At 69.9% G+C, this 54510-nt stretch carries 59 protein-coding genes, 1 pseudogene and 1 riboswitch (2 of these 61 only partly in view); of the genes and pseudogenes, 19 read left to right on the top strand and 41 right to left on the bottom strand.

From position 1 onward, the window contains the following. Positions 1 to 4, bottom strand: the 5' portion of a protein-coding gene (locus FPZ12_RS11390) for a CaiB/BaiF CoA transferase family protein (protein WP_144750052.1). It extends 1223 nt beyond the left edge of the window; 4 of the gene's 1227 nt are visible here — the first part of the coding sequence; its start codon is at positions 2 to 4; its stop codon lies off the left edge, out of view. A gap of 49 nt (positions 5 to 53) precedes the next feature. Further along, positions 54 to 1388: an MFS transporter gene (locus FPZ12_RS11385; RefSeq protein ID WP_144750050.1), complete on the bottom strand. Its 1335-nt coding sequence runs from the start codon at positions 1386 to 1388 to the stop codon at positions 54 to 56. Positions 1389 to 1626: 238 nt separating this feature from the next. On the opposite strand from FPZ12_RS11385, the gene FPZ12_RS11380 reads away from it, so the two are divergent. Further along, positions 1627 to 2367 carry a FadR/GntR family transcriptional regulator gene (locus tag FPZ12_RS11380; protein ID WP_144750048.1) on the top strand — a complete coding sequence of 247 codons (741 nt, stop codon included), beginning with the start codon at positions 1627 to 1629 and terminating at the stop codon, positions 2365 to 2367. 18 nt (positions 2368 to 2385) lie between these two features. Here the strand turns inward: FPZ12_RS11380 and FPZ12_RS11375 are convergent, their stop codons facing one another. Next, positions 2386 to 2622, bottom strand: a complete 237-nt coding sequence (locus tag FPZ12_RS11375) for a cytochrome C assembly family protein (RefSeq protein WP_144750046.1) — start codon at positions 2620 to 2622, stop codon at positions 2386 to 2388. 211 nt (positions 2623 to 2833) lie between these two features. Further along, positions 2834 to 3505, bottom strand: a complete 672-nt coding sequence (locus FPZ12_RS11370; protein WP_144750044.1) for a VOC family protein — start codon at positions 3503 to 3505, stop codon at positions 2834 to 2836. Between the two features lie 93 nt (positions 3506 to 3598). Here FPZ12_RS11370 and FPZ12_RS11365 point away from each other — a divergent pair, with 93 nt between their 5' ends. Next, the gene (locus FPZ12_RS11365) at positions 3599 to 4396 is read left to right on the top strand and encodes a hypothetical protein (RefSeq protein WP_144750042.1); all 798 of its coding nucleotides are present in this window, start codon (positions 3599 to 3601) and stop codon (positions 4394 to 4396) included. Here FPZ12_RS11365 and FPZ12_RS11360 read toward each other — a convergent pair. From FPZ12_RS11360 to FPZ12_RS11340, 5 genes are read right to left on the bottom strand one after another with little or no spacing between them, the layout of a single operon-like run. Next, positions 4391 to 4981 carry a GTP-binding protein gene (locus tag FPZ12_RS11360; RefSeq protein WP_144750040.1) on the bottom strand — a complete coding sequence of 197 codons (591 nt, stop codon included), beginning with the start codon at positions 4979 to 4981 and terminating at the stop codon, positions 4391 to 4393. The genes FPZ12_RS11365 and FPZ12_RS11360 overlap by 6 nt on opposite strands. Beyond that, positions 4962 to 5336 carry a DUF742 domain-containing protein gene (locus FPZ12_RS11355; protein ID WP_144750038.1) on the bottom strand — a complete coding sequence of 125 codons (375 nt, stop codon included), beginning with the start codon at positions 5334 to 5336 and terminating at the stop codon, positions 4962 to 4964. Before FPZ12_RS11355 ends, FPZ12_RS11360 begins: the two co-directional genes overlap by 20 nt. 10 nt (positions 5337 to 5346) lie before the next feature. After that, a complete protein-coding gene (locus FPZ12_RS11350) occupies positions 5347 to 5781 on the bottom strand; it encodes a roadblock/LC7 domain-containing protein (RefSeq protein WP_144750036.1) in 435 nt (144 codons plus the stop codon). Between the two features lie 27 nt (positions 5782 to 5808). After that, positions 5809 to 8073, bottom strand: a complete 2265-nt coding sequence (locus tag FPZ12_RS11345; RefSeq protein WP_144750034.1) for a sensor histidine kinase — start codon at positions 8071 to 8073, stop codon at positions 5809 to 5811. A gap of 50 nt (positions 8074 to 8123) precedes the next feature. Further along, positions 8124 to 8882 (bottom strand): MHYT domain-containing protein, encoded by a 759-nt coding sequence (locus tag FPZ12_RS11340; RefSeq protein WP_144750031.1) that lies wholly within the window; start codon positions 8880 to 8882, stop codon positions 8124 to 8126. A gap of 217 nt (positions 8883 to 9099) precedes the next feature. Here FPZ12_RS11340 and FPZ12_RS11335 point away from each other — a divergent pair, with 217 nt between their 5' ends. Then, positions 9100 to 9441 carry a hypothetical protein gene (locus FPZ12_RS11335; RefSeq protein ID WP_144750028.1) on the top strand — a complete coding sequence of 114 codons (342 nt, stop codon included), beginning with the start codon at positions 9100 to 9102 and terminating at the stop codon, positions 9439 to 9441. A 7-nt stretch (positions 9442 to 9448) separates the two neighbouring features. On the opposite strand, the gene FPZ12_RS11330 is transcribed toward FPZ12_RS11335, so the two are convergent. Next, the gene (locus tag FPZ12_RS11330) at positions 9449 to 11773 is read right to left on the bottom strand and encodes a transketolase-like TK C-terminal-containing protein (protein ID WP_144750026.1); all 2325 of its coding nucleotides are present in this window, start codon (positions 11771 to 11773) and stop codon (positions 9449 to 9451) included. Positions 11774 to 11903: 130 nt separating this feature from the next. On the opposite strand from FPZ12_RS11330, the gene FPZ12_RS11325 reads away from it, so the two are divergent. The 4 genes from FPZ12_RS11325 to FPZ12_RS45535 are packed head-to-tail and all read left to right on the top strand — an operon-like array spanning position 11904 to position 14833. After that, the gene (locus FPZ12_RS11325) at positions 11904 to 12383 is read left to right on the top strand and encodes an Lrp/AsnC family transcriptional regulator (protein WP_144750024.1); all 480 of its coding nucleotides are present in this window, start codon (positions 11904 to 11906) and stop codon (positions 12381 to 12383) included. A 55-nt stretch (positions 12384 to 12438) separates the two neighbouring features. Continuing rightward, entirely contained in the window at positions 12439 to 13323 is an 885-nt protein-coding gene (locus FPZ12_RS11320; RefSeq protein WP_144750022.1) for a polysaccharide deacetylase family protein, read from the top strand. Positions 13324 to 13365: 42 nt separating this feature from the next. Then, positions 13366 to 14649, top strand: a complete 1284-nt coding sequence (locus FPZ12_RS11315) for an MFS transporter (protein ID WP_144750020.1) — start codon at positions 13366 to 13368, stop codon at positions 14647 to 14649. 13 nt (positions 14650 to 14662) lie between these two features. Next, positions 14663 to 14833, top strand: a complete 171-nt coding sequence (locus tag FPZ12_RS45535) for a hypothetical protein (protein ID WP_166462688.1) — start codon at positions 14663 to 14665, stop codon at positions 14831 to 14833. A 10-nt stretch (positions 14834 to 14843) separates the two neighbouring features. Here the strand turns inward: FPZ12_RS45535 and FPZ12_RS11310 are convergent, their stop codons facing one another. The 8 genes from FPZ12_RS11310 to FPZ12_RS11280 all read right to left on the bottom strand — a co-directional run bounded on the left by FPZ12_RS11310 (position 14844) and on the right by FPZ12_RS11280 (position 22779). Next, complete coding sequence (locus FPZ12_RS11310; RefSeq protein WP_144750018.1) at positions 14844 to 16256, bottom strand: amidase; 1413 nt, start codon at positions 16254 to 16256, stop codon at positions 14844 to 14846. A gap of 316 nt (positions 16257 to 16572) precedes the next feature. Beyond that, positions 16573 to 16707 carry a hypothetical protein gene (locus tag FPZ12_RS46850; RefSeq protein ID WP_279537789.1) on the bottom strand — a complete coding sequence of 45 codons (135 nt, stop codon included), beginning with the start codon at positions 16705 to 16707 and terminating at the stop codon, positions 16573 to 16575. An 8-nt stretch (positions 16708 to 16715) separates the two neighbouring features. Continuing rightward, entirely contained in the window at positions 16716 to 18035 is a 1320-nt protein-coding gene (locus FPZ12_RS11305) for an MFS transporter (RefSeq protein ID WP_144750016.1), read from the bottom strand. A gap of 11 nt (positions 18036 to 18046) precedes the next feature. Further along, positions 18047 to 18745 carry an enoyl-CoA hydratase/isomerase family protein gene (locus FPZ12_RS11300; RefSeq protein WP_144750013.1) on the bottom strand — a complete coding sequence of 233 codons (699 nt, stop codon included), beginning with the start codon at positions 18743 to 18745 and terminating at the stop codon, positions 18047 to 18049. Further along, positions 18742 to 20019 carry an LLM class flavin-dependent oxidoreductase gene (locus tag FPZ12_RS11295; RefSeq protein ID WP_243769794.1) on the bottom strand — a complete coding sequence of 426 codons (1278 nt, stop codon included), beginning with the start codon at positions 20017 to 20019 and terminating at the stop codon, positions 18742 to 18744. Before FPZ12_RS11295 ends, FPZ12_RS11300 begins: the two co-directional genes overlap by 4 nt. Beyond that, on the bottom strand, positions 20016 to 21182 hold the full coding sequence (locus FPZ12_RS11290) for an LLM class flavin-dependent oxidoreductase (protein WP_144750011.1): 1167 nt from the start codon (positions 21180 to 21182) through the stop codon (positions 20016 to 20018). The genes FPZ12_RS11295 and FPZ12_RS11290 overlap by 4 nt, the downstream gene beginning before the upstream one ends. 26 nt (positions 21183 to 21208) lie before the next feature. Continuing rightward, positions 21209 to 21859, bottom strand: a complete 651-nt coding sequence (locus tag FPZ12_RS11285) for a cyclase family protein (RefSeq protein ID WP_166462687.1) — start codon at positions 21857 to 21859, stop codon at positions 21209 to 21211. Beyond that, positions 21856 to 22779, bottom strand: a complete 924-nt coding sequence (locus FPZ12_RS11280; protein ID WP_144750006.1) for a dihydrodipicolinate synthase family protein — start codon at positions 22777 to 22779, stop codon at positions 21856 to 21858. Before FPZ12_RS11280 ends, FPZ12_RS11285 begins: the two co-directional genes overlap by 4 nt. 171 nt (positions 22780 to 22950) lie before the next feature. Between FPZ12_RS11280 and FPZ12_RS45530 the strand changes: the two genes are divergently transcribed. Beyond that, the gene (locus FPZ12_RS45530; RefSeq protein ID WP_166462686.1) at positions 22951 to 23643 is read left to right on the top strand and encodes a GntR family transcriptional regulator; all 693 of its coding nucleotides are present in this window, start codon (positions 22951 to 22953) and stop codon (positions 23641 to 23643) included. A 32-nt stretch (positions 23644 to 23675) separates the two neighbouring features. Next, entirely contained in the window at positions 23676 to 24797 is a 1122-nt protein-coding gene (locus FPZ12_RS11270) for an epoxide hydrolase family protein (protein ID WP_144750002.1), read from the top strand. 15 nt (positions 24798 to 24812) lie between these two features. Here FPZ12_RS11270 and FPZ12_RS11265 read toward each other — a convergent pair whose 3' ends face one another. The 7 genes from FPZ12_RS11265 to FPZ12_RS11235 form a co-directional block, all read right to left on the bottom strand. Then, entirely contained in the window at positions 24813 to 25844 is a 1032-nt protein-coding gene (locus FPZ12_RS11265; RefSeq protein WP_144750000.1) for a 3-hydroxyisobutyryl-CoA hydrolase, read from the bottom strand. Beyond that, positions 25841 to 26572 (bottom strand): FadR/GntR family transcriptional regulator, encoded by a 732-nt coding sequence (locus FPZ12_RS11260; protein ID WP_144749998.1) that lies wholly within the window; start codon positions 26570 to 26572, stop codon positions 25841 to 25843. Before FPZ12_RS11260 ends, FPZ12_RS11265 begins: the two co-directional genes overlap by 4 nt. Before the next feature lie 73 nt (positions 26573 to 26645). Next, positions 26646 to 26739, bottom strand: a riboswitch (adenosylcobalamin (AdoCbl) riboswitch). A gap of 64 nt (positions 26740 to 26803) precedes the next feature. Beyond that, complete coding sequence (locus FPZ12_RS11255) at positions 26804 to 28414, bottom strand: L-lactate permease (RefSeq protein ID WP_144749996.1); 1611 nt, start codon at positions 28412 to 28414, stop codon at positions 26804 to 26806. A 44-nt stretch (positions 28415 to 28458) separates the two neighbouring features. Further along, the gene (locus FPZ12_RS11250; protein ID WP_144749994.1) at positions 28459 to 30162 is read right to left on the bottom strand and encodes a methylmalonyl-CoA mutase family protein; all 1704 of its coding nucleotides are present in this window, start codon (positions 30160 to 30162) and stop codon (positions 28459 to 28461) included. A gap of 19 nt (positions 30163 to 30181) precedes the next feature. Next, positions 30182 to 31126: a methylmalonyl Co-A mutase-associated GTPase MeaB gene (gene meaB / locus FPZ12_RS11245; RefSeq protein ID WP_144749992.1), complete on the bottom strand. Its 945-nt coding sequence runs from the start codon at positions 31124 to 31126 to the stop codon at positions 30182 to 30184. Beyond that, positions 31123 to 32535, bottom strand: coding sequence for a phenylacetate--CoA ligase family protein (locus FPZ12_RS11240; RefSeq protein ID WP_144749990.1), 1413 nt, complete (start codon positions 32533 to 32535; stop codon positions 31123 to 31125). The genes meaB and FPZ12_RS11240 overlap by 4 nt, the downstream gene beginning before the upstream one ends. Positions 32536 to 32553: 18 nt before the next feature. Beyond that, positions 32554 to 32973 carry a cobalamin B12-binding domain-containing protein gene (locus FPZ12_RS11235; RefSeq protein ID WP_243769793.1) on the bottom strand — a complete coding sequence of 140 codons (420 nt, stop codon included), beginning with the start codon at positions 32971 to 32973 and terminating at the stop codon, positions 32554 to 32556. A gap of 148 nt (positions 32974 to 33121) precedes the next feature. Here FPZ12_RS11235 and FPZ12_RS11230 point away from each other — a divergent pair, with 148 nt between their 5' ends. Both FPZ12_RS11230 and FPZ12_RS11225 read left to right on the top strand, forming a co-directional pair. Further along, positions 33122 to 33847: a FadR/GntR family transcriptional regulator gene (locus tag FPZ12_RS11230; RefSeq protein WP_144749987.1), complete on the top strand. Its 726-nt coding sequence runs from the start codon at positions 33122 to 33124 to the stop codon at positions 33845 to 33847. Further along, on the top strand, positions 33837 to 34256 hold the full coding sequence (locus tag FPZ12_RS11225) for a hypothetical protein (RefSeq protein ID WP_144749985.1): 420 nt from the start codon (positions 33837 to 33839) through the stop codon (positions 34254 to 34256). The genes FPZ12_RS11230 and FPZ12_RS11225 overlap by 11 nt, the downstream gene beginning before the upstream one ends. An 11-nt stretch (positions 34257 to 34267) precedes the next feature. Here FPZ12_RS11225 and FPZ12_RS11220 read toward each other — a convergent pair whose 3' ends face one another. The 8 genes from FPZ12_RS11220 to FPZ12_RS11185 all read right to left on the bottom strand — a co-directional run bounded on the left by FPZ12_RS11220 (position 34268) and on the right by FPZ12_RS11185 (position 41973). Beyond that, positions 34268 to 34858, bottom strand: a complete 591-nt coding sequence (locus FPZ12_RS11220) for a TetR/AcrR family transcriptional regulator (RefSeq protein ID WP_144749983.1) — start codon at positions 34856 to 34858, stop codon at positions 34268 to 34270. Between the two features lie 90 nt (positions 34859 to 34948). Next, a complete protein-coding gene (locus FPZ12_RS11215) occupies positions 34949 to 36262 on the bottom strand; it encodes an MFS transporter (protein WP_150980280.1) in 1314 nt (437 codons plus the stop codon). A 37-nt stretch (positions 36263 to 36299) separates the two neighbouring features. Beyond that, positions 36300 to 37073 (bottom strand): class II aldolase/adducin family protein, encoded by a 774-nt coding sequence (locus FPZ12_RS11210; RefSeq protein ID WP_166462685.1) that lies wholly within the window; start codon positions 37071 to 37073, stop codon positions 36300 to 36302. A gap of 42 nt (positions 37074 to 37115) precedes the next feature. Next, positions 37116 to 38285, bottom strand: a complete 1170-nt coding sequence (locus tag FPZ12_RS11205) for a thiolase family protein (protein ID WP_144747910.1) — start codon at positions 38283 to 38285, stop codon at positions 37116 to 37118. A gap of 25 nt (positions 38286 to 38310) precedes the next feature. After that, entirely contained in the window at positions 38311 to 39042 is a 732-nt protein-coding gene (locus tag FPZ12_RS11200) for an SDR family NAD(P)-dependent oxidoreductase (protein WP_144747909.1), read from the bottom strand. After that, on the bottom strand, positions 39039 to 39842 hold the full coding sequence (locus FPZ12_RS11195) for an enoyl-CoA hydratase/isomerase family protein (protein ID WP_144747908.1): 804 nt from the start codon (positions 39840 to 39842) through the stop codon (positions 39039 to 39041). The genes FPZ12_RS11200 and FPZ12_RS11195 overlap by 4 nt, the downstream gene beginning before the upstream one ends. Further along, a complete protein-coding gene (locus tag FPZ12_RS11190; protein WP_144747907.1) occupies positions 39839 to 40603 on the bottom strand; it encodes an enoyl-CoA hydratase/isomerase family protein in 765 nt (254 codons plus the stop codon). Before FPZ12_RS11190 ends, FPZ12_RS11195 begins: the two co-directional genes overlap by 4 nt. Then, positions 40600 to 41973, bottom strand: coding sequence for a phenylacetate--CoA ligase family protein (locus FPZ12_RS11185; RefSeq protein ID WP_144747906.1), 1374 nt, complete (start codon positions 41971 to 41973; stop codon positions 40600 to 40602). Before FPZ12_RS11185 ends, FPZ12_RS11190 begins: the two co-directional genes overlap by 4 nt. A gap of 181 nt (positions 41974 to 42154) precedes the next feature. Between FPZ12_RS11185 and FPZ12_RS11180 the strand changes: the two genes are divergently transcribed. From FPZ12_RS11180 to fdxA, 5 genes are read left to right on the top strand one after another with little or no spacing between them, the layout of a single operon-like run. Continuing rightward, the gene (locus FPZ12_RS11180; protein ID WP_144747905.1) at positions 42155 to 43432 is read left to right on the top strand and encodes an aromatic ring-hydroxylating oxygenase subunit alpha; all 1278 of its coding nucleotides are present in this window, start codon (positions 42155 to 42157) and stop codon (positions 43430 to 43432) included. After that, positions 43429 to 43905: an aromatic-ring-hydroxylating dioxygenase subunit beta gene (locus FPZ12_RS11175; protein WP_144747904.1), complete on the top strand. Its 477-nt coding sequence runs from the start codon at positions 43429 to 43431 to the stop codon at positions 43903 to 43905. Before FPZ12_RS11180 ends, FPZ12_RS11175 begins: the two co-directional genes overlap by 4 nt. Before the next feature lies 1 nt (position 43906). Next, positions 43907 to 44131, top strand: a complete 225-nt coding sequence (locus FPZ12_RS11170) for a hypothetical protein (protein ID WP_144747903.1) — start codon at positions 43907 to 43909, stop codon at positions 44129 to 44131. Positions 44132 to 44153: 22 nt separating this feature from the next. After that, complete coding sequence (locus FPZ12_RS11165) at positions 44154 to 45368, top strand: FAD-dependent oxidoreductase (RefSeq protein WP_144747902.1); 1215 nt, start codon at positions 44154 to 44156, stop codon at positions 45366 to 45368. Between the two features lies 1 nt (position 45369). Then, a complete protein-coding gene (gene fdxA, locus FPZ12_RS11160) occupies positions 45370 to 45654 on the top strand; it encodes a ferredoxin (RefSeq protein WP_144747901.1) in 285 nt (94 codons plus the stop codon). Position 45655: 1 nt separating this feature from the next. Here fdxA and FPZ12_RS11155 read toward each other — a convergent pair whose 3' ends face one another. The 3 genes from FPZ12_RS11155 to FPZ12_RS11145 are packed head-to-tail and all read right to left on the bottom strand — an operon-like array spanning position 45656 to position 48458. After that, on the bottom strand, positions 45656 to 45994 hold the full coding sequence (locus FPZ12_RS11155; protein ID WP_144747900.1) for a RidA family protein: 339 nt from the start codon (positions 45992 to 45994) through the stop codon (positions 45656 to 45658). Then, positions 45991 to 47070, bottom strand: coding sequence for an alpha-hydroxy acid oxidase (locus tag FPZ12_RS11150; RefSeq protein ID WP_144747899.1), 1080 nt, complete (start codon positions 47068 to 47070; stop codon positions 45991 to 45993). The genes FPZ12_RS11155 and FPZ12_RS11150 overlap by 4 nt, the downstream gene beginning before the upstream one ends. After that, positions 47067 to 48458, bottom strand: coding sequence for an APC family permease (locus FPZ12_RS11145; protein ID WP_144747898.1), 1392 nt, complete (start codon positions 48456 to 48458; stop codon positions 47067 to 47069). Before FPZ12_RS11145 ends, FPZ12_RS11150 begins: the two co-directional genes overlap by 4 nt. A gap of 157 nt (positions 48459 to 48615) precedes the next feature. Here FPZ12_RS11145 and FPZ12_RS11140 point away from each other — a divergent pair, with 157 nt between their 5' ends. Continuing rightward, positions 48616 to 49185 carry a TetR/AcrR family transcriptional regulator gene (locus tag FPZ12_RS11140; protein ID WP_144747897.1) on the top strand — a complete coding sequence of 190 codons (570 nt, stop codon included), beginning with the start codon at positions 48616 to 48618 and terminating at the stop codon, positions 49183 to 49185. Between the two features lie 2 nt (positions 49186 to 49187). Here the strand turns inward: FPZ12_RS11140 and FPZ12_RS11135 are convergent. From FPZ12_RS11135 to FPZ12_RS11115, 5 genes and pseudogenes are all read right to left on the bottom strand, one after another. Next, positions 49188 to 51044: pseudogene (locus FPZ12_RS11135) on the bottom strand (FtsK/SpoIIIE domain-containing protein); the annotation flags it as partial. A 2-nt stretch (positions 51045 to 51046) separates the two neighbouring features. Then, positions 51047 to 51655: a hypothetical protein gene (locus FPZ12_RS11130; RefSeq protein ID WP_243769792.1), complete on the bottom strand. Its 609-nt coding sequence runs from the start codon at positions 51653 to 51655 to the stop codon at positions 51047 to 51049. Beyond that, positions 51652 to 51972, bottom strand: coding sequence for a hypothetical protein (locus FPZ12_RS11125; RefSeq protein WP_144747895.1), 321 nt, complete (start codon positions 51970 to 51972; stop codon positions 51652 to 51654). The genes FPZ12_RS11130 and FPZ12_RS11125 overlap by 4 nt, the downstream gene beginning before the upstream one ends. Continuing rightward, positions 51972 to 52304: a WhiB family transcriptional regulator gene (locus FPZ12_RS11120; protein WP_144747894.1), complete on the bottom strand. Its 333-nt coding sequence runs from the start codon at positions 52302 to 52304 to the stop codon at positions 51972 to 51974. Before FPZ12_RS11120 ends, FPZ12_RS11125 begins: the two co-directional genes overlap by 1 nt. After that, the gene (locus FPZ12_RS11115; protein WP_144747893.1) at positions 52301 to 52471 is read right to left on the bottom strand and encodes a helix-turn-helix domain-containing protein; all 171 of its coding nucleotides are present in this window, start codon (positions 52469 to 52471) and stop codon (positions 52301 to 52303) included. Before FPZ12_RS11115 ends, FPZ12_RS11120 begins: the two co-directional genes overlap by 4 nt. Before the next feature lie 150 nt (positions 52472 to 52621). Here FPZ12_RS11115 and FPZ12_RS11110 point away from each other — a divergent pair, with 150 nt between their 5' ends. Both FPZ12_RS11110 and FPZ12_RS11105 read left to right on the top strand, forming a co-directional pair. Next, the gene (locus tag FPZ12_RS11110; protein ID WP_144747892.1) at positions 52622 to 53005 is read left to right on the top strand and encodes an XRE family transcriptional regulator; all 384 of its coding nucleotides are present in this window, start codon (positions 52622 to 52624) and stop codon (positions 53003 to 53005) included. A gap of 104 nt (positions 53006 to 53109) precedes the next feature. Beyond that, a protein-coding gene (locus FPZ12_RS11105) for a transcriptional regulator (RefSeq protein WP_144747891.1) crosses the window boundary here: on the top strand, positions 53110 to 54510 show its 5' portion. 117 nt of this gene lie beyond the right edge of the window; the window shows 1401 of its 1518 coding nt (coding positions 1–1401); it begins with the start codon at positions 53110 to 53112; the stop codon falls past the right edge of the window.

Here is a 54510-nt window from a genome sequence, read left to right as displayed (position 1 = left end):
TCATCTGCACGCCTTCATAATGTTGGACATTAGCCTCAGGGTCAAGGTCGGGCTCAGGTGGCGTGCGTCGTATCCCGCGCGATCCCGGCGTCATCGAGGCCGGCGATGTCGTCCCGGTAGGACTCCCTCGCCAGGTAGACGGCCACGAACGTCAGCACGCCACCGAGCACGATGTACAGCGAAAGCGACCACGCGCCACCGGCCCACGAGTACAGGGCCGCGGCGACGAAGGGAACCGGACCGCTCATGATCATGCCGCCGACCTGGTAGCCGATCGCCGAACCGCTGTAGCGCAACCGGGTCTCGAACAACTCCGGCACGAAGCTGGCCAACACGGAGTAGGTCAGCGTGTGCGCGATCGGCAGGGCGATCACCATCGCCAGCAGGATCGCGATCGTGCTGCCGGTGTCGATCAGCCAGAAGAACGGGAATCCTTCCAGCACCGTGAGCACGCAGCCCACGAGCAGCACGGGCCGCCGCCCGTACTTGTCGGCCAGCATGGCGGCGGCGGGGATGGTGAAGATCTGGATCAGCGAGGCCACGCACACCGCCAGCAGCACCGTCCCCCTGGTGACGCCGGGCTGCTGGGAACCGTAGCTCAGCGCGAAGACCGTGGCCAGGTAGAACGGGATGTTGGCCGCCGCCATGGAAAAGATCGCGATCAGGATCGCCTTCCACGACTTCCGGATCACCTCGCCGGCGGGGAACTTCGCCTGTTCCCCCTTGTCCTGCACGGAGGCGAACGCGGGTGACTCGGAGATCCGCAGCCGGATGTAGAGGCCGAGCGCCACCAGCACCACGCTGACCAGGAACGGGAGCCGCCAGCCCCAGGTCCGCATCGCGTCCGCCGGAAGCTGCTCGACGAGGTAGAACAGCGCGGTCGCCAGCACCAGGCCCGCCGGAACACCGCATTGCGGCCAGCTGCCGTAGAAGGCGCGTTTGCCCGGCGGGGCGTGCTCGACGGCCATCAGCACGGCGCCGCTCCACTCACCGCCGATCGCGACGCCCTGCAGCAATCGCGAGAGCACCAGCAGCAGCGGCGCGCCGATGCCGATCTGGCCATACGTCGGCAGCACTCCGACCATCGCGGTGCCAACGCCCATCAGGACGAGGCTGAGCACCAGCATCTTCTTGCGCCCCAGCCGGTCCCCCCAGTGTCCGAAAAGGACACCGCCGAGCGGGCGGGCGGCGAAGGCCACGCCGAACGTGGCGAAACTGGCGAGCGTTCCGGCCAGCGGATCGAGCGCGGGGAAGAAGATCTTGTTGAAGATCAGGGCCGAAGCCGTGCCGAAGATGAAGAAGTCGAAGAACTCGATGACGGTGCCGATGAAACTCGCGAAAGCGATCTTCCCGATGGACACCGATGGAGCCGGGGCCTGCGTAGCCATGCTTTCTCCTGGGTTTGCCCGCGCCCGGAAGCGACGCGTCGTTGCGATGGGAGTGACCGTAGGTCAGAAGGTCCGCTTGTTCAAGGTCCAACTTTTGACAATGCCTCGGAAAGCGGCGCGGGGAGGCCCGTCCACCGGCGCGGCGGGTTGGACAAGCACGGGCGTCGCGTGGCATTGTCGGACAATGAACCGCTATACTCGCGCGGTTCACGTCTTGAGCGGTAGGTAGGTGACGCAGGTGGCAGAGCTCCGCGATGCTCAGCAGGCCAGGGTGATCGGCCAGAAAGTGCTCCGGCCGCGTGAGCAGGTCGAGGAACGGATCCGGGTGGCGATCCTGTCCGGCGAGCTGAAGTCCGGGGACCTGCTCCCGCCCGAGGCCGAGCTGGCGCGGCAGTTCAACGTCAGCCGCACCACCGTGCGGGAGGCGCTGCGGTCGCTGACCACCCAGCGGCTGATCTACAAGGTGCCCGGCTCCCGCGGCGGGAACTTCGTCCAGCTCGTCGACCACACCTCGCTCGGGTCCGCCGTCATCGACAGCGTGCACAACCTGCTGACCCTGGGCAGCATCGATTTCACCGAGGTCGCCGAGGTGCGGCAGCACCTGGAGGTCCCGGCCGTCCGGCTCGCCGCGGCCAACCGCACCGCCGAAGACCTCGAGCGGCTGCGGGACATCGTGCAGCGGCAGAAGACCGCCTCCGTCGACGATCCGGAAGTGCCCAAGCTCGACGAGCAGTTCCATTCGCTGATCGCGCAGGCCTCGGGCAACCGCGTGCTGGCGTCACTGGTTTCCGCGCTGCACCACGAAACCGAGCCGGTGCACTACCTGGACCTCTCCCCCGAGGTCGGCCGCACCACGGTCCGCCAGCACAAGGCGATCGTGGACGCCATCGCCGAGCGGAACCCCGACGCCGCGGAGAGCGCGATCGTCAAGCACCTCACGTACCTGCGCAAGCACCTCGTGGCGCACGCGAAGGCGTAGGGCCGCGGCCCTACGGCCTCAGGCCGATTCCGCCCACACGGCGCCGCAGCTGACGGCGAACAGCGGGAACCCGATGATCGTGGCACGGTAGGCGATCCGGTACCGCGTCTCGCGTTGCGGCGGTTCCGCTTGCGGTCGCAGGGATCCGGCGAGGTAGAGGATGCTCGCGACGCCGGGCAAGACGAGCACGCCGGTGATGGCGGTGGTGGTGACGTGGATGACGAGCCATGCGGCAGCGGCCACGAGCGTGATCACCGTGCCGTACTCGTAGAGGTTGCGGGGGCGCGACCGTCTTCCGCTACCTCGGCCGGGCGCTGACGGACGGTTCACCCGCAACGGACGCGCTGTTCGACGAGGCCTGCGCCGCAAACCCTGACGCGCCTTTCGGAGACGGCGGGCGGACAGCCGCCGCCGAAGGCCGCGATCCGGCGAACCTTCCCATCGCGCCGTACGGAGACGGGCCCCACTACAGCCCAGCCGGGTCCCGGCGCAGCGTGACCTCGTGCCCGGACTCAGTGCGCACCGTGATCGCGTGCACGCCCGGCTTGCCGGGCACGACCTCTAGTGGCAGCCGGTCGAAGAGTTCGGCGCCGATGTGCTCCCGCAGTTCCGCGGCGTCGGCACCGATCTCCAGCCGGGTCACGCCCGCCCCGCGCTCGCCGTGCTCCGCCGCACCACGATCCGGGTTCGTGCCCGGATCCTCCCGGTAGAACCAGTTCGGCAGCCCCCGGCGCCAGCACGCGTCGAACACGCGGTCCGAGCCGGGCGCGGTGATGATGAGGCGCTGGGTGCCGTCGGCCTGGACGCGCCCCGGAACCCGCGACACCTCGCCACCGAGCCGCTCCGCGACCGCGGTCAGCTCGTCGATCGTCTCGGCGCGCAAGCACCAGAACATCCACCGGTCGCCGTCCGCGACGACCCGGTCGAACCAGGCCGCCGCCTCGTTCCGCTCGGCCGCGGGGGCCGTCACCGCCTCGACCTCCAGATAGACGTCCTCGCCGAGCGGGAAGATCGTGTTCCCGATGCTGCCGGCCAGGACTCCACCGTCGTAGTAGGCGAGCCCCGTCTCCTCGTGCACTCGCCGCACGCCGTCGGCAAGATCGCGGACACCGAGGCAGAGGTGATCAAGATGAAACATGGCCCGAGCCTAGTCAAACCAAGATCGCCGCCCCGGGCCGATCAACCAGCGTGCCCGGGACCGGTCCCGGCCGCGCGGTCCTATAGTCCGGACGTGGGCGCGAACGAGGTGGACACGACCTGGGTGGCGGCGCTCTCCCGGCACCTGAACGAGAAACGCTACGCCGACCGCGACAACTGGGACCTCGGCAAACAGCTGCTGCAAGGCCAGCCGGACTGGGTCGACGCCGCCCGCGCGGTGTTCGACCGCCGGGAGCAGGCCCAGGGCATCATGACTGAATTGCGGCAGTTCACCATTTCCGTCGCCCTGCATTCCCTCGACACGACAATTCTCGGCATGCCCGCCATCGGCTCGGGCGAATACGCCGAGGGCTACCTGCGTGGACTGCGGGCCTGCCGGATCGAGCTGTCCCACCACCTCCGACGCCCACCCGCTCCCCGGCCGGACGCCCTCGATCTCTTGGATCGGCTACGGAGCCCCATGCCCCCGCCACCGGCGATCCCGGTGGTGCGCGACCACATGCACGACGTCCTGGAACGAGCGCGGCCCGCCTGGACGGCGGAAGAACGCGCGGCGGCCGCCTGGGAACTCGGCAGGTACCTGGTGCGTTTCGCCACGACAGCACTCAAAGAAGCGCGCCGCGACCTCACATCCCTGCACCGCCGAGGCGGACAACTGCTCGACGCGCTCAACGCGCCCGGCGAGCTGCACGTCACGGAATCGTTCACCAGCAAGGAACTCGCCGACCGGCTCCGCTCGTTCGCCGCCACCGTGCGCCAGGACGCGACACCGGGCCGGACGTTCGCCGCGGGTTTCTCCGTCGCCTCCGAACACGTCGCCCGCATGTCCGAACAACGGGCCACGGACCCGCGATTCCCCCGCGGCTCATGAGTCCTTTGTCGACATTCGACGGACGCGTTCCACCAGGGCGATCAGCACGTCCTTCGCCGAGGATTTGTCCCTCGCGTCGCACAGCATGACGGGCGTGCCTTCGTCGAGATCGAGCGCGGTGGTGACGTGCTCGACCCGGTACCGGCGGGCACCGGCGAAGCAGTTCACCGCTATGACGAACGGAATTCCGCGGCTTTCGAAGTAGTCGACCGCCGGGAAACAGCTTTCGAGGCGGCGCGGGTCGGCGACGACGACGGCTCCGAGCGCGCCATGGGCGATGTCGTCCCAGAAGAACCAGAACCGGTCCTGGCCCGGCGTGCCGAACAGGTACAGCGCGAGCCGCTCGTCGAAGGTGATGCGGCCGAAGTCCAGCGCGACCGTGGTGGTCGTCTTGGTCTCGACGCCACTGGCATCGTCCACGGCCACGCCGGCCTCGGTGAGCAGTTCCTCCGTGCGCAGCGGGGGAATCTCGCTGACGGCGCCGACCATCGTGGTCTTGCCGGCGCCGAACCCGCCCGCGATGAGGATCTTCAAGGCGACGAAGGGCCGCGCGGCGGCGCGGCGCTCAGAGCGCACGGAGTCCATCGAGCACTTCCCTCAGTATGTGGTCGTCGCGAATCCGGCCGGGCTGCCCGGGCCGCACGATCCGGACGTGCCCGCCGCGCTGCAGGTCGGCCAGCAGCACCCGGGTGACGTTGAGCGGAAGGTTCGCCCTGGCACAGAGTTCGGCGACCGACAGGAGCGAATCACGGCACAGGGTGAGCAGGGTCGCCTGCTCGGGGCTCAGCGTCAGGTCGTTGTCGGGATCGGTGGTGCCGCACACGAGCGCGATCACGTCCAGGAACTCGCCTGCCGGCCGCGCCCGCCCCTTCGTCAGCGCGTACAACCGGACCAGAGGACCGGAGTCGTCGCCGTACCACTGGTCCGCGGGCCGGTTCATCTCGCCTCTTTCACGGTCCGGTCCGCTCCGCGGCCACGGGGCCGCCGGTCCCGCGGGGAGCGGTGTACAGGTGCTCCCCGACCTGTGTGACGAGGCGTGCCATCTCGTAGGCGACCAGGCCGATGTCGGTGCCGGCCTCGGTGAACACCGCGAGGCAGGTGCCCCCGCCCGCGGCGATCACGAACAGGAAACCCTCGGCCAGCTCGACCATCGTCTGGCGGACCGGCCCCGCCCTGAACTGCCGTCCTGCACCCTTGGCCAGGCTGTTCAGCGCCGACGCCACCGCTGCCAGGTGCTCGCTCTCCTCCCGCCTCATGCCGGTGGACGTGGCCATGGCCAGCCCGTCGTCGGACAGCAGCAGCGCGTGCCGGACGCGCGGAGCGTTGCCCACCAACTCGTCCAGGAGCCAGTACAGCTCTTGGCTGCTTTCGGTGGCCTCCACCATCAGATCTCTCCTTGCCTCGATGCGGCCTCAGCTGTTGCGCCCACGGAGAAATCCCTGTTGCAGGGCGGACATCGTCGCGCGGGCCTGCTCGGGCGAGGCGACCGGCGGCGCCGTCTCCTCGTCCCCGGGATTTCGCAGGCCCGGCGCGAGACTGGCCTGTCTCGTGCGTCGCGGCAGGCCGCCGGTCGCGTCGTCGGCGAAAACCGGTTCGCCGGCCGGCACCGCCGGCAGCCGCCGGTCCGGGGGCACGGGGTCGCGCGCGGGAATCATGGCCGGCCGCCGCGAAACCTGCGCCCGGGTGGCGAGTGCGGCGCGGGGCGTGGAGAAAGTGCCGGTGTGCGGGGAAAACTCGTCGTGCCGCGACAGCAGGGAGTTGGCCAGGAGCACCACCGCGGAGGTACCGCCGTAGGCCGATCGCCGCAGGGTCACCGTGATCCCCTGGCGCTGGGCGAGCCTGCTGATGACGAAAAACCCGAGCTGGTCGCTGTCGAACAGCTCGAGCTGGTGCGCTTCGGCGAGGCGGATGTTGGCCTGCGCCAGGCTTTCCGGGCTCAGGCCGAGGCCGCGGTCCTCGATCTCGATGACGAACCCGGTGCCGACCTGCTCGCCGTGCACGAGCACGGTGGTGGTGGGCGGGGAGAACGAGGTGGCGTTTTCGACGAGTTCGGCGAGCAGGTGCCGCAGGTCGGCGACGGCGGCGCCCTGCACGGACACGTCGGCCATCCGCCGGACCTCCACCCGATGGAACTGCTCGACCTCCGCCACCGCGGCGCGGGCCACGGTCATCAGCGGCACGGCCTGGCTCCACACCTGTCCCGCGGTGGCGCCCGACATGATGATCAGGCCCTCCGCGTGCCGCCGCATGCGCGCCGCGAGGTGGTCGAGGCGGAACAGGTCTTCGAGATCGTCGGCCGCGTCGGTGCGCCGCTCCATTTCGTCCAGCAGGCTGAGCTGGCGGTGCAACAGGGTTTGGCTGCGCCGCGCGAGCGTGACGAACACGCCCGACACCCCGGTGAGCAGCTCCGCCCGTTCCGCGGCGGCGTTGAGCGCGGAGCGCCGCACGGCGTTCAGCGCGTCGCCGACCTGGCCGATCTCGCCGTCCGCCGACGTCACCAGCGGCACGTCCGAATCGACGTCGATCTTCTCGCCCGCGCGCAGCCGCCGCATCGCCCCCGGCAGCGTGCGGTTCGCGAGTTCGAGCGCGGAATCCCGCAACCCCACCAGTTCGACCACAAGACCGCGGCCGATCCGGACCGAAATCACCAGCGCCAGCAGCACGGCCAGGAGGCCGAGCAGCACGATCACGGCGCCCCGCGTCAGCGCTGATTCGGCTGCTGCGGCGGCGTCGGCACCCGCCGCGGTTTCCAGGCCGGACCGGACGGTGGCGAGCCGGGTCAGGACGGGGTCGAGCGCGGACGCCCACTGACCGGAGGCGATCGCCGAAGCCGTGTCGCGGCCCGAAATGTCGCCCGCCACGGTGTCCTGCACCGCGGACAGTGACCGGTACTCCTCGCTGCCGAGCAGCTGCCGGTACGCGGTCAGATGCGGCTCCGGGAGGTCGGCGAGCGCGGCCGCGCTGAGCGTCCGCTGGCCGCCCAGCGCATCGATGAACACTCGGTACGCCCCGGCGTTCAACCGCCCGCCGGCCTGGGAGGTCAGCACCGCGTCCTGGCGGGCCAGCATCTCACCGACCTGCGAGAGCGACAACGCCGTGCGCGCGGACGCCTCGTTCTGGATCTGCCGCAGGGCGCTCTCGACCGCGAAGGTGTCGCGGATCGCCGCCGAATAGGCTTCGAACGCGGCGGGCCAATCCTGACGCCGGTCGGCGATGGCGGCCTGGGCCGTCCGCAGCCCGGCGACGTCGTCGATGACCGCGCTGAGCCTCGAGTCCACTTCGGGCGCCAGGCCCGGGATGTCGGCGGCCACCGGTGCCAGCCCGTCGCGCAGAGCGGAAAGCGCTTTCTCGGTCTGCTCGTGACGGGCTCCGAGGCCGGCCTGATCGGCGTCGCCCGGCCGCGACAGGAACCGGGAAACGGTGGCCCGTTCGTCCTGCAGGCTGCTCACCAGCGCGCTCACCGGGCCGGACAATCCGGTGTCGAGTTTCTCCAGCTGCTGCGAAGTCCACGCCTGCTGGACGGTTTGGACGGTCACCAGCGCCCACAGCACCATCAGCGATACGACCGGGACCATGAGCAGCGCGACGATCTTCGCGCGCACGGGTTTCGGGCGCAACCGGCCGGCGATCGCCGACGGCCGGAGGCCGGCCCCTGGCAGCCCATCACGCAGCGACATGCCTTCTCCTACGGGAAAATGGAACAGTTCGGGCGGCCGGCGTCATCCGGTCACAGCTCGATCCGCCTGCCCTCGTCGCGCGGCGCCGCGGCCATCGCCTGCGCGCCGGGCGACAACGCCACGAAGGCCGACGTGAGGAACAGGTACGAGCCGAGCACCACCACCAGCGGGAAGATGAACTGCATCGGCGTCGCACCCGGAGTCGCCTCATGGGCCGCGTGCACGTCCACGCGCACCGCCGCCATGCCCGTGTAGTGCATCGCGCTCACCGCGAGACCCATCACCAGCGACGCCGCGACGGCGGAAGCCGCGCCGTGGATGGTCAGCGTCGCCCACAACGCTGCCGTCGCCGCCGCCACCGCGATCGCCACGGAAAGCGTGACCACGCCGGCGTTGTAGCCGACTTCACCGGACAACCGCATCGCGGCCATTCCGAGGTAGTGCATCGCCGCCACACCCACCCCGGCGACCAGCCCGCCGAGCAGCACCGAAAGCGTCCGGGACCGGCTGTAACCGACGAAGAACACGCCGATGCCGACGACGGCGATCGCGACCAGCAGGCTCAGCACGGTGAGGGGCACGTCGTAGCGGATGCCGGTGCCGGTGACGCCGAAGCCCAGCATCGCGATGAAATGCATGGTCCAGATCCCGGTGCCGATCGCCATCGCGCCGTTGATCAGCCAGTTGCGCCGCGCGCGCCCGCTCGCCGAAAGGGCGCGGACCATGCAGCGCAGACCGAGGGCGCTGCCGATGCACGCCATGACATACGACAGAACCGGGGTGATCCAGCCGAAACCCAGTTCCGTCATCGAACCCGTGTGATCCATTTTTCCCATCCCGAGGAATGCCGGCCGTCTCCCCCGGGAGTCCTTGTGGACGGGGACCGTACTTGACGAAGGACGCGCGTCACAACGGTACTGGCAAGTATGTTGTGTTCGTCAGCAAGTAACGGAGTAGGGCGGCAAAGGGATGTCCGGGAATTCGGCGATCACCGCCATACTCACGATTCCAGGGGAGCAGCCGCGTATGCCCAGTGCCGCACCGATGCCGGATGCCGTCGGCGCCGCGTCCTACCTCGTCGTCATGACCGCGCTCCCGGTTTTGTGCACGTACTTGCTCACCCGCCGGGATTTCCGCCCCCGGGGCACGGCGCTGGCCACCGCGGGCTGCGCGATCTTGATGGGCGCGGGTTCCTGGCTGGGATTCGTGTTCCCGCTGCTCGTTTTCGTGGTCGCCGCGGTGGTTTACCTGGTGGCGCGCCGCCTGATCCGGCCCGGCCCGGCGCTGGCGTGGTCGGCGGTCACGCTCGTCGGCGGGATCTTGTGTTCGGTACTCGCGATGAAGATCGCCATCGACAGCATGGGCTGAAACAGGCTCAGCCGAGGAGGTCGAGTGCCGCGCGGACGACACTGTCCGCGTCGAGGCCGTGGTGGCGGTAGACGTCTTCGAGTGAGCCGGACTGGCCGAACCGCGTCACGCCGAGCGCGGTCGTCGGGACCCGGTTGATCGTCGCGAGGAAGGACAGCGTGTGCGGGTGTCCATCCAGGACAGTCACCAGCGGGTTCGCCCGCGCGGCGGGGAAAACCTGGTCCAGGATCCACGAGTCGGCCGGTTCGTGCCCCTGCCGCGCGCGCACCGCGCGATAGAGCAGGTCGGGGCTCGTCACGCAGAGGACGTCGGCGATCGTGCCCATCGCCGCCAATCGGTCCGCGGCCGCGAGTGCTTGCGGCACAACGGCTCCCATCGCGGCGATCGTCACCCTCGCGCCTTCCCGGCGCCGGAGCGCGTAGGCCCCGGCCACGGCCTGGCGCCGCCGACGTTCCCGTGCCGCAGGGTCCTCGGGAACCGCCGCCAGCGCTTGCTCGACCGGACGCGTCGACAGCCGCAGATAGGCCGAGCTGCCGCCCGGTTTGCCCAGCCGCGCGAGGCAGGCCAACAGGATCCACTCCGTGTCGAGGGCGAACGCGGGCTCGTAAGTCGTGCATCCCGGCTGTTCCAGGCCGATCGAAGGCGTCGTGATCGACTGGTGCGCGCCCCCTTCCGGCGCCAGCGACACCCCGGACGGAGTACCGACCAGGATGGACTGGCCGCCCGCGTAGATGCCGTAGGACCAGGGCTCCAGCGCGCGCTCGACGAACGGGTCGTAGAGCACCCCGATCGGCAGCAGCGGTTCACCCCAGCGGCTCCACGTGGCGCCCAGCTCCCCGAGCAGGCTCACCAGGTTGACCTCGGCGATGCCCAGCTCGATGTGCTGCCCGGCCGGTTTTTCCCGCCAGTGCAGGATCGTCTCCGCGTCGTCGGCGAACCAGTCCGGACGCTCGCTGGACGACCAGACGCCGACCTTGTTCACCCAGCCACCGAGATTGGTCGTGGAACTGACATCCGGGCTGACCGTCACCACCCGCTTGGCCGCTTCGGGCGCCTCACGCGTCAGGTCGAGCAGCGCCCGTCCTAACGCGGCCTGCGTCGTCGCGGTCCCGGACGGGGTGCGGCCGATGTCGACCGGAAGCGACGGCGGCGACTGGGCCGGCGTTTCGGGGCGGCGCAACCTTTTCGCGGTCTCCGCGCACAGTGCGCCGGCCGCCGAACCGTCCGGGAACGTCCGCCACGGATCGTCCGGGTCCGCGTCGAGCCGGGCGGCCAGTTCGTTCAGCTGGCCCCCGGTCAGCAGCGCCGAATGGTTCTGTGGGTGTCCTTGGGTCGCCAGCCCGAATCCCTTGACCGTATAAGCGAAAACGACGGTCGGGCGGGTGTCGTCGATGGACTCGAAGGCCGCGTCCAGCGCGCCGAGGTCGTGCCCGCCGAGGTTGGCGACCGCCTCGACCAGCGTGTCGTCGTCGAGCCCGGCGATGAGGCGCGCGATCGGTTCCGCGCCGGGCCCGGAGCCGGGCAGCCACTGCCGGATTTCCGCGCCATCGCGGCGAAGCAGCCGCTGGTACTCCGGGTTGGTCATTTCGTCGATCCGCTGCCGCAGCTCGATTCCGCCGGGACGGGTGAACAGTTCTTCCAGCAGCTGCCCGTATTTCAGGGTGATCACCTGCCAGCCCGCCGCGGTGAACATGCCCTGCAGCTTGCCCGCGGCGATGTCGGGGACCACGCGGTCCAGCGACTGCCGGTTCAGGTCGACGATCCAGACGAGCTCGCCGAGCCCGGCGACCGCCGGATCCAGCACCGCCTCCCAGACCGCGCCCTCGTCCAGTTCGGCGTCACCGATCAGCGAGTACTGCCGCCCGGTTCCGGCGCTTCCGCCGTGGGCGTCGACGTAACGCCGCGACACCGCGCCCCAGATCGGCGCTGTGGCCCCGATTCCGACCGAACCGGTCGAGTAGTCCACCGGGTCCGGGTCCTTGCTCCGGCTCGGATAGCTTTGCAGGCCACCGAATTCGCGCAGCCGCGTCAGGTAGGACGAGTCCAGCTCGCCGAGCAGGTAGTTGATCGAATGCAGCACCGGCGACGCGTGCGGTTTGACCGAAACCCGGTCTTCCGGGCGCAGCTGCCGGAACCACAGCGCGGTCATGATCGACACCATCGACGCCGAGGAGGCCTGGTGCCCGCCCACCTTGAGGCCGGACGGGTTCGGCCGCACCCGGTTGGCGTGGTGGATGATCGCCGTGGAGAGCCAGAGCACCCTCCGCTCGACCTCACGCAGCGTCTCGAAACCGGCGCCGAGTGACCGCGGGCTGAGCGCGGGACTGCTCATGACGAGAACTCCCTTCCGTGACGAATGCTTCCGAGTCAAGGGGATTCGTGGCCGGATCTTCAATATCGGGCTGATAATTTGCGCAGACTGCGCAGGACGCGCCGACACACCCCCGAGAAAGGTGAGCAGGATGCCCAGCGACCCGGCCATCGACGAGATCGACGCCCGAATCCTCCTGAAGGTCAACGAAAATCCACGCGCCACGACGGTCGCGCTGGCCGACGAGGTGGGCGTCGCGCGCAACACCGCCCACGCGCGCCTGACGCGCATGGAACAGAACGGAGCACTCGGCTCGCCAGAGCGGCGCGTCAATCCCGCCGCGCTCGGCTATCCGCTGAGCGCCTTCATCACCACCACGGTCCGGCAGTCCCGGTTGGACGAGGTCTCCGGGGCACTCGCCGGGATCCCGGAAGTCCTGCAGGTGCACGGCGTCTCCGGGGCCGCCGACGTGCTCGTGCACGTGGTGGCGACCGACGCCGAGGACCTCTACCGGATCGCCGGCCAGATCCTGGCCGTCCCGGACGTGGAGCGCACCAACACCGCGCTGGTCATGCGGCAGCTCGTCGACTACCGCATCACGCCCTTGCTGCGGCGGGTGGCGGAGGGATGACCGTCCGGTCTACACTCCGGCACAGCGTGCTGTATTCCGAAACATGGAGGGGTCGATGACCGAGCAGCAGCCATGGCAGTGGGACGAGCGGACCTGGCGTGGCCACGTCGAACGGGTTCGCGCCGGACGTCCACTGCGGCCGGAATCCTGGCCCGGCGGCGCGAAGGTGGCCGTGGCGCTGTCCTTCGACTCCGACCACGAGACGCCCGCGCTGCGCGACGGTGAAGTGCTGCCCGGCAAGCTTTCCCAGGGTGAGTACGGGGCCCGCGTCGGCGTACCGCGGATCCTCGATCTGCTCCGGCGATTCGAGGCGCCGTCGACGTTCTTCGTGCCCGCGGTGTCCGCGTTGCTCCACGACGGCGAAGTGAAGTCCTATGTGGACGACGGACACGAGGTCGCCCTGCACGGCTGGATCCACGAGCGCAACACCCTGCTGCCCGCCGAGGCCGAACGCGACCTGGCGTTGCGGGCGGCGGACACGCTGGAACGCCTCGCCGGAACGCGCCCGGCCGGCATCCGCACGCCTTCGTGGGACTTTTCGGCTCACACGCTGGACATCGTGCGTGAGCTGGGGCTGGCCTACGACTCGTCGCTGATGGCCGATGACGACTGCTACGAGATCCTCGCCGACGGGGAACCGACCGGGCTGGTCGAGGTTCCGGTCGAGTGGATCCGGGACGACATGGCGTATTTCGCGATGGACCGGTTCAGTTCGCTGCGGCCGTACACCACCCCGCGCGGGGTGCTCTCGCTCTGGCGCGACGAGTTCGACGTCGCCTACGCGGAAGGCGGCGTCTTCCAGCTCACGATGCATCCGCATTGCATCGGGCACCGGTCCCGCGTCGCGATCCTCACCGAACTGCTCGAACACATCGCCTCGCGCGGCGACGTCTGGTTCGCCACCCACGCCCAGCTCGCCGCGTACGTCTCGGCGGGGTGAACGCTTTCAGTACGGCAGTGCCCCCTCTCGGATGGAGCTGTGATGCGGAAGAAAATCCTCGGCGCCGCGATGTTCGGGCACGCGGTGGAGTCCTACGACTTCGTCATCTACGGATCTTCGGCGACGATCATCGCCCGGCACTTCTTCCCCGCCGGGAACCAGACCATGGCGATCCTGTCCACGCTGGCGGTCTATGGCATCGCCTTCGTGGTGCGCCCGCTCGGCGCCGCCGTGTTCGGCGGCATCGGCGACCGGCTCGGCCGTCGCACGGCACTGTCCACAGTGGTCCTGATCATGGCGGTGTCCACGGTCGCGATCGCGCTGCTGCCCGGCTACGCCCAGGTGGGAGCGCTGGCGCCGGTGTTGCTGATCTGTTGCCGGCTGGCGCAGGGAATCTCGATGGGGGCCGAGTACACGAGTGCCGCCTCCTACGTGATGGAGCAAGCGCCCGCGGGTAAGCGCGGGTTGTGGATCAGCACCGTCGGAAGCGCGACCTTCATCGGCTCGGCGCTCGCCACGTTCGCGCTGCTCGTGCTGAAACTGGCGTCGCCCGCGGCTTACGCGGAGTGGACGTGGCGGCTCGCCTTCCTGTTCGGGGGCCTCATGGCGCTGGTCGGGCTCTACATGCGCCTGCGGCTCGAAGAAACCAGCACTTTCCGGGCGCTGGAAGCCCGCGGCGAAACCTCGGCGGCGCCGGTCAGGGAGTCGTTCCGTGACTGGCGGGTCTTCTTCCTGCTGTTCGCGGTTTTCGCGCTGCTCGCCGTGGTGGTGCACAATCTGCTGGGCTACCTGCCCACCTATCTCATGACCACCGGCGGCGTCGGCGGGACCACGGTGCTGGTGGCCGGGGGCGTCGCGCTGCTGCCCTGTACCGCTCTTTCCGTTGTCACCGGTGCACTCGCGGACCGGTTCGGGCGGAAACCTCTGCTGATCACCGGAGTGGCCTTCGCGGTCGGCGGTTCGGTTCCGGCGTATGTCCTCGCGCGGGGCGGCACGCTGGTGTCCACAGTGGCCGCCGAGGTCCTGCTGGCCATCCCGGCCGCGGTGGTCGCCATGGCGGCGACGATCACTGCGGTGGAGCTCGTCTCGCCCCGGGTGCGCGCCACCAGCACGGCGCTCGCCTACAACATCGCCTATGCCGTTTTCGGCGGCACAGCGCCGATCGTGGGCGCGCTACTCACGGAGCGCTTCGGGAAGCTCGCGCCCGGCGTCTACATCACTGTGGTAGCGGCGATCGCGCTGCTGATCGTGGTGGTGGGGATGCCGGAAACCCGCGAACGCGCGAAATCCCCTGAAGCGCACGGGACTCAGCGGGTCAGGCGCTGACCGGAGCCAACGCTTGGCGCATCCAACGCGCGAACGCCGCCACCTTGGCATCATCACCCTGCTGCCCCATCCGGCGATCGCGCTCCTCAACGCAGCCGTCGAGATGCGGGAAACCCGCGAACGCATCATGTCCACGTCCCGGAACCACGAAACTACGCCCGCCAACGGTCGCTGGCGGGCGTAGTGCGTGTGGGTCAGGCGCCGACCGGCGCCAAAGCCTGCCCCATCCAACGCGCGATCGCCACCATCTTGGCGTCCTCGCCCGGTTGCCCCATCACCTGGAAACCGAACGGAAGCCCGCGGACCGCCATCAACGGGACATTCACGGCGGGCGCGCCCAGCAGCGAGCTCGGGAAGTTGAAGGCCGGATCCCCGGTCGGCCACCTCGCGGGCTCGCCGCCCGGGACATCCCCGAGCCACTCCGGCGCCGAGCCACTCGACGTCGGCGCGATGACCGCATCCACCCGTGGCCCCAAAAGCGCGTAGGCGGACTTGACCGCAGCGCGGTCGCGGAGGGCCTCCTCGTAGCCCGCCGCGCCGAGTTTTTCCGCAGCCTCAAGGAAAAACCGCTTCCCGCGCGCGCTGACGCCGCCGGGATTGTTCGCCACGACATCACGGAACGCCCAGTAGTGTTCCCACGCCAGTATCGCGCTCCCCAGCTCGGACGCGCCCCGGAGCGCGCGCTCGACCCGTTCCACGACAGCGTCTTCCCTGCGGCGTACCAGAAGCACACCACTCGCTTCGAGCTGCGCGAGGACATTCTCGAACGCTTCGCGACCGGCGTCGTCCAAACGCGCCCAGCCGTCCGTTTCCAGCACGGCCAGCGTTCCCGGCTGGCGTGGCGCCGGCGGCATGGCGGGCCCGGCCAACGCGGGCCACCCCGGGTCGCCGCCCGCGCGCGACGCGATGGCGATCGCCACCAGCCACATGTCTTCGGGGCACGCGGCGAGAACACCGTGCGAGGTCATGCTCGCCGTCTGGCGTTCACCCCGGTTTATGGCTCCTTGTGAGGGTTTCAGGCCCCAGTTCCCGTTGAAGCTCGCCGGGCGCATGAGCGAACCGCCCGTCTGCGTCGCGATTGCGGCGGGAACCATCCGCGCGCCGACCGCGGCGCCGGAGCCGGACGAGGAACCCCCGGGAGTGTGCCTGGGGTTGAACGGGTTCGTCGTCGGGCTCGGTTCCGGGCCACCGAGTTCCGTGGTCACCGTCTTCCCGAGCACGACCGCGCCCGCCTGGCGAAGCGCCCAGACCGCCGCGTTGTCCCGCTTCGGGAAATTGCCGTCGAAGGCGGCGCATCCCATCTGGGTCGGCATGTCGCGGGTTTCGAGCAGGTCCTTGATCCCGATCGGCATCCCGTCGATGGGCGAGAGCGGCCGGCCGTCGCGCCAGCGGCGGGTGCTGGCGTCGGCCTGCTCGCGGGCCGCCTGCTCGTTGAGCACGACCCAGGCCCGCACGACGGGCTCGCGCTCGGCGATCGTCGCGAGACAGCGTTCGAGGTAGTCGCGTGGCGAGTCGGTGCCGTCGCGGAAAGCGCTGACGGCGGTGTGGAAGCGCAGGCCTTCAAAGGTGGCCGGATCGTACTCACCCACGTCGGTCGCGGAAGTCATCAGCGCCCCTCCTTGCTGTTCTGTATTACGGCACGACGTGCATCATAACGGAACAGCAAGCGAGAATCGACGCTCGCCGCGGCGGCGGCTCTGTCCGCCTAACGAGCACGACGGCCGCGCCCAGCGCTTCGAGCAGCGCGCCGACGAGTGCCACGAAGGGGAGCGCCGACACCAAGAGCCTCAACCCGCGTAAGGCGCTGAGCGGCACCCTGGACCAGTACCAACGGGACTCGCCGGTTCCCGCCATCCCGGACACCGGCGAGCGCGGGTGCACCTACCTGTTCCAGGGCGCAGGCAGTCCCGCGGTGACCATCAACTACTGGGACATCAAGGCGTGGCAGAACGTCACCGTCGGCGGCCGCCAGGCCAAGGAAACCCGTTCCAGCGGCCCGGCCTGTGCGACGTGCTGGTGCCCGCCGGACAGCGTTCCACAGCCGAGGCCGAGGCCCACGGCCACCCTCAGCGCAGTGGCTGCCCCTTCGTCTCCGGGCCGACCAGGAACGTGACCGCGACGCCGAGCACGTAGACCGAGCCGATGGCGAGCGCGGCGACCTGGATGCCACCGAAAGCGCTGACGAGGTACCCCGACAGCAGCGCGCCCGCGGCGGCGATGAAGCGGGTTGTGTTGAACACCAAGGTGATCCCGGTGCCGCGCGCATGGGTGGGGAACAGTTCGACCGGGTAGGTCGCCATCCAGCCCATCTGCCCGAGGGTGAAGAACCCGTTGACGAACACGAAGAACCCGAGCGTGCCGAGTGACCCGTAGGGCACGGCGAACAGCAGCCACACCGCGCCGAGGGAGAACAGGAAGTAACCCCAGATCGTCCACCGGCGGCCGATCTTGTCGGCGAGCGCGCCGAAGACGAGCCAGCCGAGCACGCCGGCGAAGTTGTAGCCCAGCACGATCCACGTGGTCACCGACTTCGCCGCGCCCTGGCCGGACACGGCCTGCCCGACGAAGCTCGGGATCCACGTCGACACCGCCCACCAGCCGATCAGGCTCGCGGCGGACAACACGAGCAACCCGAGCAAACGGCGGCGCAGCACGGGATCCGCGAGGATCGCCGCGACCGTGAACCGGCTCAGCGCCCGGTCTTCCGCGCCCAGCTCTCCCCCACGCCGAACCCGCGCACGGACCTCCTTGCGCCGGGCGTCAGTCTGTTCCCACAGCTCCGACTCCCGCACCGACCGCCGCACGAACAACGCGACGAGCGCGGGCACGGCGCCGAGCACGAGCATCCACCGCCACTGCCCGGCACCGGTCGCCGAGAGCGTCCAGTACGCGCCCGTCGCGAGCAGGAATCCGACGCCGAACCCGGACTGCAGCAGGGCGATTCCCTTGCCACGGCTGCGATCCGGCCAGATCTCCGACACCAGCGCGCTGCCCGGCCCCCATTCCGCGCCCATCCCGAGCCCGGTCACCACGCGCAGCAGCAGGAAGACCCAGTACTCCGACGCCAGCGCACTCAGGCCCGTGAACAGCGCATACACCAGGATCGAGTACATCAGCACGCGTTTGCGGCCGAAATAATCCGTGAGCACCCCCGCGCACAACCCGCCGATCGCCCACGCGACCAGCTGCACCGCGAGCAGCCCCCCGAAATACAGCGGCGACGCGTGCGGTCCGACGAGCTCGGCGACGAGCTGGCTGCCGATCAGCACGAGCGCGTAGGTTTCGTACCCGTCCAGGACCCAGCCGAGGTAGGCGGCCGCGAAAGCCACACCCCTGCCCCGGGATCTCCCCGGCGCCGGGCGGGATTCGACGCTGGCTTCGGTCATCGTTCTCTCCTTCAGCGGGCGTCGAGCCAGTCCGCGAGCCTCGCGACCGCGCGTTGTCCCAGCTCGGTCTCGCGGTCGTCGCGCAGGTCACGGTGGTACTGCTTGATCAGGCGCAGCGCGCCGGGGTCGCGTTTGCCCAGCCCCGCAACGAGTTCCGCGACCTCGTCGTCGACCCGCTCCGGCGGGACCACGCGATTCACGACGGCCAGCCGGCCTGCCTCCTCGGCGCTGACCTCGCGGCCGGTCAGCACCAGCTCGCGGGCGATCTTCTCCGGTACGTACTTCGCCAGGTAGGCGACGACGACCAGCGGCGCGAGCCCGTGCGCGATCTCGTCGAACGCGAACACGGCGTCGTCCGCGGCCACGGTCAGATCGGCGTGCAGCGAGAGCCCGGTGCCGAAGCCGAACGCGTGCCCGCGGATGGCGGCGACGGTGACCGCGCTCGCCGAGGAGAGCAGGTCATTCACGGTGAGGATCTTCGTCAGGTTGTCCCTTTTGGACAGACCGGGGACGCGCTCGCGCTGGTCCCGGCCGAAGGTGAAGTCGCCGCCTTCGCTGTCGAGGACGAGCACGGGCGAGCCGGCGGATTCCACCGCGCGCAATGCCTCGGCGAACTCGTCCATCATGGCGGCGGTGAAGCGGTTTCCGTTGCCGGGGTTGGCGATCGTGATCCGCGCCGGGGTGCCGGAAAGGTCGAGGCGGACGGTCATCGTGCTCCTTGGGTCAGGCCGAGGTTGGCGCGCAGGGTGGCGCCGGGGTAGTCGTCGTGGAACAGGCCGCGGGCCCGCAACAGGGGAAGAACCCCTTCGGTAAACCGGGTTAGCCCGTCGGGGAGGACGTCGATCATGAGGTTGAAGCCGTCGGCGGCGCCGCAGGTGAACCAGTGCGCGAGGGTGTCGGCGACATCCGCCGCGGTACCGACGATCTGCAGGTGCCCGCCGCCGTTGCGGTACAACAGTTCCCGCACCGTGACGCCCTCCTCCTCGGTGAGACGGACGGCGGCGGCGCGGAATCCGTGGGAGGCGTTGAAATCCGTGTTCGCCCGCACCAGCTCCAGCGGCAGCGGACGGTCCGGGTCGAGAGCATCGACGGGGACACCGACGCGCAGCGCCAGCTTGCGCAACTCCTCGTCCCCCGCGAGCCGGTCGAGTTCTTCCTTACGCCGCAAGGCGTCCTCGCGGGTGGCACCGATGATCGGCACCACCCCGGGAAGCACCTTGACCTCGCGCCGTGGCGCGCGGGCCCGCAAATCGGCGCGGAATTCCCGCGCGGCCTCGAGTGTGTTCTGCACCGTGAACACGACGTCGGCCGTGCGCGCCGCGAGGTTCCGGCCGTCCTCGGACGCGCCCGCCTGGAAGATCACGGGGCGCCGCTGCGGCGACCGCGGCACGGTCAACGGCCCGCGCACCGCGAAATGCGCTCCCGCGTGGTCGATCGGCCGCACCAGTGCCGGATCGGCGAAGCGGTCCGACTCCTTGTCCCCGATCAGCGCGTCCTCGGCCCAGCTGTCCCACAACGCCGCAACGACCTCGACGAACTCGCCCGCGCGCCGGTACCGGTCGTCGTGCGCGGGCAGGTTCGCGCTGCCGAAGTTCGCCGCGACGTCGGGTACGAAGGTGGTGACGACGTTCCAGCCGACACGCCCGCCGGAGAGGTGGTCGAGGCTGGCGAAGCGGCGCGCGAGGTTGTAGGGCTCGTTGAAGGTCGTCGACATTGTGGCGACCAGCCCGATTTTCGACGTCACCGAAGCGAGCGTCGCGAGCACCACCACCGGGTCGAGCGCGCCGAGGTTCGGGCGGCGGAGGTGCTCCTCGCTCAGCGCGAGCGTGTCGGCGAGGAAGATCGCGTGCAGCTTCGCGTCCTCCGCGATGCGCGCGATTTCGGTGTAGTAGCGCGGATCCAGGTAGTCGGCGGCCGCTCCCTCGCGATACCGCCACGCGCCGAGGTGCATGCCAAGGCCCATCACGGTCACGTTCAGGATCACGCGCGCAGCCCGTCCTCGGCCAGCAGCGGCACGATGTGCTCGCCAAAGAAGTGCAGTTCCGGCAGGTAGTCGTAGAACCCGAGCTGCACGCCGTCGAGTCCCGCGTCGTGCAGTTGCGCGATCTGGTCGGCGATGTCGTGCGGGGAACCGACCAGCTGCAGGTGCCCGCCGAGGATCCGGTCGGCGGGGATGTGCTCCGGCCACGCCTGCGCGTCACCCCCGGCGTGGCGCGCCGCGTAGGCCCGCAGCGAACCGACATCGGCGGCGGAGACGATGGCGTCTCGGTAGGCGAAGGCTTCGGCGCGGGTCGGTTTGCTGATCACCATCGGGAAGATGATCACCTTCACCTCGCGGCCCGCCGCACGCGCGGTGTCCTTGATCCGGGCGACGTGCTCCGGCAGCGCCTTGATCGCGCGGGAGAACTCCGGGCCGGCCGGGCTGGAGGTGAACACGATGTCGGAATGCTTGGCGGCGTAGTCGAAACCGGCCTGCGAGCCGCTCGCGGACACCAGGATCGGGCGGCCGTGGCGCGGGCGCGGCGACACGTAGGCGTCCTGCAACCGGTAGTGCGGCCCGTCGTGGGTGAGGTTGTCCTCGCCCAGCCACAGCTCCTGCATGACCGAGGTGAACTCGTCGGCGATCTCGTAGCGCTTGTCGTGCTCGGTGCGGTCCATGCCGAACATCAGCGGTTCGTTCTCGGCGTAGCCGGTGACGATGTTGAGCCCGAACCGGCCGCCCGCGATGTGGTCGGCCGTGGCGGCGAACCGGGCCAGGTGCAGCGGATGCCAGTTGCCGTAAAGGATGTGCACCGTCGAGATGGTCAGGATCCGGGTCGTCGTGGCCGAGAGCGCGACGGTGGTGATGAACGGGTCCAGGAAGTTCTCGCGGTAGTGGGTTTCGCCGCCGAACCCGCCCTTGGGCACCCACTGCTGGAGCCCGAAGACGAACTCGAACCCGTAGGACTCGGCGACCTCGGTGAGGTGCCGGTTGTAGCTGAAGTCCCACCGCGTCCCGCGCGGGTGCGTGGACTGGGAGAACGCGCCGGTCTGCGAAGGTAGGAACAGCCCGAGCATCATCGGCTGCGCCGCCGCTTGGCTCAGCGGGCTGCCGGGGAGGTCGAGCGGCGAAGGGGCGAGCCGCCGGGAGTTCTCTGGGAATGCCATGGCACGTAAGGCTTTCTGGGTGAGGATCAGTATTCGGCGACGATCCGCGCCGGACCGGCGTCACCGCCGCGGACCGCGAGCGGGAACGCGCGCACCCGCACGCGGCGCCCGGCGAGCGGGCCGAGGTTGCGCAGGTTCTCGCCGATCAGGACGTCCTGGGAGAGCAGGGTCCGGTGCACAGGGAAGGTGAACCCGGTGCCACGACGATGCACGGGCAGGTCCGGGGTGAGGGTGTCGGAGCCGACCAGGCTGACGCCTTGCGCGACGGCCCATTCCGCCGCTTCGGGGCTCAGGCTGGGAAAGTCGTCGTAATCGGCGGTCTCGAATTTCACGTCCCAGCCGGTGTGGACGAACAGGAAGTCGCCGGCCTGGGGCGGCGGGCCACCGGCGAGAAGGTCGTCGACGGTGATCTCCTCACCCGGTTTGCGATCCACAGTGGACACCACGGCGTGGCGGTCGAACCGCTCCGTGGGGAGTTCGTCGATCGAGCGGCCGCTCTCGACGATGTGCACGGGGGCGTCGATGTGGGTGCCGACGTGCAGCGCGAGGCGTAGTGCCTTGATGTTCATCGGCGCGCCGCCGGCGATCGAGGTCACGGGGTCGATCTCGACGTCCGGGAGTACCGGGATCTTCGGCATCCCGGGCCAGATCGGGTGCGAGAGGTCGAGCAGGGTCATCGGAGCACTCCTGAAGGATCGGAGAAAACGTCGAGCAGTTCCCATTTGCGCAGGTACTCGCGGAGTTCGTGCAGGATGTCGCCGTCGATGGCGTCGTAGGGCCACAGTGGACGGCCGAGGTCGAGGCCCATCAGCGCGGTCGCGGCCTTCACCGCGGGCAGGAAACCGAGGCCGGACCAGCGGCTCGGGAAGTCGGCGAAGAACGGGACCCAGCGGGCGATTTCGGCGTGGTCGCCCGCTTCGGCCGCGGCCAGGACACGCTGAGCCACCGGGAGTCCGGACGGCGGCAGCATCGCGCCGTGCCCGCCCAGGAGCAGCGTCGTGGCCAGCAGCTCCATGTTCGTGTACACGGCCAGGCCTGGCGCGGCGTGGCTGAGCAGGCCGAGCAGTTTGGCTTCGTCGCGGGAAGTCTCCTTCATCGCGGCGACGTTCGGGTGCGCGCCGATGCGGGCGATCGTGTCCACGGAGAGGTCCACGCCGAGGCGCGGGTTGTTGTAGAGCACCACCGGGACGGGGCTTTCGTCGGCGAGGGTGGCGAACCAGCGGTGGGCCTCGTCGCCGGTGGGCGCGGCGCCCCACGGTTTGGCCGACGCCACGGCCAGTACGGCGGCCGCCCCGCGTTGAGCCGACTCCCGCGCCAGCGCGATCGACTCGGCCAGCGACGGATGCGACACCCCGGCGAGCACCGGCACGCCGGCGGCGTTGTCCACAGTGGACTCGACGAGCTTGAGTCTTGCCGCGCGGCCGAGTACCTGGAACTCCTGGCTCTCCACCCCCGCGACGCCGATCGCCGCCGGCGCCCACCGCGCGAGCGCGGCGACCTGCCGGGCGAACGCGGGCCCCTCGACCCGGGTGGTCCGGCCACGGAACGGGGTCAAGGCCGCCACGATCACTCCGCGCCGGAACACGGTCTCCGCCATCTGCCCTCCTCACGAGCTGTCGACGGAGACTCAACCAGCTGTGTCGACGCGTGTCGACACACATCGACGTGTGTACCATCGTGTGAGACACACGTCGGCGGATGCGGTATCCTGCGTCGGGTTCGGCGACGAACCGCAGCCGCCCGAGCACAGAACGCACCGGAGGACACCGTGCCGCGAACGAGCGCCCGCCGGGCGGCGGAGCCCAAGGCGCCCACCGCGTCCAGCTCGGCTCAGGAGCAGTACGTCAAGCTGCGCGAGGAAATCCTCACCGGCAAACTCACGCCGGGCACCCCGGTGCTGGAGACGGCGGTGAGCGCGCGCCTCGGCGTCGGGCGGGCGCCGGTGCGCGAGGCGATCCTGCGCCTGGAGTCGGACGGGCTGCTCAGCCGGGGGCCGCACGGGGCGCAGGTGCGGGTGCGCTCGACCGACGAGGTCTTCGAGATCTACCAGGCGCGCATCGCGCTGGAGGCGGAGGCCGCGGCGTCGGCTGCCCGGCACGCGTCCGAACTGGACCTCACGCGCCTGCGCCACGTGCAGCTGCAGGCGACGGGCGCGGCCGATCCCGCCCAGGCCCGCGCGCTGCACGCCCGCTGGCACAGCGTCCTCGCCCAAGCCGGCCACAACGCGACGATCGTCGAACTGCTGGAGCGGCTGGCAGGCCAGCTCGCGCCGTATGAGACCCGATCACTCGCCGAGTCACCGAACCTGGCCACCACCCACGGCGAACACGACGACATCGCGGACGCCATCGCCCGCGGCGACCAGGACACGGCGCGGCGCCTCATCACCGCCCACCTGCAGCGAACCCGCGATGTCCGCGTCGCCGCCCTCGTCCAGGCGGAGACCGAGGCGCCGCGGTAGGACGATGGTCGTACCGAGCAAGGGAGCCTGCCGTGGCCGCCGAGCCGTTCAGGGTCAGCATCACCGAAGCCGAGATCGCGGATCTGCGTGACCGGTTGCGGCGGACGCGGTGGCCCGAGCCCGAGCCGGTGGACGACTGGTCGCAGGGGCTGCCGCTGGCTTACGCGCAGGAGCTTTGCCGCAGCTGGGCCGAGGACTACGACTTCGGGTTCGCCGGGCGGCTGAACGCCTTCCCGCAGTACCGCGACACCGTCGACGGGCTGGGCATTCACTTCCTGCACGTCCGGTCGCCGGAGCCGGACGCGTTCCCGCTCGTGCTCACGCACGGGTGGCCGGGTTCGGTGCTGGAGTTCCTGGACATCCTCGGCCCGCTGACCGATCCGCGCGCGCACGGCGGGGATCCGGCGGACGCGTTCCACGTGGTCGCGCCGTCGTTGCCCGGATACGGCTGGAGTGACAAGCCGTCGACGACCGGGTGGGACATCACGCGCATCGCGCGCGCCTGGGACACGTTGATGGTTTCGCTGGGTTACCACCGGTACGGCGCGCAGGGCGGTGACTGGGGTTCGGCGGTGTCCGGCGCGCTGGGTGAGGTGGCACCCGAGCGGGTCGCCGGCGTCCACCTGAACCTGGGATCAGTCGCGGCGGGCACGTTCGACGACCCGACGCCCGCGGAGCTGGCGAACATCGAGGCCGCGAAGGAGATGCAGCGCACCGGCCGGGGGTACTCGGCGATTCAGGCGACCCGGCCGCAGACCCTCGGCTACGGCCTCACCGACTCCCCGGCGGGCCAGGCCGCCTGGATCGCCGAGAAGTTCTGGGCGTGGACGGACAACAACGGCCACCCCGAGGACGCGGTGTCGCGGCAGACGATCCTCGACGAGATCTCGGTCTATTGGTTCACCGCGTCAGCCACCTCATCGGCGCGCCTGTACTGGGAGAGTTTCGCCAACTTCCGGGACAAGGTCACCGCGCCGTCCGGACTGTCGGTCTACCCACGCGGCATAACCCGCCCGTCGCGGCGTGAGGCCGAACTACGGTTCACCGACCTGCGCTGGTTCGAGGAGCTGCCGCGAGGCGGCCACTTCGCCGCACTGGAGCAGCCGGAGTCGCTGATCGAGCAGGTGCGCGGTTTCTTCCGCCTCTTCCGCTGACCGTCCGCACGTTGTTCATGCGCGCATACGCTGTCGTGCCCGCAACTCCCGATCGCCGAGATCTTCGAAGCAGCGCTCGACCTCGTCCGGCCGCACGGCGGCTACCGAAGGCGCGGACCAGCGGGGCCGGTGGGCCTTGTCCACGACCACCGCCCGGATGCCCTCGACCGGGTCGGGGCCCTCGATCAGGCGGAGGCCGGCGCGGAGGTCCTGGTCGAGAACCTCAGGCAGCTCAAGGGAAGCGGCCCGGCCGACCGCCGCCAGCGCCACGCGCACCGCGAGCGGCGACGCCGCCTCGATTTGCCGCACCGCGGTCGCCGCTTCCGGAACTTCGCGCAGGCGCTGGAGAATCGTCGCGGCGTCGTCCGTCGCGTAGCACTCGGAGATCCACGAGGCGGCGCTCAACGGCGACGGCGGAACGCTCCCCTTGACCACATCCTCAGCGGGTGCGACAGCCAGGTCAGCCGACAACGCGGGCAGGTCAGCCGAATCGACGCAGACATCGGCGAATCCACAATGGATCGCGTCCCCCGCGCCGAACCGGGCGCCGGTCATCGCGAGGTGACGGCCCAGCACGCCGGGCGCCCTCGCGAACAACAGACTGCCGCCGACATCCGGGGCGATGCCGAGGTTCACCTCGGGCATCGCGAGCACCGACCGTTCGGTCACCACGCGGTGCGAGGCGTGCCCGCCGAGCCCGATGCCGCCGCCCATGGTGATGCCGTCCATCAGCACCACCACCGGCTTGCCGTAGTCGCCGATCAGCGCGTCGAGCAGGTATTCCTCACGCCACAACACTTCCGCGGCATCCGTGGCGTCGCGCGCCGAGTCGTGGACGACGCGGATGTCCCCGCCCGCGCAGAAACCCCGGTCCCCGGCGCCGTCGATCAGGATCTGGCGGATCTCCGGGTCGTTTTCCCACCGCAGCAACGCTTTCCGCATCGCCGTGATCATGCCGAGCGTCAGGGCGTTGAGCTGCCGGGGCCGGTCGAGCGTCAGGTGGCCGAGGTGCCCCGTGCGGCGCACCCGCACGAACTCCTCGCTCACGAACCGGCGGCCAGCTGGTCGCGGTAGAAGGTCCGGATGTGGCGCTCCACCAGATCCGCGCCCTTCTTCCCGTGCCGCGCCTCGATCGCATCCACGATCGCGCCGTGTTCGGCGACCAGTTTGTCGCCCACCGCGCGCCAGTCCTCGATCGCCGTGAACGCCCGCACCATCTCCGCCTTCACCGCGTCCCGCAGCGCCTGCATGAGCGTGACGACGAGCCCGTTGCTCGACGCGCGCGCGATGCTCACGTGGAATTCGGTGTCCAGCTCGTTGAACTCCGTCGACGAGACCTGCTCCGGCCGCATCGAGCCGACCACCGAGCGGAGGTGCTCGATGTCCTCTTCGGACCGGTGCTCCGCGGCGCCGGACACCGCGTGCCGCTCCAGCTGGACGCGGATGTCGACGAGCTCCTCGAGGCTGATCCCGGCCAGAACCACGTGCAGCCGCAACAGGTTGCCGAGCGCTTCGGTGGAGCGGCCGGAGATCACCGAGCCGGAATCACGGCCCGAGCCGCCCTGCGCCTCGATGATGCCCATCGCCTCGAGCGCGCGGAGCGCCTCGCGTACGCTGCTCCGGCTGACGCCGAGCGCCTCGACCAGCTCACGTTCGCTCGGCAGCTTCGCGCCGACCGTGAGCTCGCCGCCGAGGATCTTCTCCTGGATCTGCGCGATGACCTGCTCGTGCGTGCGGACCTTGCGGACGGGCGCCCACCCGCTCTCCGCGCTCACGGCCGACCCGCTTTCGGGCGCCTACCAGTGCACATCTGGACCTCCTCGGGCTGACGCGGCCCGGTCAGGGGTTGTCGGCGGTGCGAGGTCTGACTCCGGGGCCCGCGGACCCCGATCACAGTGGCGCGACCGCTCCGGATTCTCACCGGCATTCCCACGCCGCCGACTTTACCCATCGGAGCATACAAGCAGACCCCAGGGTCAACAAGACCACATATGAGGTCAGACCAATCATGGAACGGCCCAGCCGAGGACGGGCGTCGACTCCAGGTACACCAGCAGGCACATCGCGGGCAGGAGCACGCACGACGCGGCGATCACCCGGCGCAGCAGCTCTCCTTCGCGCCCGCCCAGCCCGACCGCGGCGGCCCCGATCGCGAGGTTCTGCGGGCTGATCATCTTGCCCAGCACCCCGCCCGCCGAGTTCGCGGCCGCCGCGAGCGTCGGCGACATGCCCGTGCCGTGCGCGGCGGCGACCTGCAGGGCGCCGAAGAGCGAGTTCGACGACGTGTCCGAGCCAGTGACCGCCGTGCCGAACCAGCCCAGCAGCGGCGACAGCACCGCGAAGAACGCGCCCGCGCCGGCGAGGAACAGGCCGAGGCTCGCGGTCTGCCCGGACAGGTTCATCACATAGGCCAGCGCGAGCACGGCCATGACCGTGAGCGCGGCCCATTTCAGCTGCCGCAACGTGGCGGCGTACGCGGCGAGCGCGACCCGCGGGCGGCAGCGCACGATGACCGCGGTGATCACGCCCGCGATCAGCAGCACCGTCCCGCTGTTGGCGAGCCAGTCGAACTTGAACGTCGTGAGCGAGACCGGTTTTCCGTTGCTGCCCAGCACATTCAGGCCGGGCCAGTGGAACGTCACGGTGGTCGACGCCAGCGCGTCCTTGATCCCCGGCAGCACCGACAGCGTGAACAGCACGATGATCACGAAGTACGGCGCCAGAGCGCGGGCCGCGGCGCGGGGCGGGGCTTTCGCGGCACCGGGCCCGCCGGCGCTGAACGCCATGACCGGCGCGTGCTCGGTGCGCGGCTGCCAGAACCGGGTCAGCGCCATGACCGCGACCGCGGACACCAGCGCGGCGACGATGTCGACCAGCTGGACCGGGCCGAAGCTCGCCACCAGATATTGCGTGACCGCGAACGACACCCCGGCCACCACGGCGGCCGGCCACACCTCCCGCAGCCCGCGTTTGCCGTCGAGGACGACGAGCAGGATCAGCGGCACGAACAAAGCCAGCACCGGCACCAGATGCGCGGTCGCGTGGCTGAGCGTGTCCACCGGCAGCCCGGTGACCTGGCCGAGCGTGATGATCGGCAGCCCCACGGCACCCCAGGCCACCGGGGCGGTGTTGGCGATGAGCGCGACCGCCGCCGCGCGCAGCGCGGGCAAACCGAGCGCGACCAGCATGACCGAGCAGATCGCCACCGGTGCCCCGAACCCGGCCAGCGCCTCCAGCAGCGCGCCGAACGAGAACGCGATGATGATGCCCTGGATCCGCCGGTCCCCGCTGATCCGGGAGAACACCTCGCGCAGCCGGTCGAAATCCCCGCTGGCGCGGGTCATCTCGTAGATCCAGATCGCGTTGATCACGATCCACATCGCCGGCCACAGCCCGAACGCGGCGCCTTCGGAGGCCCCGAGCAGGGCCCCGCCGGCGGGCATCCCGAACCCGGCCACCGCGACGGCGAGCGCCGCGGCCAGCCCGGCCAGCGAGGCGATCCAGGCGCGGACCCGGAACACGCCCAGGAGCAGGAACAACAACAGCAGGGGCAGCGCGGCGCAGAACGCCGACCAGCCCAGTGAACCCGCGACGGGCGCGGTGACCTGGTGGAACACGGGAAGCCTCCAACATCATTGGGGGAGGAACTTGCGTGACAGGGTCAGAAAACGGGTGTTTCGGTGTAGGAGCCGAAAACCTGCCGCAACGCGCCGGTGATCTCCCCCATCGACAAATGGGCTTTGACCGCCTCGATGGTCGCGGGCATCAGGTTCGCGGAATCCTCGCGCGCCACGGCGAGGAGTTCGGCCATCGCTTTCTCCGCGCGTACCGGATCGCGGTCGGCGCGGATCTGCTTGAGCCGGGTGATCTGGCGGGCCTCCGATTCGGGATCCAGTTTGTGGACCTCGATCTTCTGGTCCTCGGCCTCGTCGACGTATTTGTTCACGCCGACCACGGGCCGCTCGCCGGTGCCCTTGCGTTGGGCGAACTCGTAGGCGGTGTCGGAGATTTCGCGCTGGAAGAAGCCCTGCTCGATCGCGGGGATCACCCCGCCGAGCTCCTCGATCTTGGTGAAGTACTCCTCGATCCCGCGCTCCAGCCGGTCGGTGAGGTTCTCGACGTAGTACGAACCACCGAGCGGGTCGATCACCGAGGTCACCCCGGTTTCGTCGGCGAGGATCTGCTGCGTGCGCAGCGCGACCTTCATCGCCATTTCGCTGGGGATCGTGTAAGCCTCGTCCAATCCGTTGGTGTGCAAGGACTGCGCGCCGCCGAGCACCGCGGAAAGCGCTTGCAGCGCGGTGCGCACGATGTTGTTCAGCGGCTGCGGTTTGGTCAGCGTGGCCGCGGCGGTCTGGGCGTGAAAACGCAGTCGCATCGAGTTCGGGTTCTTCGCCCCATAACCCTTGACGAGCTTGGCATAGAACCGGCGGACGGCGCGGAACTTCGCGACTTCCTCGAACAAGTCGGCCTGGCTGACGAAGAAGAACGAGAGCCGCGCGGCGAACTGGTCGACGTCCACCCCGGTCGCCACCACGTCCTCGATGTAGGCCTTCGTGATCGCCATGGTGAAGGCGATTTCCTGCTGGGCGTTCGCCCCGGCCTCGCTGATGTGGTAACCGCTGATGTTGACCGGGTTGTACCGGGCCATGTGCTCCGAGCAGTAGACGATGGTGTCGCGCACGATCCGCATACTCGGCCGGACCGGGAACACCCATTCCTTCTGCGCCACGTATTCCTTGAGGATGTCGTTCTGGATGGTGCCCGACAGTTTGTTCAGGTCCATCCCGCGCTTTTCCGCGACGGCCACGTACATCGCGAGCAGGATCCACGCCGACGGGTTGATCGTCATGGACACGCTGATCTCTTCGAGGTCGATGCCGTCGAAGAGCGCTTCCATGTCCGGCAGGGTGTCGATCGCGACGCCCTCGCGGCCGACTTCGCCGAGGCTCATCGCGTCGTCGGAGTCCAGGCCCATCAGGGTCGGCATGTCGAAGTCCACCGACAGGCCGGTCTGCCCCTGCGCGATCAGGTAGCGGAAGCGCTGGTTGGTCTCCTCCGCCTGGCCGAACCCGGCGATCTGGCGCATGGTCCAGTTCCGGCCGCGGTACATCGTCGGGTACGGCCCGCGGGTGTAGGGGAACCGGCCCGGCAGCCCGATTTCCGCCCAGTCCCCGGGCAGATCGGCCGGGGTGTAGACGCGCTCCACCGGCAGCCCCGAGCCGCTGCGGTACTCGTCCTTGGACTCGGGCGCCCGCTTGAGAAACGCGGCCAGTTCCTTGCCCTCCCAGTCGGCGAGGTCGGACTTCACGCGCTCGACGAGCGCGTCGCCCGCCAACCGTCCACTGTGGTCGTTGTCGGTCATGTCGGTACTCCCAACGGTTCTAGGGGCGCAGCGCCCGGACGAGTTCGCGAGCGGCCTCGGCGGGATCGGAGCTCCGGACGACAACGGCGTCGACAGCGGCGTCGAAGTCCGCGCGGCCGGGGCGGAGGTCGCGCAGCACGAACTCCTCGGCCATCCAGCGGATGCGGGTCGCGGCGTTACGCCGTTCGCGCAGCTCGCGTTCGCCGCTGCGGTCGAGCCACTCGTGGTGTTCATCGAAGGTGCCGGCGAGTTTCTCGACGCCTTTCCCGGTGGCCGCGATGGTCTGCCGGATCGGCACGTCCCATCCGTTCGCCGTGTGGGGCGCCAGCCGCAGCATCTCGCGCAGTTCGGACACGGTCTTGTGCGCGCCTTCGCGGTCGGCCTTGTTGACCACGTGCACGTCGGCGATCTCCAGCAGGCCCGCCTTGATCGCCTGCACGTCGTCGCCCATGCCCGGCACGCTCACGACGGCCACGGTCTGCGCGGCGGACAGCACGTCGACCTCGGCCTGCCCCACGCCGACCGTTTCCAGCACGATGACGTCCTTGCCCGCGGCGTCGAGCACGGTGATCGCGTCGAGCGCCGCCCGTGACAGGCCGCCGAGCGCTCCCCTGGTGGCGATCGAGCGGATGAAGACGCCCGGATCTCCCGCGAGCTCGGTCATCCGGATGCGGTCACCCAGGATCGCGCCGCCGGTCAGGATGCTCGACGGGTCCACCGCGATCACGCCGACGGTTCGCCCGCGTGCCCGGTATTCCGCGGTCAGCCGAGCGACCAAAGTGGACTTTCCGCTGCCCGGCGGGCCCGTGATGCCGAGGACGTGCGCGCCGCGCGTGTGCCGGTGCAGGTCCGCCAGCAGCTCGTTCACGCCCGCCGAGCGCCGTTCGACCTGGGTCAGCGACCGCGCGATCGCGGCGGGTTCCCCGGTGACGACCCGCTCGGCGAGCGTCCGGGTCACCGTCATCGCGGGCCACCGCCCTGGATCTCGCGCAGCAGCGCGCGGTCGTCGATCACCCGGCGGGCCTTGAAATCCGTGCGGTCGAAGGTGTTCGGCGGCATCGCGACGACGTCGGCGCCGACGCCCAGCACGGACCGGAGCCGCGCGGACAGCCGTTCGGTCCACCCCGGGTGGTCGGCCGACGCGAGGCCGGCGCGGTGCTCGACCTGCACGGCGAGGGTGTCCATCGCCGCGTCGCGAGTGATGACGATGCGGTGCTCGCCGCCGTAGTCGGCGTCGGCCATCACGACGTCGTCGATCGCGCTGGGGTAGATGTTCTCGCCCCGGACGGTGAACATGTCGTCGATGCGGCCGTAGATTCCCTTGGGCAGGAAGGGATACGTGCGGCCGCGGGCGGCGTCCGGCGCCTCCCAGCGCGTGAGGTCGTTGGACAGCAACCGGATCATCGGCTGGCTCGTGCGCTCCAGCGTCGTGTAGACCGGCGTTCCCTCTGCCCCGTAAGGAAGAGGCGTGAGCGTGCCGGGGTCGCAGACCTCGGTGTAGACGAGGTCCTGCCAGGCGAACACGCCCGGCTCGTCCTGGCCGGCGCCCAGGTGCATCCACGGGCTGACCTCGGCCATGCTGCCCGAGTCGTACACCTTCGCGCCGAACTTCGATTCGAGCATCGCCCGCACCGACGGCACGCTCGCGCCGGGCTCGCCGGAGAAGAACATCCGGGTCAGGCCGAGCGAAGCCGGGTCGATTCCCTCCGAGCGCGCGGTTTCGGCGAGGTGCAGCGCGTAGGACGGCGTACTGTACAGGACGGAAACGCCCATCTGCCGCATCCACGACAGGGTCCGTTTGGTCTGCCCGTTCTGCCCGGCGCCGAACGGGAAAACCCGCGCGCCCAGCCGTTCGCCGCCGATGTAGGCACCCCAGGAACCCCAGTAGAGGCTCAGCGGGGACGCCACGAGCACGGTGTCGCGCGGCCGGATTCCCATCGCCCACATCACACGGGCGTGCGCGTTGGCGACGCTGCGCCAGTCCCGTTCGCTGATCCCGAACGCGGTCGGCCGCCCCGTGGTGCCCGAGGTTCCGTTCACGTGCTTGACCTCGGCACCGGGCACGCACAGGTAGCTGCCGAACGGCTCGTGCTCGGCCTGGTCCGCGCGCAGTTCTTCCTTGCGCACCACGGGAACCTTGCCGAAGTCCTCGAGCGAGCGGATCGACGACGGGTGGATCCCCGCGTCGTCCCATTTACGCCGGTAGAACGGCGAATGCTCCCACGCGTAGGCCATGACTTCCCGGATGCGTTCGAGGATCTTCTCGTCGCGCTGTTCGGCGGGCATGGTCTCCCGGCGCGGGAACCAGTAGCGCTGGTCGTCGGCCGGGCGGTAGCCCTCGTCGTACCGCGGCGGCCAGGTCCACTGCTCCATGACGGTCTCCCTCCCGGGTCAGCTCGCGGCGGCTTCCGCGCCGAGCTTGCGCACGATCGCCACCACCGATTCGGGCGTCGTGTCCTGGCCCAGCACGTCGGCGACCCCCATCTCGCGCAGCGCCACCTCGTCCTCGTCCGGCATCACCCCGCCCGCGACGATCGCGAACCGCGGCGCCTGCTCCAGCTCGCCGATCAGCTCGAAGAGCTTCCGGAAGATCGACATGTGCGCCCCGGACAGCAGGCTCACGCCGAGCACGTCGACGTCCTCCTGCACGGCGGCCTCCAGCACCTGCTCCGGCGAGCGGTGCAGGCCGGTGTAGATGACCTCCATCCCCGCGTCACGCAGGGTGCGGGCGACGACCTTGACCCCTCGGTCGTGCCCGTCCAGCCCGATCTTGGCCAGCATCACCCGGATCGGATCCTCGGTCCCGTTCACCGAACCTCCCTCGGTCTGTCCATGCTGAGGTCAGACCATAAACTCCGTAAGTCGGATCACACAAGGGGTAAGACAGCTATCGCGGTCAGACCACATGATTTGCTAGCGTCTCGGACGAGCCCGCCCGCACCGACGCGAAGGGGTGACCATGCCGAAGCCGCCTGGCGACACCATGGGTCTTCGCAAGATCGCTTCGCCGCACGACACGTTCGCGGCAGCCGCGGAACTGATCCTCCAGCACGATCCGCGCCCGGGAGACCGAGCGCCCACCGAAACCGAACTGGCCGACTCGCTGCGGATCAGCCGCCAGAGCGCCCGGCGCACCCTCGACGCGCTCGGCGCCGCCGGTATCGTCGCCGATTCCCGCACCGGCGCGAAAACGTTGCGGCGCACGGGTTCCGGGGAGATCAGCCGGTTCCTCGGGCTCGTGCTGAAAAGCGAGAACCAGCCGGGTAAACGGGATTTCCTCGGCGTCCGGATCGCGGTCGAGCAGACGTCCGTGGCCGCCGCGGCGGACTCGGCGCGGAACTCCGACATCCGGGCGCTGCGCGGGCTGGTCCTGCGGATGCGCAAACGTTCGGTCACCCCGGCCGAGTTCTGCCGCCTCGACGTCGCCTTCCACCTTCGGATGGCGCAGACCGCAGGCGGGCTCCGGGAATCGCTGCTGGACGGGCTGGCCGGGTCCATCCACGACGAGATGGAACAGGCCTTCGACGAGGACCACGACTGGGAGTCGACGGCCACGAGGCTGGCCGACGAGCACGAGCACCTGCTGCGTCTCGTCGACTCGGGCCGCGGCGCGAAGGCGTCGAACTTCGTTTCCCGGCACGTCGAACGCTTCTACGCGAGGAAAGAAGGGCGGCATGACGGATAACCTGCTGCGTGAACGAGCCGCCGACGCGATCGAAGAAGTGATCGCCTGCACCGACGCCTGCCTCGCGACCGGCGAACCGACCGGCTCGCTGCGCGCGACCGTCGTCGCCGTCCGCGAAACCCTCTTGACGATCGCCGACGCCGTCCGCAAGGGGCGCGAACTCGTCGTGGAGGTTCCGGCGCCGCACCCGGGCACCGAGGCCGGCCCCGGCTACAGCATGGCGGCCGCGATGGCGCGCCTCGCCCGTGCCACGAGCCGGCGCGCGGGGCACGAACTCCGTGCTGTGCCGGGGATCCACGCTTCCGTGCTGGACTACGTGACCGGCCTGCCGAACCTGCTGGGAGTCATCGCCGAAGACCTCGACGCCGAGGAAGCACAGTCGGTACCGAGCGGGATGTGCCTCCCCTGAGCCGCCGGGGATTACGCGAGCGGGGACTCGAAGATCAGCCGCTCGACGGCGTCGACGAGTTCGGCAGGCTTGAGGCGGCCGCTGGGGCGGTACCACTCGACCACGGAGACCGCCGCGCCGAGCGCGAGCCTGCTGAACAGGGCGGGCTCCATCGCCGGCCGGAGCCCGCCTTCGTCCGCCGCCTGCTGGACCAGCGCCGTCATCGCCTTGTCGAACTGCTTCCGGCGGCGCAGCGCGCGTTCCTCGACCGGGCTGTTGCCGTGCGCGCGGACGAGCAGGGCCACCTCGGGCAGCCGTTCGGTGATGATGACGACGAGCCGCCGGATGATGTGGCGCACCCGGTCGACCGCCGCGCCCTCCTGGCTCTCCGGCTCCTTGAGCACGCCCAGCAGCGCGTCGAGCGCCCGGTTCACGCCGAACTCGAACAGCTCTTCCTTCGACCGGACATGGTGGTAGAAGCTCGATTTGGTGATGCCGATGGCCTTGGACAGGTCGCCCATCGAGGTACCGTCGTACCCGCGCTCGAGGAACACCTCGACCGCGCGGTCGACGATCGCGTCGAGGTGGAACGGCTCGCGGACCGAGTTGCTGATGCGTGCCACACCGCCTCCTCCGACGAACGACCGGTCCCGGCTTCCGACGATAGTCACCCTCCTGACCGGTCCGGACGCCGCCCCGAATGAACGGTCGGTTCAGCGCCCGACGGAGGCTTCGCGTTCGGCGGCGGGCCGCTCCCGCCAGGCGAGAATCCCGGCGAACGTGACCACGCAGCCGGCCACCATGTAGGCCGACACCGCCATCGAGGACCCCGTGCGCGCCAGCAACCACGCCGCGGCCAGCGGGGCGAACCCGCCGCCGAGCACGGCGCCGAGCGAGTAGGCCAGCGAAGCACCGCTGTACCGGACGGCGGCCGGGAACAGTTCCGCGTACGCCGCGGCTTGCGGGCCGTACCCCGTGCCGAGCCCGAACGCGAGACCGGACACGGCGATCAGCATCCCGGCCGTCGTCCCGGTGTCGAGCAGCAGGAACATCGGGAAGGCCCAGGCCGCGAGGGCGATCGTGCTCACGAGGTACAGCGGGCGCCGGCCGAAGCGATCCGACCAGCGCGCGCCGAGCACTGTCCACAATGCCCATTCCAGCGCGCCCGTCACCCCCACCACCAGCATGGTGGAGCTGCTCGCGTGCAGCTTCTGCGTGCCGTACGAGCCGATGAACGCGATCAGCAGATACCCGCACAGGTTCACGCCGACGAACAATGCCGTCGCGACAAGGACTTCCCGCGGGTGTTTGCGCACGAGCTCCGCGAGCGGGGCACCACGCCGGGCACGCCGCGCGCGCAGTTCCGCGAACACCGGGCTTTCGGCCACTTTCGCGCGGATCACCATCCCGGCGCCGATCAGCACGACGCTGAACAGGAACGGGATCCGCCAGCCCCACGCGAGGAACTGCTCCTTGCTCGTGCTCGCCGACACCGTCAGCAGCGCCAGGTTCGCCAGCACCAGCCCGAACGGGCCGCCCAGCTGCGGGAACGAACCGAACACGCCACGGCGGCCTGGCGGCGCGTGTTCGACCGCCAGCAGCGCGGCCCCACCCCACTCCCCGCCCGCCGAAATGCCTTGCAGGAAACGGAGAACGACGAGCAGCACCGGAGCCGCGACGCCGATCGTGGCGTAGCCGGGCAGCAGCCCGATCGCGGTGGTGGAGCCGCCCATCAGGACCAGCGTGCCGACGAGCATGGCCCGGCGGCCGATCCGGTCACCGAGATGGCCGGCGAGGATCCCGCCGAGTGGCCGGGCGAGGAAGCTGACGCCGATGGTCGCGAACGACGCGAGCAGCGCCGAAGCGGGTTCGAGACCGGGAAAGAACTGGGTGGTGAACACGAGCCCGGCGGCGGCAGCGTAGACCAGGAAGTCGTACCACTCCACGGTGGTGCCGATCAGGCTGGCCAGCGCGACCCGGCGCAGGTCGGTGGTGGTCGTCGTGGTGGGGACGGTGGTGGCGGGCATGGGCACTCCTTTGTGCCTGGGGAAAGGGTTCTGCGGGTCAGTCGAGGACGTCGGGCTGCTCGGTGACGATCTGCTGGAACAGGGGCTGGAAGCTGAACCAGGCGGCGCGCGGGGTGCCCATGGTGTCGCGCACGACCCTGGCGTCTTCGGGCTCGGCCGGGCGCGCCCGCCCCGCCGACTCGGCGAGGAACTGCACGTGCGCGCTGTGTTCGAAGGCGATGAACCACCAGGCCGCCTCGTCGACCGTCTGCCCGACGGTGACGACTCCGTGGTTGCGCAGCACCACGGCGCGATGCGACCCGAGATCCTGGGCGATGGCCTTGGCCTTGAGGTCTTCGAGCGTCACGCCCGTGTGGTCGTCGTGCAGAACGTGGTCTTCGAAGAACATGCAGCCTTCGTTGGTGAGCGGCTGGATCGGCCTGCCCATGGCCGACCAGGCCGATCCGTACAGGCTGTGCGCGTGGGCCGCGGCGACCACGTCGGGCCGCGCGGCGTGCACCTCGGAGTGGATGCGGAACGCCGCCGTGTTGAGGATTCCCTGTCCCTCCACCACTTTTCCCTGGTGGTCGACGAGGATCAGGTCGGAGGCACGCATCGCGCCGAAATGCAGGCCGAAGGGGTTCACCCAGAATCGGTCGGGGTATTCGGGGTCGCGGGCGGTGATGTGCCCGGCCACGCCCATGTCGAAGCCGTACCGGGCGAAAGCCCGCAGCGCCACGGCGAGGCGTTGTTTACGGTCGAGGCGTTCCTCCTCGACCGAATCGAAGACACGGGGTTCGGCGAAGACCATCGTGCTGGGTACGGGTGGCATGTCGAAACTCCTTTACTGGATGGGTTTTTCCGGGGCTCCGGTTCAGAGCCGTTCGAGGATCGTGGCGTTGGCCATGCCCCCGGCCTCACACATGGTCTGCAGCCCGTACCGGCCGCCCGTGCCCTCCAGCACGCCCAGCAGCGTGGTCAGCAGCCGGGTGCCGGACGAGCCGAGCGCGTGCCCGAGCGCGATCGCGCCGCCCCGCACGTTGAGCCGGGCGGGATCGGCGCCGAGTTCGTGTTGCCAGGCCAGGGGTACGGGCGCGAAGGCTTCGTTGACCTCGTAGGCGTCGATGTCCTCAATGGATAGTCCGGTGCGGTCCAGTACCCGCCGGGTGGCGGGGATGGGTCCGGTGAGCATGAGCAGCGGATCGTCGCCGACGACGGAGAAGCCGTGGAACCGCGCTCGCGGCCGGAACCCGAGTTCGAGCGCCTTGCGTTCGCTGGTGATGAGCACGGCGGAGGCGCCGTCGGTGAGCGGGGACGAGTTGCCCGGGGTGATTTTCCAGTCCACGTCCGGAAACCGGGCCGCCGACTGTGTCGTGCGGAACGACGGCCGCAGGCTGCCCAGCGCCCCGGCGGTGGTGCCAGGGCGCAGGGTTTCGTCCACCGCGAGCGCCGGCGCTTCGGGCACCGTCACGACCTCGGCGTCGAACTCTCCCGCGGCCCAGGCGGCCGCGGCGCGCCGATGGGACTCCGCGCTGTAGGCGTCCAGGATCTCGCGATCGAGTTTCCAGTGCCGGGCCACGAGTTCGGCCGAAACACCTTGGTGGACAAGGCCTTCCGGGTACCGTCGCGCCAGGCGTTCGCCCTGGCCCGGCGGGCGTGCGCTGCCCAGCGGGATCGTGCTCATCGACTCGACCCCGGCGGCGATCACGACGTCGTACGCGCCGGCCAGGACGCCTTGCGCGGCGAACGCCGCCGCTTGCTGGCTCGATCCGCACTGGCGGTTGATCGTCGTGCCGGGCACGGTTTCCGGGAACCCGGCGGCGAGCGCGGCGGTGTGCGCGAGGTTGCCGGACTGGTCCCCCACCTGCTGCACACAGCCCGCGATGACGTCGTCGATCAGCGCGGGGTCCAGTCCCGTCCGGTCGATCAGGGCGCGCAGGGTGCCCGCGAGCAGATCGACGGGATGGACTCGGGCGAGCGCTCCGCCGGGTTTGCCCTTGCCGACCGGCGTGCGCACGGCGTCCACGATGACGGCTTCTTCCACGGTTTTCTCCCTCTCTGCGGGGAATTCAGGCGCCGAGGCCCATGCCGCCGGACACCCCGAGGGTTTCCGCGGTCACGTAGGAGGCTTCGGGGGCGGCCAGGAACGCCACCCCGGCGGCGATTTCGCCGGTGGTGCCCAGCCGGTTCAGCTGCGTGCCCGCGATCATCGCGGCGAGCACCTTGCCGTCCTTCTCCCGGATCGACTGCACCATCGGGGTTTCCGTGGGCCCGGGCGCGACGCAGTTCGCGGTGATGCCGAAGCGGGCGTTCTCGCGGGCGATGGATTTCGTGAAGCCGATGACCGCGGCCTTCGCGGCGGCGTACACCGCGTCGCCCTTGGAGCCGATGCGCCCAGCCTCCGAGGACACCGTGACGATCCGGCCGTACCCGGCGCGTTGCATCCCGGGCAGGACAGCTTGTGTGCAGGCGAAGGTCCCTTCCACGTTGACGGCGAGCAGGCGCCGCCACCGCTGCGGGGTGACGTCGGTGAACCAGCCCCAGTCATCGATTCCCGCGTTGTTGACCAGGACGTCGAACGGCTCACCACCCAGGGCCGCGTGTACGGCGGCGGGATCGGTGACGTCGAGTTTTACTGCCGTGCCCCCGATTTCCCGGGCGATCTCGCCTGCTCCCTGCGCGTCGATGTCGGCCACGACGACGTGCGCGCCCTCGTCGGCGAGGCGGCGCGCGATGGCGGCGCCGATCCCGGTGGCCGCGCCGGTCACGACGGCCCGGCGGCCGCCGAAGCGCCCGTTCATCGGCCGGTGAACACCGGCGTGCGGCGTTCGATGACGGCGGCGAGCCCTTCGCGGGCGTCCGCGGAACCGGACAGTTCGGCGACCGTGCGGGCTTCGTCGGGCAGGGCCTCCTCGACCGAGCGCCCGACGCCGTCCCACAGCAGGCGTTTCGTAGCGGCGAGGGCCTTCGGCGCGCTGTTTGCCAGTGCCAGAGCCAGTTCTTGCACCCGGGTGTCCAATTCGGACTCCGGCACGACCTCGGTGACGATGCCGAGTTCGCGGGCCTCGGCAGCGGTGAGCGTGGGGTTGGCGAGCAGGAGTCGCATCGCCTGCTTGAGGCCGACGAGCCGGGTGAGGGTGACCGAGGTCCCCGCGTCGGGCGCCATGCCGACCTGGACCGCGGCGGACTTGAACCGGGCGGTGTCGGCGGCGAGGACGAAGTCGGCCGCGCAGACGAGGCCGAAGCCCCCGCCACCGGCGGCGAACCCGTGCACCCTGGCGATCACCGGGGCGGGCAGCCGGATCAGCGCCGACACGCAGACCTGGAGCCACGACGTCACTTCACGCAGGTAGTCGGGCAGCTGCTCGCCCTTGGCGGCGAAGTCGCGGACGTCGCCGCCCGCGCTGAAATGCTTCCCGTTACCCGCGAGCACCAGCGCCCGCAATCCGGGCTCGCGGTGGCAGGTCATGAGCGCGTCGTACAGCGCCCGCAGGGACGCGGCGGACATTCCGTTGGCCGCCTCGGGGCGGTTCATCCGCAGGTCGGCGATGCCGTCGGAGATGTCGAGCAGCACGTCGCCTTCGGTGATGACGGCGGTCATGGGGTGGCCTTTCGTCGGGAGAAGGCGGCGAAGGCCGCGGGGCCTTCACCGGCCAGGTGGTCGAGCACGGTTTCGGTTTCCAGCGCCAGCCCTTCCTCCAGGGGAAGGTCCAGCGCGCGGTGCACGAGGCGTTTGCTGTGGGCCATCGCGGCGGGCGGGTTCGCGAGCAGGCGTTCAACAACGGTGTCCACAGTGGACTCGAACTCCGCGGGTCGCGCCGCACGGTAGGCCAAACCCCATTCGACGGCGGTGGTGCCGGTGATTTCGTCGCCGGTGAGGATCAGGCCGAGCGCACGCTGTTTGCCGGCGATCCGCGGCAGCCGCTGCGTGCTGCCCCCGCCGGGCACCTGGCCGAACCTGCTGTGGATGTCGGCGATCCGCGCGTCGGCGCGCACCACCGCGAGGTCACAGGCCTGCATGAGTTCGAACCCGCCCGCGACGGCGTGGCCGTGCACCGCGGCCACCACGGGAACCGGGACCGACGTGATCGCGCGCAGTGCCCGGCCGAATTCGTCGAAGAGCCGGGCCATCGCCTCGCGGCCGCCTTCGTGCAGCGCGGCGAGTTCGGCGACATCGCCGCCCGCGCAGAAGTCTGCGCCTTCGCCGCGGAGCACGAGCACCCGGATGTCGTTGCGGGAGGCCAGTTCCAGCACCGCCTCGGTGAGCCGCCGGGCGAGGTCGACGGTGATCGCGTTGCGGGCTTCAGGCCGGTCGAGCCGGATGTGCCCGACCGGCCCATCGGCGTGCCATCGCACGCTCATGCCGGCACGCCCGGAACGAGGCGCGCGGCCGCGAGCGGGGCGGCGTCGGCGAACTCGGCCGTGCTGAGGACACGACGGGCTTTTCCTTCGTAGCGCGGTAATTCCTGCTCCGCGACGGCCGCGACCGGCAGGTGGATGCCCAGCCTGTCGTGCAACCGGCGCCTCAGCTCGGCGACCGCGCTCTCGCGTACAGCCTCGGCGACCTCGACCACGACCGTGCCTTCGGTGGCGCGCAGCCCGTCAGGATCCTTGTCCAGCACCAACTGCCACGCCGCCCCGGTGCCGGGGGTCGCGCCGACGACGTCCTCGATCTGGGACGGCAGGACCATCGTGCCGCGCACCTTCACCATGTCGTCGCTACGCCCGGAAATCCAGGCGATCTTGGGATGCCCGCGCCTTCCGCACGGGCAGTCGTAGGCGTCGGGCGCCCAGGCGGTGAGGTCTCGCGTGCGCCACCGCAGCATCGGGGATCCCTGACGGCGCAAGGTGGTCACGACGAGCTCGCCGGTGACGCCGGGCTCGGTGATCCGCTCGCCGCTGTCCGGATCGACGATCTCGATGAAGTGGTGATCGGCCCAGACGTGGAAGGTTCCCTGGTCCGCGGCGTGCTCGCAGGTGCCGGCGACGAACGGGCCGCCGAGTTCGGTGGAGCCGTAGGTGTTGTGCGGCCGGAAACCCGGCGGCAGTGAGGCGCGCAGCCGGGCCACGGCGGCCGAGCTCATCGTTTCCCCGCCGAAGATCCCTGCCCGCAGCACCCAGTCGGCCGCCGGGTCGATCCCGGCCTGTCGCGCGCGTTCCACCAGGAGCAGCGCGAAAGTCGGGGTGCAGGAGATCACCGTGACGCCGAGGTCACGCAGGCGTTCGACGGCCAGCGACGTGCGCCCGGGACCGGCCGGGAACGTGGTGGTGCCGATCTGTTCGAGAGCCCGGTCCAGCGAGCTGCCGCCGATCCACAGGCCGTAGCCGTAGCACTGCCACGCCACGTCGTCGCGCGTCACGCCCATGGCCGTGAGGTTGCGGGCGCCGAGTTCGCCGATCGCGGCGAGGTCGTCGCGGGTGAAGCCGATGTTGCACGGCAGGCCGGTGGTGCCGGTGGTCGCGTTGAGGCGCACGATCTCGGCGGTGGGCACGGCCTGCACGCCCCAAGGCTGCAGTTCTCGCAGCCGCGCCTTGTCGAAGAAGGGCACCTCGGCCAGGTCACCGGTGGTCCTGATCGCGCCGGGGCCGATCCCGGCGGCGGCCAGCGCGTCGCGGTAGTACGGCACGCGCAGGCAGGCGGCGACGGTCTCGCGCAGGGCTTCGTCCTGCAGGCGGGCGATCGCCGCCGGCGCGGCGGTTTCGATCTCTGGAGACCAGTAGGTGGTGGTCACGCCGGGCCCCTTTGCCTCGTTTCCGGAAAATCAACCGATCGTTCGGATATTAGGGCGCGACGTCGTTGTGGTCAACACCTGTTTGTCGGGGTGAGCATCACTCGCGGTTCCGGTCTTGTAATCGACCGATCATTCGGTAATCTGCGAGACGGGGACACTCAGCCGAAAAGGAGCGCCGAGGATGGCCGCAAGCACACTTCCCGACCGGCCCGACTACGCGAGGCTCATCGAGCACGACCGCGTGCACGGCTCGCTGTACACCGACCCGCGGGTCTTCGCCGACGAGCTGGAGCGGATCTTCTACCGGGGCTGGGTCTACGTCGGGCACGAAAGCGAGATCCCGCAACCGAACGACTACACGGTGAAGAGCATCGGGCCGCAGTCGGTGATCATGTCCCGCGACCGGCACGGCACGGTGCACCTGCTGCTGAACCGGTGCAGCCACCGCGCCAACCAGCTCTGCGAAGCGGCGCGCGGGAACTCGCGGGCGCTGCGCTGCCAGTACCACGGCTGGACCTTCGGCACCGACGGCGCGCTGCTGGGATATCCGTTCCGCCAGGGCTACGACGGCGCCGCCGCCAAGGCGGAGCTCGGGCTCGGCCGGGTCGCGCGAGTGGAGTCCTATCGCGGCTTCGTCTTCGGCAGTTTCGCCGCCGAGGGGCCGAGTCTGCGCGAACACCTCGGCGCCGCCACCGATGTCCTCGACCGCCTCGCGCGGCTCTCCCCCGAGGGCGAGGTCGAGCTGACCGGCGGCTGGCTGCGGCACGAGGTGCGGGCCAACTGGAAGATGCTGGTGGAGAACGAAACGGACGGCTACCACCCGCAGTTCGTGCACGCCTCGATCTTCGAGGTCGGGCAGAGTCACGTGGCCGAGGTCTACAGCGAGAAGTCCGCCGCCACCGCCCGCGATCTCGGCCGCGGCCACACCGAACACGATCTGCGCCCGCAGTTCCGGTCACTCGACGTGCCGCTGGGCTGGTTCGGCACCAGCGAAGACCGGCTGCCGGACTACGCCCGCGCGATGCGGGAGTCCTATGGGGACACGGGCGCGCGCGAGATCCTGGTCGACGGCGCGCCGCACGTGATGATCTTCCCGAACCTGTTCATCGCGGAGATCCAGCTCTTCGTCCTCCAGCCGCTCGCGGTGGACCGGACCGTCCAGCATGTGACCCCGCTGCGGTTCAAGGGCGCGCCCGACCTCAACCGGCGGTTGCTGCACCAGGTCAGCGGTTCGGTCGGCCCGGCGGGTTTCCTGCTGGCCGACGATTCCGAGATGTACGAGCGCAACCAGCGTGGGGTCGGCGCGCGCGAGCCGGAATGGCTGGTGCTGCGGCGCGGCCTGCACCGCGAGCGGATCGACGACGAAGGGCATCTCGCGGGCGCGGCCACCGACGAGACTCCCCAGCGCGGGATCTGGCGGCACCTCAAGGAAATTCTCACCGATGGAGCGAACGAATGACCATCACGCGTGACGAGGCGGAGGCTTTCCTCTACGCCGAAGCACGGTTGGCCGACGAACACCGTTACGACGAGTGGGAGGAGTTGTGGGCCGACGAAGCGCTGTACTGGGTGCCCGCCGGCCCCGGTTCGGTCGCCGACCCGGAGAGCCAGATCTCGGTCATCTACGACAACCGGTCGAGGATCGGCCTGCGGGTCGCGCAGCTGAAAACCGGGAAACGGCATTCGCAGGACCCGCTCAGCACGGTCGCGCATCTGGTGAGCAACGTGGAAATCGAGGCCACGGAGGAGAACGGCGTGCGCACGCGGGCCACGTTCCTGGCGGTCGAGTCGCGGATCCGTGGCCTGACCACGTGGGCGGGTACCGTCCGGCACAGCCTGGTCCGCGACGGCGGGAAGATCCGCATGTCCCGCAAGGTGGTCCTGCTCGTCAACCGGGACCAGCCGCTGCCGACGATGTCGTTCCTGATCTGACATGGGCGCCGCGGAATGGCGGGTGGAGAACGAGTTCGCCTCGGTGACCGTGTCGGTCGATCGCGCGGGCAACGATCCCCGTCTGTGCATTGTGGACAATCTGACCGGGCGGCGCGCGTACTTCGACGCGCTGCTGCTGGAATCGCTCGCCTGGGCCCCGGACACGGCGCTCAAGCAGCTGCTCGATCCGTCGCTGCACCGCTGGTCCGCCGAACCCGGTGCCTGATCCCCCGAAAAAGGAGCCTCCGATGCCCCATGTCGCCGTCGTCGGCGCCGGCCCGTCCGGTGTCTTCGCCACCGCCGAACTGCTGCGGCGCCCGGACGTCCGGGTCGACGTGTTCGACCGTGGCCCGACGCCGTACGGGCTCGTCAGGTACGGCGTCGCGCCGGATCATCTGAAGATCAAGAGCGTGACCCGGGCGCTGGCCAGGACACTCACCGACCCGCGCGTCACGTTCCGGGGCAACGTGGAACTCGGCCGTGACGTGCGGCTGCCCGAACTGAGGCGCGAGTACCAGGCCGTCGTGCTGGCGACCGGTGCCCCGCACGCGCGCAGGCTCGGTATCCCGGGGGAAGATCTGCCCTCGCATGTCCCCGCCGCCGAGGTTGTCCGCTGGTACAACGGCTTTCCCGGCGCCCGGGACCTGAGTGGGCTGCTCCGCGGTCCGGTGGTGGTGATCGGGGCGGGGAACGTCGCTCTCGATGTCGCCCGCGTTCTGGTCAAAGGCCACAAAGGACTGTCGCATACGGACGTTCCGCCGGACGTGCTCGCCGCGCTCACGCCGCGCGATGTGCGGGTGATGGTGCGGCGGGGTGTTGCCGACGCGAAGTTCTCCCCGGTCGAGCTGCTCGAAGTCGGCAAGCTCCCCGGTGTGGATCTCGTGGTCGAGGGGCTCGATCCCGAGGCGGACGGGGAGGCGCGCTCGGCCGGGATCTTCCGGGAGTGGGCGGAAAGGCCGCGGTCCGGTGGTGGGGTCACGCTCACCTTCGGCTTCCACCAGGCGCCGATCGCGGTGCGGGACAACGGGGTGGCGCTGCCGGACCGGACGATCCCGGCAGGGTTGGTGGTCAGTGCCATCGGCTACACCGGCGAACGGCTCGACGGAGTGCCTTTCGACGACTCGCGAGGCCTGATCCCCAACACGCGCGGCAGGGTCGCGCCTGGGCTTTTCGTGACGGGCTGGGCGAAACGGGGGCCGAGTGGCGTGATCGGCACGAACAAGGCGTGCGCGGCGGAGACCGTCGCGGAAGTGCTCGGCGACCTCACGGACGGCCCCGTTTTCGACATCGAGCCGCTGCTCGCCGCACGCGGTTGCCGCTGGGTGCCGTGGCCGGGGTGGACGCGGATCGACGAGGCCGAGGTCGCGCTGGGCCGGGCGAACGGCCGCGAGCGCACGAAAATCACCGACCTGGCGCGGCTGCTGGACCTCGGCGCGCCCAGCGAGAACCTGGAGGTGGCCTGAGATGGCTTACGTGATCACCGATGCCTGCCTGGACATCATGGACCGCAGCTGCCTCACGCAGTGCCCGGTCGACTGTATCCGGCAGGGTGAGCGGATGCTCTACATCAACCCGGACGACTGCATCGACTGCGGTGCCTGCGAAGCGGTGTGCCCCCAATCCGCGATCTTCTTCGACGAGGAACTCCCCGCGGCACAAGCGGCCTACCGCAAGGTGAACGCGGAGTTCTTCGCCGGGGACGCCACCACGGATCACCCCACGGTGGCCGCCCTCCCCCGGCGATCCTGACTCAACCAACCACCGCCAATGCCTGCACCTCGATCAACAAACCCGCCACCGGCAACTCGCACACCAACGTCGTGCGCGCGGGCGCGTCGGGGCCGAAATGCCCTGCGTACCAGGAATTCCACCGCCCGAAGAACTCCCGCCCGGCGAGGAAGCACTCGACGTGCAGGATGCCCGCACGCCCCGACCCCGCCTCGGCGAGCACCTCGTCGAGGCGGGTCAGCACCCACCGCGCCTGCGTGTCGAAATCCGTCGAAAGCGGCCGCAGGGTGCCGGGATCGAGGGCGGCGATCCCCGCCGTCGCCACGATCCCGGCACCGGCGCCGAAGGACGCGAACCTCACCGCGCCCCCACCAGCGACGCCCGGAAGTCCGCCAGAGACCCCACCCCGGCGAGGATCATCAGCGTGCGCAACTCCTCCGCCAGCAGCTCCAACGTCCGCCGCACCCCGGCCTCCCCGTCCACGGCCAGGCCGTAGATCGCGAGCCGCCCGAGCACCACGACGTCCGCACCGAGCGCGAGCGCGAGGAACACGTCCGCGCCGGTGCGCACGCCGCTGTCCAACGCGATCGGCACCCGCCCGGCAACCGCCGCGGCCACCTCCGGCAACGCATCCAGGCTCGCGGGCGCCGGATCCAGTTGCCTGCCACCATGATTCGACACCACGACGGCCGACGCTCCGGCCTCGATCGCGCGCTCCGCTGTTTCCGCCGTCAGCACGCCCTTCGCGATCCACGGCAGGCCACACTCCGCGGTGGCCTCCGCGAGCCGCGTCCAGTCCCAAGCGGGCGCGCCATGCGCCACCAGCCGGCTGAACATCTCCGCCACATCCGGGGTGTCCTCGCCCGCCGTGTTCCCGGCGAAGCGGGACATGTCCGGGTCGAACCGGTTTACCCTGTTGCGCACGCGGAATCCGGCCGTCGGGCAGTCCACCGTCACGCACAGCGCCGCGTACCCGGCCTCGCGGATTCGCCGCGCCCCCTGCTCGAAATGCTCGAACGGATGCAGCTGCGCGATCCGCGCCGCTTTCGGCGCGGCCTCGGCCACCTGCTCGAACGAGTAGGTCCCCGCCTCGGGCACGATCGAAACCGTCCCGAAGGCCTCGTTGGCCCGTGCCACCGCGAGGTGCCCGTCCTTGTGGAACAACCCATCCCCGCCGAACGGCGCGGTCAGCACCGGCAGCGACAACGGGATCCCGAGGAACGTGGTGTCCGTCCGCGGAGCGCTCACCCCGCTCATCGGCCGCGGCCGGATGACGCGACGTTCGAACGCGGAACGGTTGGCGCGCAAGGTGGTCTCGGTCCCGGCACCGCCTTCGAGGAAGTCCGCCAGGTCGTCCGGCAGCCCGTTCAGCGCTGCCTTCCGGATCTCGTCCAGCGCGGCGAAATCCACCTCGCGCGGGTACAGCGAGTCGATCATCGGGCCTCCTCGGCCAGTACGGAATGGCGGCGGCCGTAGCCCAGGTACAAAACGATTCCGGCGATCAGCCACACCCCGAATCGCAGCCAGGTCAACGGCGCCAGCGTGGTCGCGAGCACGATGCAGCCCACGAGGGCGAGCACGGGCACCACCGGCACCCACGGTGTCCGGAATGGACGGTCACGCTCCGGCTCGGTGCGGCGCAGCACGAGAACCCCGGCCGCCACCACGGCGAACGCGAACAACGCGCCGACGTTGACCAGTTCCGCGACGATGTCGATCGGCACGAACCCGGCGAACACCATCCCGACCAGGCCGAGGACGAGCGTCGCGCGCAGCGGCATGCCGTTGCGATTCGTCTTCGCGAGCGCGGGCGGCAGCAACCTGTCCCGGCACATCGCGAACACCAGCCTCGACTGTCCATACAGGACGATCAGCAGCCCCTTCGTCAGCGCGACGACCGACGCGGCGAGGATCAGCCCGCCCGTCCAGCCCAGGTGCAGGGCCTTGAACGCGGTCGCCACCGGTGCTTCGTTGTTCAGCGACTGGTACGGCGCGACTCCGGTGAGCACGGCGCTCACCGCGATGTACAGCACGGTCGCGATGATCACCGAGGCGATGATCGCGAAGGGCAGGTCGCGGCGCGGGTTCTTCGCCTCCTCCGCGGAAGTCGCGACCACGTCGAAACCCAAGTAGGCGAAGAAAGCCATCGCCGCCCCGCCGACGACCCCGCCCGCGCCGAACGGCGCGAAGTCCGCCCAGTTGGCCGCCTGCACGTGCGGCGCGCCGATCGCGACGATCACCACCAGCACGGCGACCGTCACCGTCACGAGGACCTTCGTGACCCGCGCGGTCAGCCGGACCTCGGCGGCGAGGATGGCGACGACGACCGCGATGATCAGCATGGCCGGGAGGTTGACCACGCCGCCGGAGGAAGGTGACGCGGTCAGGGCATGCGGCAAGCTCACGCCGAACAGGGATTCCAGCGAGGCGTTGAACATCCCGGACCAGCCGATCGCGACCGCCGAGCCCGCGACGACGAGTTCGAGGAGCACGTTCCAGCCGACCAGGAACGCGGGTGTCTCCCCCAGGGTCGCGTAGGTATAGGTGTAAGCGCTTCCCGAAGCCGGGACCATCGCGGCGAGTTCGCCGTAACACAAGGCCACGAGGACGCAGACGACACCGGCGAGCAGGAACGACAGCACGATCGACGGCCCGGTCTTGGTGGCCGCGACGACCCCGGTGGTGACGAAGATGCCGGCGCCGACGATGCTGCCGACGCCCATCGCGGTGAGGTCGAAGCGGCCGAGGCGCCGCTTAAGCGTGGACGCGGCGACGTCGTCGGTGACACGACGGCGCCGACGGGTGGTGAGGGACGGAGAGGGCATGGCGAGGTCCTTTCCGAGGACACTGACACGAGAAGAAGTTCTCATGTCGACGTCAGCCTCGGTGAGCCATCGCCTCAGGTCAAGCAGTCAGATGAGAAGTTATTCTCGTATTAACACCGCCGGATAGGATCGCGCGGAACCGAACAGGGGGAACCGGATGGCCTTGCGCCGCGACACCGCCCGCACGCGGGACAGGCTGCTGGACACCGCCGGCAGGCTGCTGGCGGAGCGAGGTCTCGCCTTCAGCCTGCCGGACCTCGCCAAGGCGGGCGGCGTGGCGACCGCGACGGTGTACCGGCATTTCGAAGACATCCGCGACGTGCACCGCGAGTTCTACTACCGGCTGATCGACCAGCTCGTGGCCGCGCTGAAAGCCGTTCCCGGCGACGGGACCCGGCGCTTCGCCGACACCTGCGCGCGCTGGGTCGAACTCGCCCAGCACTGGGGCCGCGCGGCCACCCGCATCCGCAGCCCCGAAGGCTTCCTCGAACGCGTCCGCGCCGGCGACCCGCCCACCTCCGAACTGCACGCCGCGCTGGCCCCCGTCGTCCGCGAACTCATCGCCTCCGGCGAAATCCCGGACCAGGACACGGACTACGCGATCCTCGTCTGGATCACCCTCTTCGACGAACGGGTCATCGTCGACCTGACCGAACTCGGCTGGCCCGTCTCCCGGATCGCGCAAACGCTTTCGGCCTCGGTTCTCGGTGCGTGGCAAGGGAAGTAGCGCTACTCGCAGTTCTCGACGGCAGCTCGGATATCAGCCGTCAGGTAACCCCGCACCCGCCGGGACTCGCCAGCCGTCGCAGGCACGTACTGGCGAACCGGCCGACAACCCAGCTCACCCATCTGCCGCCCGAAGGACGTCGGATCCAGATCCAGCGCCTCGACCAGCTCCGCGGTAGGCACGAACTCCCGCTGCCGCAACGCGTCACCAAGATGCCTCACCACGGAGGCCAGCGGTTCGGGAAGCCCGGACCCGACATCAAGCGCGTCGACAACCGCTGCGGCGTCGACGACGGGGCCATCGTCACCAGCCGCGTGGCCGGAAAGTGTTCCTTCCTGTTCACGGAGCAAACGGCCGCGGGTGCAGATGTCCTGCCATTCCGGGTTGGCCATGTAGTCGGTGCGCACGATCGTCGCCGGGGCGTCGCTTCCGGTTTCACCGTCGGGGCGGAGGATGCCGACTCCTTTGTGGGTGGGCAGGAGAGTGGAGGCGTCGTAGCCGCGGGTGTTCATCTGTTCGCCGAGGACGATGTTGGAGTCGCGCCAGTCCATGACCCGGAGCGCGAAGCGCGAGCCGAGCACCGAGCGCAAGCGCGACGGGATGGTTTGCGAGTCGGGCCGCTGGGTCGCGAGGATGACCACGATCCCCGCCGCGGGGCCTTTCCTGGCCAGGTAAGCGAGCAGGTCCACAATGTACTCGCCGTGGTCCGGGTTCTCCAGGAAGAGCTGCACCTCGTCGAGGATCACGGCGGTGATGGGCATGGTCATCGACGGGTCACGCGAAAGAGCGGGCGTGATCTTGGATTCGGGGCAGACCTCGTCGTCGAGCTCGGACATTCTCGTGTAGCGGTCTTGGACTTCGGCGACCAGCGCGGTCAGGTGGTCGCGGACGGCCTGGATGTCCTCGGCGGTGTCACCGCAGACGAAGCGGTGCGCGATGCTTTCGGCGGCTTTCCAGTCTTTTCCGCCTTTGCCGTCGAACAGGTAGAGCCGCGTGCAGGGATCGAGGATGAGGCCGGCCGCGGCCAAGCGCATCGCCATCGTCTTGCCCTGCCTGGGAATCGCGCCGATCAGGAGTGACGTCCACACCAGTGGGAGATCGACGCGGCGCCGGCGGGCGTCGTGACCGAACGGAACCGGCTTCCATGCATCCCATCTTTTCGCCGCCAGCAAAGGGGTTTTCCGCGGCGGACCGGAGTACGGGTCCTTGTCGGCCACCCACACCGCGACCCGGCCGGCGTGTCCGCCTGTTCCTCGCACCCGCTCGACGATGAGCTGGATTTCATCGACCGCCAGCGCCGACGCCAGTGCTTCCCGGTTCCGGATGACGTCGGCGGCTTTGCGGGTGGCCGGCAGGTCGATCGTCATGGCCCAGCCACCGTGAGACCGGGTGACCCGCTCGACCAGCCGCAGGGTTTCGTCCTTACCGATCAGCTTCGCGTCCCGGAACGCTTCGACGAGCACTTGTGGGTCCATCGTCCACATCAGCACCCGCGGTCCGGCCAGCAACGCCTTGCGCCCGGGCCCGCCTTCTCGCCGACGACCGGCGACAGCGAACGCCAGCGCGACGAGTCCCGCCGCGACGGCCACCGCCACGTGCCCGAAGATCCATGCGGTGACCAGCACCAGCCCCACCAGGGAAATCACCGATCCCGCCGTGACTTTCCAGCGGAACAGGGTCAGCTCGCGGATCTCCGTGTACTTGTCGGCCAGCTTCTCCGACTGCTCGGCCGCCTCCCGGTAATCCTGGACGCGCACCCATTTCCGCCAGACCCGCAGCATCATCGCCGTGCCTCGCGCCGCCGCGGCCAGGAACCGGAACGGTGACCTCACCACAGCGACGACAACCCGCGCCGCCGCGTTCATGAGCGCCCCCGTTCCGCTCGCAGCGCCGCGGCGAGCTTGGACGACAGACCCCGTGAACACCCCGTCGCCTCGCGAACCCACGCGGGCGTCACCGTCACCTCCGAGGTCAGCGCCGCGCGCGCCACCTCCAGGTACTCCGCGAACGAGGTTCGGGGAGTGGTGCGTTCGGGTTGCCGGACAGCGGCGACCGCCGCCCCGAGTTTGTCCCGCAGATCCGTCACCGCCTCGGTCGCGACGAAGACGACCAGCGGCGGGACGGAATGCAGTACTACAAGCGCGGGCGAACGCTCCGCGAACGCCTGCCAGGTGTTCATGACGTAGGTGGCGGCCAACGTGAACCACTTCGCGCCGCGCACCCAGCCTCCGGTGCGCACGCCGTGCCGGGCGGTGATCTGCTCCGCGCGCAGGATTGCCAGCAGGACAAGCGAAACCATCGGGTCCAGCAGCCAGGCTCCCCACCAGGACAGTGACCATGCGGCTGATCCGGCCGCGGCGAACTGCTGGACATTGGTCATCGTGAAGGCGAGCCCCAGCAGGATCCCGGTCCAGCACAACCGGTCGACCTGCACGGCCACGCGCCCGACATCCTCCGGGCTTTCGTTCACCGGCGGCCTCCACGACGCCGGGGGAACTCCTGCGTGGTCACCGTCGTGGCGCGGATGATCGTGTAGGCGGCGACCAGGGCGGGGACGGCCAGCACCACCAGGACCGGCCACACTCCCCCGACCTCCGCGATCACCACCCACTGCACGGCCACGATCAGCGCGGCGGTGAACGTCACCCGCCCGGCCAGGGACACGGCACGTACCTCGACCTCGGCCTTGGAACGCCGCCGGCGCCCCATTCGCCGCGCCCCGACGAGGATGCAGAAGAGACCGATTCCGAATATGACCTGCTGAGGCGTCAAGCTGATCGCGGTCATCACTCCTCCCTCCCCGCTCGCTCTCCGCGGCGCAGCCAGTGCGGGCGCAGCGCGCGCCGCTCGTCTTCGGGCATCGCTCCCCACACTCCGACGGTGTTTTCGCCGCCGGTGCGGAGTTCCAGTTCCAGGCATTCATCCGGGACCGGGCAGCCCGCGCAGAAGCAGGCAGCCAGTTCCCGGTCGTTCGCGACCTCCGGCACGGGATCGGGACAAGCCCAGAAACACAGGCCGTCGTCGCGGACGAGGGCGTCGAGCGCGCCGGTCGGGACCCAGCGCAGCCGGTCCAGCTGCCAGGCGATCCCGACCAGGCGCAGTTCCTCCGGATCGGTCATGCCGCGCCCCTGTCGAGCAGACGGACGAGCGCGACCGCGGGGATGACGAGTTGTCCGTTGCGTCGAGTCGCGCGAAGGGTGCCGAGCCGGATGGCACGGGCGATGCGGTCGGGGTCGACGCCGAGGATCCAAGCGGCAGCACGGATCGAGTAGGTGTTCGCAGTCATGGGTGGAAGTCCTTTGCTTGTTGATTTCAGCACTGAGTTATTGATTTCGACATCCGGTGGGCGCGTGCGATCGCCGCGACAGGGCGCGTCACGCCGCGCTAGGGAGCGGAGCCGCTAACCTCGTCGCCGAGGCCGAGCGCGGAGGGGTGGATGTCGGAGGATTGGGCAGCGGTCGCGAAGGCCGTCAACGCCCGGGTGAACGAACTGGGCTGGCTGCAGCGAGAATTGGCCAAGCGTTCGCACGTCTCGCAGGCGGTCGTCCGGGAGATCCAGCATCACGTCGTCGAACGACGCCGGAGCCCGCGCACGCTGGAGTCGCTGTCGGTGGCCCTGGGGTGGCATCCCCAGCACCTCGACGCGGTCCTGCACCATCGTCGGCCACCGAAAACCGAGGAGCCGCTGCTCGACCGGGGCGACACCGTCTGGTCGCGGATGGACGGTCTGGAGCGGCGGATGGACGCGATCACCGACCGGCTCGATGACCTCAAAGCGGATCTGGCCACTGTCCTCGAGCACGTCCGCCGGGAGCGTTAGGTGCCGTCGTTGTCGTTTCATGCCAGTAATTCCACTGCGAATCCGGCGCAGGCCCCAGGCACATCCAGTGCACATCGGGTGCGGAACCAGTGCAGGTCCCTCGCATGAACGCGGTGAGCGGCTGGACCGGGGAGACCGCTTGCCGCCTGCAGTCCGCGCTGCGCATGAGCAACGAGGCCTTCGCCGAGCACCTCGGCATCGGCGTCCGGACGGTCGCCGGGTGGCACCAGAAGCCCACGCTGCGGCCGAAGCCGGAGATGCAGCAACTGCTGGACACCGCGCTGGAACAAGCGCCATCGCCGGTGAAGGAGCGCTTCTCCGCTGTCAGCAGCCCTGCCCCCGAAGACGACCGGCTCGCTGATGCGCACCTGCGTGCGGCTCTCGAGTGGCTCGACGAGCACAGCGACTGGCCCTCAGGCACCGCCCGCGACGAGGTTTCGCGTCGGCTGGTGCAAGTGGACACCCAGCAGCTGCGCGATCGCGGCAACCGACGGGCCCGCGTGAATCAGCGCCAGGTGGCCGACGCGCTCCGCGCGTACTACTCGGATCTGCCCGAGGGCTACGGCTGTTACTCGGCATGCATCGACGACACCGTCGCGGCCACCAGCATCCTGACCCACGCGGACTGGCTCGACCTGCGCGCCTCCCTCTTCACCGACGACCGATTCCGGCTGACCTCGGCAACACCCGGACCGACCGCCCGGCTCGACGCCGAGGCCGCAAGCCGGGCCGCGCAACGGCTGGCCGAAAGTCTCGCGCTGCGCACCAAACTCGTGAACATGCCGCTGTACCGGCTCCTCGGCATCGACATCGCCGACGGCAAGATCGACGGCACCCTGGGCATCAGCCACTTCGTCGATTACGCCCTCACGATGGACCTCCTCGAGGGCGAACTCGTCGACTCGCTCGTCGCCGGCGTGCCCTCCACTCCCTTGCGCGACCGGTATCTCCCGGACGCCGCGGCTGTACTCGACTTGCCCAACCGGTTGTGCGCGGGCGGCACGCTCGCCCTGTGCGCGTTCGCGAGGCCCGCGGACCCGTTCCGTGGCCCCGCGGACTACGTGCTGCTCGTTCAGGAACGTTCAGGGCATGTCGTGAACGCCGCCCGCCGGCTCGCGGTCATCCCCAAGGGCTTTCACCAGCCGATGGCCGACCTGCGCGCCGACGGCAGGATCGGCGCGACACTCCGCCGCGAGATGGAAGAAGAACTCTTCGGGCGCGACGACATCGACAACACCGTTGCGCACCAACGCGCCGCCGACCCGATGCACCCCAGCAGGCTGTCCGAACCCATGCAGTGGCTCTTCGGCGAACCCGGCCGCATCCGCATGGAATCCACGGGATTCGGCCTGAACCTCATGAGCGGGAACTACGAGTTCCCCGGCCTGATCGTCGTCGAGGACGAAGACTTCTGGGCCCGCTACGGCGGTCTCGTCGAAGCCAACTGGGAATCGGCGAACCTTCGCCAGTACTCCAGCCGCGACCGGGCGCTGCTGACCGATCTC

The sequence above is a fragment of the Amycolatopsis acidicola genome, assembly GCF_007713735.2.
GTDB lineage: Bacteria > Actinomycetota > Actinomycetes > Mycobacteriales > Pseudonocardiaceae > Amycolatopsis_E > Amycolatopsis_E acidicola.
Note: the sequence above shows the minus strand (reverse complement) of the source record. Positions and strands in the feature narration are given on the sequence as shown.

Coding starts and splice junctions, on each gene's coding strand:
- FPZ12_RS11385 (WP_144750050.1), bottom strand. CDS start 1,388: ATGGCTACGCAGGCCCCGGCTCCATCGGTGTCCATCGGGAAGATCGCT.
- FPZ12_RS11370 (WP_144750044.1), bottom strand. CDS start 3,505: ATGTTTCATCTTGATCACCTCTGCCTCGGTGTCCGCGATCTTGCCGAC.
- FPZ12_RS11360 (WP_144750040.1), bottom strand. CDS start 4,981: ATGGACTCCGTGCGCTCTGAGCGCCGCGCCGCCGCGCGGCCCTTCGTC.
- FPZ12_RS11355 (WP_144750038.1), bottom strand. CDS start 5,336: ATGAACCGGCCCGCGGACCAGTGGTACGGCGACGACTCCGGTCCTCTG.
- FPZ12_RS11350 (WP_144750036.1), bottom strand. CDS start 5,781: ATGGTGGAGGCCACCGAAAGCAGCCAAGAGCTGTACTGGCTCCTGGAC.
- FPZ12_RS11345 (WP_144750034.1), bottom strand. CDS start 8,073: ATGTCGCTGCGTGATGGGCTGCCAGGGGCCGGCCTCCGGCCGTCGGCG.
- FPZ12_RS11340 (WP_144750031.1), bottom strand. CDS start 8,882: ATGACGGAACTGGGTTTCGGCTGGATCACCCCGGTTCTGTCGTATGTC.
- FPZ12_RS11335 (WP_144750028.1), top strand. CDS start 9,100: ATGCCCAGTGCCGCACCGATGCCGGATGCCGTCGGCGCCGCGTCCTAC.
- FPZ12_RS11330 (WP_144750026.1), bottom strand. CDS start 11,773: ATGAGCAGTCCCGCGCTCAGCCCGCGGTCACTCGGCGCCGGTTTCGAG.
- FPZ12_RS11325 (WP_144750024.1), top strand. CDS start 11,904: ATGCCCAGCGACCCGGCCATCGACGAGATCGACGCCCGAATCCTCCTG.
- FPZ12_RS11320 (WP_144750022.1), top strand. CDS start 12,439: ATGACCGAGCAGCAGCCATGGCAGTGGGACGAGCGGACCTGGCGTGGC.
- FPZ12_RS11315 (WP_144750020.1), top strand. CDS start 13,366: ATGCGGAAGAAAATCCTCGGCGCCGCGATGTTCGGGCACGCGGTGGAG.
- FPZ12_RS11310 (WP_144750018.1), bottom strand. CDS start 16,256: ATGACTTCCGCGACCGACGTGGGTGAGTACGATCCGGCCACCTTTGAA.
- FPZ12_RS11305 (WP_144750016.1), bottom strand. CDS start 18,035: ATGACCGAAGCCAGCGTCGAATCCCGCCCGGCGCCGGGGAGATCCCGG.
- FPZ12_RS11300 (WP_144750013.1), bottom strand. CDS start 18,745: ATGACCGTCCGCCTCGACCTTTCCGGCACCCCGGCGCGGATCACGATC.
- FPZ12_RS11290 (WP_144750011.1), bottom strand. CDS start 21,182: ATGGCATTCCCAGAGAACTCCCGGCGGCTCGCCCCTTCGCCGCTCGAC.
- FPZ12_RS11285 (WP_166462687.1), bottom strand. CDS start 21,859: ATGACCCTGCTCGACCTCTCGCACCCGATCTGGCCCGGGATGCCGAAG.
- FPZ12_RS11280 (WP_144750006.1), bottom strand. CDS start 22,779: ATGGCGGAGACCGTGTTCCGGCGCGGAGTGATCGTGGCGGCCTTGACC.
- FPZ12_RS11250 (WP_144749994.1), bottom strand. CDS start 30,162: ATGACCGACAACGACCACAGTGGACGGTTGGCGGGCGACGCGCTCGTC.
- meaB (WP_144749992.1), bottom strand. CDS start 31,126: ATGACGGTGACCCGGACGCTCGCCGAGCGGGTCGTCACCGGGGAACCC.
- FPZ12_RS11240 (WP_144749990.1), bottom strand. CDS start 32,535: ATGGAGCAGTGGACCTGGCCGCCGCGGTACGACGAGGGCTACCGCCCG.
- FPZ12_RS11230 (WP_144749987.1), top strand. CDS start 33,122: ATGCCGAAGCCGCCTGGCGACACCATGGGTCTTCGCAAGATCGCTTCG.
- FPZ12_RS11225 (WP_144749985.1), top strand. CDS start 33,837: ATGACGGATAACCTGCTGCGTGAACGAGCCGCCGACGCGATCGAAGAA.
- FPZ12_RS11215 (WP_150980280.1), bottom strand. CDS start 36,262: ATGCCCGCCACCACCGTCCCCACCACGACGACCACCACCGACCTGCGC.
- FPZ12_RS11210 (WP_166462685.1), bottom strand. CDS start 37,073: ATGCCACCCGTACCCAGCACGATGGTCTTCGCCGAACCCCGTGTCTTC.
- FPZ12_RS11200 (WP_144747909.1), bottom strand. CDS start 39,042: ATGAACGGGCGCTTCGGCGGCCGCCGGGCCGTCGTGACCGGCGCGGCC.
- FPZ12_RS11195 (WP_144747908.1), bottom strand. CDS start 39,842: ATGACCGCCGTCATCACCGAAGGCGACGTGCTGCTCGACATCTCCGAC.
- FPZ12_RS11190 (WP_144747907.1), bottom strand. CDS start 40,603: ATGAGCGTGCGATGGCACGCCGATGGGCCGGTCGGGCACATCCGGCTC.
- FPZ12_RS11180 (WP_144747905.1), top strand. CDS start 42,155: ATGGCCGCAAGCACACTTCCCGACCGGCCCGACTACGCGAGGCTCATC.
- FPZ12_RS11175 (WP_144747904.1), top strand. CDS start 43,429: ATGACCATCACGCGTGACGAGGCGGAGGCTTTCCTCTACGCCGAAGCA.
- FPZ12_RS11170 (WP_144747903.1), top strand. CDS start 43,907: ATGGGCGCCGCGGAATGGCGGGTGGAGAACGAGTTCGCCTCGGTGACC.
- FPZ12_RS11165 (WP_144747902.1), top strand. CDS start 44,154: ATGCCCCATGTCGCCGTCGTCGGCGCCGGCCCGTCCGGTGTCTTCGCC.
- fdxA (WP_144747901.1), top strand. CDS start 45,370: ATGGCTTACGTGATCACCGATGCCTGCCTGGACATCATGGACCGCAGC.
- FPZ12_RS11150 (WP_144747899.1), bottom strand. CDS start 47,070: ATGATCGACTCGCTGTACCCGCGCGAGGTGGATTTCGCCGCGCTGGAC.
- FPZ12_RS11145 (WP_144747898.1), bottom strand. CDS start 48,458: ATGCCCTCTCCGTCCCTCACCACCCGTCGGCGCCGTCGTGTCACCGAC.
- FPZ12_RS11140 (WP_144747897.1), top strand. CDS start 48,616: ATGGCCTTGCGCCGCGACACCGCCCGCACGCGGGACAGGCTGCTGGAC.
- FPZ12_RS11125 (WP_144747895.1), bottom strand. CDS start 51,972: ATGACCGCGATCAGCTTGACGCCTCAGCAGGTCATATTCGGAATCGGT.
- FPZ12_RS11120 (WP_144747894.1), bottom strand. CDS start 52,304: ATGACCGATCCGGAGGAACTGCGCCTGGTCGGGATCGCCTGGCAGCTG.
- FPZ12_RS11115 (WP_144747893.1), bottom strand. CDS start 52,471: ATGACTGCGAACACCTACTCGATCCGTGCTGCCGCTTGGATCCTCGGC.
- FPZ12_RS11110 (WP_144747892.1), top strand. CDS start 52,622: ATGTCGGAGGATTGGGCAGCGGTCGCGAAGGCCGTCAACGCCCGGGTG.